We start from the raw sequence: 57,671 nt of genomic DNA on the forward strand, positions 1-57,671 counted from the left end.
GTCCGGACGTGGCCGCCCTGCGTCGTCGAGCGGAAGCGGCGCGGATTGTCTAATATCGCGTCACCACCACACTTCGGGGTGGTGACAGGGGCCCTCTTCCGGGGTCCCTTTCCGTTGATGAGAGGAGTTGAGCGTGGCACTCCCCCCGCTCACCGCTGAGCAGCGCGCCGCTGCTCTGGAAAAGGCCGCCATCGCCCGCCAGGAGCGCGCCGCGGTCAAGAACCGGCTCAAGCATGCGAGTGGCTCGATCGCTGAGGTGATCGAGGAGGGCCGCACCAACGACATCATCGGCAAGATGCGCGTGTCCGCCTTGCTCGAGTCGATGCCAGGCGTCGGCAAGGTCCGTGCTGCCGGCATCATGGACGAGCTCGGCATCAGCCCGAGCCGCCGCGTTCGCGGCCTCGGTGCCAATCAGGCCGCCGCGCTGCGCGATCGCTTCTCGACGACCTGACCATCCTGCTGACGAACTCACCCACTCGGGCAGCTTCGGTGCTTCGGCCCCGAGCCGCCCGCGCGGGTGGAGTTCGTCGTCTGCGAAGTGCCGCAGCGGGCCGGAGCACCCGCCGGCACTTCATACACTGACCCCATGACTTCGGGGCGCCTGACCGTGCTGGCCGGGCCGACGGCCGTCGGCAAGGGGAGCGTGTCGGCATACATCCGAGAGCAGGTGCCCTCCGTCTGGCCCTCGGTCTCGGCGACAACCCGGCCGCCGCGGCCGGGCGAGATCGATGGCGTGCACTATCACTTCGTCGACGATGCCGAGTTCGAGCGGATGCTCGCCGAGGGCGAGCTGTTGGAGTGGGCGGTCGTGCACGGCCGGGCGAAATACGGGACCCCGCGCGGTCCGGTCTTGGCGGCGATTGCCGAGGGCCGTTCACCCCTGCTGGAGATCGACCTGCAGGGCGCTCGGCAGGTGCGCCAGACCATGCCCGAGGCGCTCTTCGTCTTCCTGGCCCCGCCGAATTGGGAAGAACTGGTGCGCCGCCTCGTCGGCCGGGGCACCGAATCCGAGGCCGAACGCGAGCGTCGACTGGACACCGCGCGGGTCGAACTGGCCGCCGTCCGGGAGTTCGATGTGGTCATCGTCAACGATGATGTCGAGCGCGCGGCCCGCGAACTCGTATCATTGATGGATTCCCCCGTAATCGAGTGAGACGGTAGTCACTGTGTCCGGAACCCTCCCGAACCCCACCGGGATCACCAGCCCGCCCATCGACGACCTGCTGCAGCACGCCGACAGCAAGTACGCCCTGGTCATCTACTCCGCCAAGCGGGCCCGCCAGATCAACGCTTACTACTCCCAGCTCCAAGAGGGCCTGCTGGAGTATGTCGGGCCGCTCGTCGACTCTCAGATGCACGAGAAGCCGCTCTCGATCGCGCTGCGCGAGATCAACGAGCACATGCTGACCTCCGAGCCCGTCGACGCCTGATCGGCGCACACGCCTCGTGAACATCGTTCTCGGAGTCGGGGGCGGCATCGCCGCTTACAAAGCGGCGCTGCTGCTGCGTCTGTTCACCGAGAACGGCCATAGCGTCACTGTGGTCCCCACGGCCGCCGCCCTGAACTTCGTCGGTGAGCCGACATGGGCTGCCCTGTCGGGCAAGCCCGTGCACACCGATGTATGGAGTGCGGTCGAGCAGGTGCCGCACGTGCGGATCGGCCAGAGCGCCGATCTGGTCGTGGTGGCGCCGGCGACGGCCGATCTGCTGGCTCGCGCCGCCGCCGGGCTGGCTGACGATCTGCTGACCAACACCCTGCTCACCGCGCGCTGCCCCGTGGTCTTCGCGCCCGCGATGCACACCGAGATGTGGGAGCACCCGGCCACCCAAGCGAATGTCTCGACGCTGATCGAGCGGGGAGCACACGTCATACCCCCGGCCTCGGGGCGCCTGACCGGCGCCGACACCGGCCCTGGCCGCCTCCCCGAGCCCGAGGCCATCTACGCCGTCTGCGCCCACCTGCTGGCCGCTCGGGGCGAGTCCCACGCGTCACACATTTCTCTCCGGATGCCGGAAACTGGAGGTTCGGGTGGCCTAGAAAGTCGCCCGAACCTCAACTTTCCGGCATCCGGAGAGAAATGGGAGACGGCGGCGCCCGGGGATTACACCGGCTGGCGGGTGCTCATCACGGCCGGCGGGACGCGGGAGCCGCTGGACCCGGTGCGCTTCCTCGGCAATCGCAGTTCGGGCAAGCAGGGGTATGCCCTCGCCGCCCGGGCGGCCGCGCGTGGCGCTCTCGTGCGGCTGATCAGCGCCAATGTCAGCCTGCCGACTCCCGAGGGCGTTGAGATCGAGCGGGTTGAGAGCGCGCTGGAGATGCAGCAGGCGGTGCGCGAGGACGTCGGCTGGGCCGATCTGGTGATCATGGCGGCGGCGGTCGCGGACTTCCGGCCCGCGGCATACGCCGAGAACAAGATCAAGAAGACCCATGACGCGGCCGACCCTGAGGCGGCGCCGATGATCGCCTTGGAGCGCAATCCCGACATCCTCGCGGGACTCGTCGCCGACCGCGGCGAGGCGACCAAACCCGTCATCGTCGGCTTCGCCGCCGAAACCGGCGAGCCCGGACGCTCGGTGCTGGAACTGGGTGCCGAGAAGCTGGCCCGCAAGGGCTGCGATCTGCTCGTCGTCAATGAGGTCGGCGCCGAAAAGACTTTCGGCCAGGACGAGAACACCGTGCACATCCTGCGCGGCGATGGTCAGCCCGGCCTCGATGCCGGCCCGGCCAGCAAGGATGAGATCGCCGACGCGATCCTCAACCTCGCTATCAAGGTCATGGCCTGACCACGTCTCGGGCGTGGTCACTGATCCGGTGCGCCGACGCCGCGACATAGCATCACCAGCAGTTCGCGCGTCCCGCCGACCCCGGCGCCCGCGACGCACCATCACCAGCCGCTGAAGGAGCCAGGGTGTCCGCTGCCCGCCTGTTCACATCCGAATCGGTCACCGAAGGCCACCCGGACAAGATCTGCGACCAGATCTCCGACTCCATCCTCGACGCCATGCTCGAGCAGGACCCGCGCAGCCGCGTGGCCGTCGAGACGATGGTCACCACCGGCCTCGTGCACGTGGCCGGCGAGGTCTCCACGGAGGCGTATGTCGAGATTCCCCGCCTCGTGCGCGACCGCATCACCCGCATCGGGTACGACTCCTCGACCAAGGGCTTCGACGGAAACTCCTGTGGGGTGTCGATCTCGATCGGTCAGCAGAGCCCGGATATCGCCCAGGGCGTCGATGATGCCTATGAGGCGCGCACCGGCACCGTCGACGCGCTCGACAAACAGGGCGCCGGCGACCAGGGTCTGATGTTCGGTTATGCCTGCGATGACACCGCCGAACTGATGCCGCTGCCGATCTATCTCGCGCACCGCCTCGCCGAGCGCCTGACGGCCGTGCGCAAGGACGGCACCGTCGCCTACCTGCGCCCGGACGGCAAGACGCAGGTCACGATCGAGTATGCCGGTGACCGCGCCGTCCGCCTCGACACCGTCGTCGTCTCCACCCAGCACGCTGACGGGATCTCGCTGGAGGAATTGCTCGGCCCGGACATCGAGGAGCACGTGATCGCCCCGGTGCTGGCGGACCTCGCCGCGGCGGGCACCGAGCTGGACACCTCCGCATACCGCAGCCTCATCAACCCCACGGGCAAGTTCGTCATCGGCGGCCCGATGGGCGATGCCGGCTTGACCGGCCGCAAGATCATCGTCGACACCTATGGCGGCATGGCTCGCCACGGCGGCGGCGCCTTCTCCGGCAAGGACCCGTCGAAGGTCGACCGGTCCGCGGCCTACGCGACCCGCTGGGTGGCCAAGAATGTCGTCGCGGCTGGCCTCGCGCGCCGCTGCGAGGTGCAGGTCGCCTATGCGATCGGCAAGGCGCAGCCGGTGGGGCTGTATGTCGAGACCTTCGGCACCGAAAGCGCGCCCGTCGAGAAGATCCAGTCCGCGATCACCTCCGTCTTCGACCTGCGGCCCGCCGCGATCATCGATGACCTGGACCTGCTGCGCCCGATCTACCTGCCCACCGCGGCCTATGGTCACTTCGGCCGGACCTCGGCAGAAGGCGTCGAGAACGCCTTCACCTGGGAGCGCACCGACCGGGTCGAGGAATTGCAGCGCGCGGTCGCCGGCTGAGGCCTGTCGGACCCGCCGACTACATTCGGTGGGTATGACGCAGCGGCCGAGCATCGAGGGCACGGGGGAGACCTCCGTGCCCTCTGCCGTGCCGCCGGTTGACGTCGCGCGTCCCGTTGCGGCCGTGCTCGTCGAGAGCGGATTGCCGCACCTAGACCGGGTTTTCGAGTATGCCGTGCCTCCCGACCTCGACGAGCTCGCGCAGCCCGGGGTGCGAGTGAACGTCCGGTTCGCTGGGCAGGAGTTGCGTGGGTATGTCGTGGAGCGGCGGGCCGAAGCGGAGCACGATGGCCGGTTGGCGCCGCTGAAGTCGGTGGTGGCGGGGGAGGCGGTGTTGACCCCGCCGATATTGGAGCTGGCTCGTGATCTGGCGGCGACACACGCCGGGGTGACGGGCGATGTGCTGCGCCTGGCGATCCCGCCGCGACACGCGCGGGCCGAGAAGGCGCTGGCCATGGAGCCGCCGGCGCTGGACCCCTTGCCGGTGGCGGCGCTGGGGGATGGCGCGTGGGCGAACTACCGTGGCGGATCGGCCTTTCTCGAGCACGTGAGGGACGGGGCCGCGGTCGGTGCGGTGTGGTCGGCGCTGCCGGTCGCGGGGGATCCGGCCCGTGATTGGCCCGCTGCCTTTGCGGCGGCGGCGGCCGCGTGTGTTGCGGGTGGGCGGGGTGCGCTGCTCGTGGTGCCGGACCATCGAGACCTTGAGCGGCTGGACGCCGCGGTGGGCGGGGTGCTCGGGCCGGGCCGGCATGTGCGGCTCAGCGCGGATCAGGGGCCGCAGGCGAGGTATACCGCGTGGTTGAAGGTGCTTCGTGGTCACGTGCCCGTCGTCATCGGGACACGGGCGGCGGCCTATGCCCCGATGCCCGATCTCGGGCTCATCGCGGTCTGGGACGACGGGGACGATCTGTATGACGAGCCCCGCGCGCCCTATCCGCATGCGAGGGATGTCGTCGCCAACCGGGCGCGGATCGAGGGCTGCTCGCTGCTCCTTGGTGCGTATGCCCGCAGCGTCGCCGACGAATCGCTGGTCGAGGCGGGCGTGCTGCAGCCGATCGTGGCGCCACGAAAGGCGTTGCGGGACAATGCTCCTCGCGTCGTCATCGCCGGCGAGGAGACGGAGCGGGAGCGCGATCCCGCGGCGACATCGGCCCGGCTGCCAACCCTGGCCTGGCGCACGGCCAAGGCTGCCCTGGAACGCGGGCCAGTGCTGATCCAGGTGCCGCGGCGTGGATATGTCCCGTCCTTGGCGTGCCAACAGTGCCGGGCCCGGGCTCGCTGCACGGCGTGTCATGGACCACTCGCGCTGTCCGGTGGCGGGCAGGTGGCGAGCTGCCGGTGGTGCGGCAGCGCCGCCAGGGAGTGGGAGTGCCCGGAATGTGGCGGGACTCGGCTGCGGTCGCTGGTGGTCGGTGCGCGGCGCACAGCCGAGGAGTTGGGCCGGGCGTTCCCTGGTGTGCCGGTCATGACGTCCGGCGGTGACGCGGTCCTCGCGTCGGTGCCTGGTCGACCGGCCTTGGTGATCAGCACCCCAGGTGCGGAGCCAGTCGCCGAGGGTGGGTATGCCGCCGCCCTCCTCCTTGATGCCTGGGCGCTGCTCGACCGGCCGGCCCTCGACGCCGCGCCCGAGGCATTGCGCCGCTGGATGGCGGCCGCGGCGCTGGTCCGGCCGGCTGCGGCGGGAGGGATGGTCGTGGTGACGGGTGTCTCGCCGGGGACCACTGCGCCGGCTCTCGAGGCCCTGATCCGGTGGGATGCGGCGTGGCTCGCGGCGGGCGAGTTGGCGGAGCGGCGGCTTTTGCACCTGCCGCCGGCGGACATCTTCGCCGAGGTTGTCGGCACGCGGGGCGCGCTGGAGGCCATCGCGACGCGGGAGGGCTTGCCGGCAGGCGTGACGGCATACGGCCCGACGCGGCTGCCTGGTGTGGGGCCGGCGGCCGGGGTGGGTCGCTCCGGAGCGGGCGGCGGGGATTCGGGTGATCTCGGTCTCGTGGTGCCATTTCGCTTGCTCCTACGCGCGCGGCCGCAGGATGTCGATGCCCTCGCCACCGTTCTACGACAGGTGCGGGCGGAGCGCAGCGCGCGTAAGGAGACCGACACCCTGCGCGTGCGGATGGGGGTGGCCGATGTGAACTGATGGTCGCTTCCGCAGCGAGCACGGTCGGTGTCATGCCGGGGCGGGGCGTAGAACTGCCGGACATCTAGACTCGACCGGTGTCGATTCAGCGCATCCGACTCTTCGGTGATCCTGTCCTGCGGACTCGGGCGAGTGAAGTCGTCGACTTCGACAAAGAATTGCGCACACTCGTCACCGACCTGACCGAGACCATGCTCGACGCTCCCGGTGCGGGGCTGGCGGCACCGCAAATCGGGGTATCGCTGCGCGTCTTCACGTACTGCGTCGACGGCATCGTCGGGCACTTGATCAATCCCGACCTGGTCCTCGGCGAGGAGGAGCAGGACGGCCCCGAGGGCTGCCTCTCCTTCCCGGAGCTTCGCTATGACACCAAGCGCGCCCTCAATGTCGTGGCGCGCGGTCAAAACATGTGGGGCGAGCCGGTCTTCCTCGAGGGCAGCGAATTGTTGTCTCGGGCGATCCAGCACGAAACCGATCACCTCGACGGGGTGCTCTTCATCGACCGGTTGGACCGGGAAACCCGCAAGCTGGCGATGAAGGCGATTCGCGAGGCTGACTGGGGAGCCGACGGAGCGCCGACCGTCAAGGTCTCGCCCCACTCGACCTTCGGATTGGGCCTGTGATGCGGCTGATTTTCGCGGGGACTCCCGAGGTCGCCCTGCCGTCCCTGAATGCTCTCGTCGGCTCGGCGCACGAGGTGGTGGCCGTCATCACACGACCCGATGCGCCGTCGGGCCGCGGGCGGCGCATGGTCCCGTCGCCAGTCAAGGCGCGGGCGATGGAGTTGGGCATCGAGGTCTGGGAGCCCCTGCGCCTGAAAGACCCCGACTTCCTCGATCGGTTGTCGGCGGCCGCGCCCGACCTCTGTCCCGTCGTCGCCTATGGCAACCTCATCCCGCAAGCCGCTTTGGACCTGCCCCGGCAAGGCTGGGTCAACCTGCACTTTTCGCTCCTGCCGGCATGGCGCGGCGCGGCCCCGGTCCAGCATGCCGTGATCTCGGGCGATCAGATCATCGGCGCCTCGACCTTCCAGATCGAGGCAGGCCTAGACACCGGCCCGGTCTTCGGAACGCTCACCGAGACGGTGCGACCGACAGACACCTCCGGCGACCTGCTCGGACGCCTCGCCGACGCAGGAGCGGGCCTGCTGCTGGCCACCGTGGACGGCATCGCCTCCGGCGAGTTGGTGGCTGTGCCGCAGCCGGCCGAGGGTGTCAGTCACGCACCCAAGTTGACCGTCGAGGATGCGCGGATCGATTTCGCCCTGCCGGCAATGGCGATTGATCGTCGCATCCGCGGATGCACCCCCGCCCCCGGCGCGTGGACGACCTTCCGCGGCGAGCGCCTGAAGCTCGGACCGGTCACGATCGCGGCTGTCGGTGAAGGGGCCGTGGCGGGGTCACTGGCGCCGGGCGAATTGCGTGTCACCAAGAGCCAGGTCGAGGCGGGAACTGCCACCGGCCCCGTCGTGCTCGGCCAGCTGCAAGCTCTTGGCAAGAAGCCGATGCCGGCCGCGGACTGGGCCCGCGGCATACGTCCGGGACCCGGGGAACGGCTCGGCGCCTGAGAGACGCCAGCAGCGCGGTTTACTGGCCGGCGGCGTTGGCTTCCAGAGCCGGGCACTTTTGGCCCTTGGCGGGCGCGAGCACCTCGAAGTGCCAGTACTCATTGGCGTAGCGGCGGCACAGGCCGAACTTCACGCCATTCTTTTCCAACCACTTCGCGGCGGCATACGGCCCGACATCGACCGCCCCGCCCTTCACGTGCTCAGACTTGTCCGGCGGGAGCACCCAGCGGCTGGCGACCTCGGCCGAGCCATACTTGGTGATGGCCTCATCGAAGAGTCGCTGCTGGGTTGCCGCCGTGCGATAGCCCGACACGATGTTGATCGTGACGGCATCGGCCGCGGCTGCTTCGCGCGCTCGCGTGATGGCGCGGGTCAGCGCCGGCGAGAGGCCCTCAGTCCCCACATCGCTGCCCGTGGGGGCGTGAGACATCAGCTCGGCATCCGCGCCCGTCGGCGTGACATCCGCGGCGGACGGCTGGGTAGCGGGAGCGTCCTGTGCGGCGCGCTCCTCCAAGGCGTGGTGGTAGCTATTGATCGTCGCCGCGCCGATGCCGCCCATCGCCAGCAGCGGCACGCCGATGAGGGCGATGGTGGCGAGCAGCTTGTTGCGCTCGCGCCGGCGTCGCGGCGCGCCGAAGGTCGAGGTCACCTGGCGCTCGGCGGCCGGGTTGTAGGCATTCGCGTAGGGATCGCGCAGTTCGATCTCGTCGCTCGTGGTCGTCACGTCAACCTCCCGGTTCCGATGTGCACAGCTCAACGTATACCGAGTATGTATCGGTTCCCACGCGCCACGCCGATAACGGAACGACACCTCGACCTGGTTAGGCTCGGGCCTCGTGGATGAGGGATCGGGCGGCCCAAGGCGGCGCCAAGACACGCGTGGCGAGGACCGTCAGCGGCCGGACCGCAGCGGGCGCTCGGCCACCCGCCCCAGCGAGCGGGGCCGGACGGGCGATCCGGCGCGGCTCGCGGCATACACCGTGATGCGCCGGGTTGCTGACGGCGGCTACGCCAATCTCGAACTCCCACACGAGCTGCGGCGGCGGCGCTTGCGCGGCCGCGATGCGGCATTCGCCACCGAAATGACCTATGGCGCAACGCGATTGCGCGGTGTCTACGACGCGATCATCGAGATTGCCGCCGACCGGCCAATCGCCCGGATCGACGGGGGAGTGCTCGACACGCTGCGGCTCGGCGCGCACCAATTGCTGGGTATGCGGGTGCCGGTCCACGCGGCTGCCGACACCACCGTTGCGTTGGCCCGGCAGGTCAATGGTGCCGGGGCTGCCGGTTTGGTCAATGCCGTGATGCGCCGGATCAGTGAGCGGGACCTCGACGCGTGGCTGGAGGCGATCACGCCTACCGATGGTGAGGTGACGAATCGTCTGGCCGCACGGCACTCGCACCCGGAGTGGATCGCCAAGGCGCTGCGTCAAGCGCTCCTGGGTCACGGCGCATCCGACAAGGTGACCATCGACGCCGACCTCGACCGGCTGCTGGCGATCGACAATGTCCCCGCCGAGGTCAACCTCGTCGCCCGGCCCGGCCTGGTGACCGTCGACGACCTCGTTGGCGAGGGGGCGATCGTGCATCCGCACGTCGCCACGGCGGCTCTGCTTCCCGGCGGCGATCCCGGCGCCCTAGCAGCGGTCCGCGACGGTCGCGCGGCCGTGCAGGATGCCGGCAGTCAGGTCGTGGCCTTGACCCTCGCGGCGGCCCCGATCGAATCCGGCTCTCAGCACGAGCGCTGGCTGGACCTCTGTGCCGGTCCGGGTGGCAAGGCCGGCCTCCTCGCCGCGCTGGCCATCGAGCGTGGCGCCGACCTGGTGGCCAACGAGATCACGCCCCACCGCGCCGAGCTCGTCGCGCAGACTCTTGGTGCCGCCATGGACCGAGCCGCAAAGAGCGACTCAAAGATCGAGGTGCGCACCGGCGACGGTCGGGAGATCGGCGAGGACGAGCCGGCGGCATACGACCGGATCCTCATCGATGCTCCCTGCACGGGCCTCGGTGCCCTGCGCCGGCGTCCCGAGGCGCGGTGGCGCCGGACCCCGGGGGATCTGGCCGCCCTCGGGGTGCTCCAGCGCGAACTCCTCGGCAGCGCGCTCGACGCGCTCGCTCCTGGCGGGGTTGCGGTGTATGCGACGTGCAGCCCGCACCTCGCGGAGACCACCTTCGTCGTCGGGGATGTCCTGAAGAAGCGCCCGGATATCGAGCAGGTGGACGCCCGCCCGGTGGTCGAGGCCGTGACTTTCGGGTGGGCGGGGACGATGGGCTCGGGGCCGGCTGTCCAACTCTGGCCCCACGTGCACGGCACCGATGGCATGTTCCTGGCTGTGCTGCGCAAGCGCGCGTGACGGATACGCTTGCGGCCGTGCAGATCTCGCCCAGCATCCTGTCCGCGGACTTCGCCAACCTGCAAGCGGAGTTGGATGCCATCGCGAGCGCCGATTGGGCGCATGTCGATGTCATGGACGGGCATTTCGTCCCCAACCTGACGCTCGGGTTGCCGGTCGTGGAGCGGCTTGCTCAAGTCAGCCCGGCGCCGATCGACGCGCACCTGATGATCGAAGACCCGGACCGGTGGGCTCCGATGTATGCCGAAGCGGGGGCTTCGTCGGTGACCTTCCACATCGAGGCGGCCGCGAATCCCATTGCGCTGGCACGCAATCTGCGTGCCGCCGGAGCACGCGCGTCGATGGCGATCAAGCCGGGAACCGCTTTCGGGCCGTATGCCGATCTGTTGCCCGAACTCGACATGGTGCTCGTCATGACGGTCGAGCCGGGCTTTGGTGGTCAGGCCTTCATGTCCGATCAGATGCCGAAGGTTCGTGAGGTTCGCGAGGCCGTGAGGAGGTACGGCGGCGAGGTGTGGATCCAGGTCGACGGTGGTGTTTCCGCCCGGACGATCGAAGAGTGTGCGGACGCCGGAGCGGATGTCTTTGTCGCGGGTTCCGCGGTCTACAACGCCGAGTCGGCCTCGGCGAATATCGCGACGCTGCGTGCGCTCGTCGCGGGCCACGCGCACTGACGGTGACCACGTGGTGACGCGGCTGCTGGACGAGGTCGGCGTGGCGGCATACCTCACGGACCAACAGCTTGTCGGGTCGATGGTCGCGGGGGAGGAGGTGCGCGGTGTCGAGTTCGACGGGTGCGCCTTTGACGGCGGAGTGCTCGCCGGCGCTCTCCTGCTCGGCTGCACGTTCACCGAGTGCACCTTCACCGGCATCGACCTGGCGCGCGCCAGCGTGACCGATTCGACCTTCCGGGAGTGCCGCTTCGTCGAATCTCGGCTGATGGGCGTCAATTTCGCGCTCGCGCATGCCGGCGCGATCTCGTCAGCCTTCGCGTTCGAGCACTGTCGCATGGACTATGCAAGCTTCCACGGCCTGGGGTTGACTAGCTCGTCCTGGCACGGCTGCCGGCTGCTCGACGCCGACTTCGGCGAATGTGACCTGCGCAGAACGGATTTCGCGGGAAGCGACTTGTCGGGGGCAAGCTTTGCTGGCGCTGACCTGCGGGACGCCTCGCTCATCGGCGCGGTGAACTATGCGCTCGATGTGCGTGACGTGAAGGTCAAGGGCTTGCGCGTCGAGGCTTCCGGGGCCGGTGGCTTGCTGTCCGCCTTCGGGATCGTCGTCGACTGATGCATCGGGCGGATGACCCGCGTCAGGTTGTCCGCTCGTCCTCGCGCAGGTGCGGTGTCCAGTTGATCCGCGTGGCAATGGGCGTGTCGGGCCAGCGGGGGTCCTCGTGGAGCAGCGAGACGGCCGTGTTGTCGATATCGATCCACCCGCCGATCTGCTCGATGCGCAGGAAGGCCATCAGGAGGTATTGCGTGAAGTGCCCGTGCGTGACGAGAGCGATTGTTGAATCGCTCGGATGCTGTTGTCGCACAGCGTCAATGGCGGTCTTTGCTCGGTCGAGGACGGCGTCAAGCTGTTCCACCTCACCGCGCCACCAGCCCTGCTCATCGATCTCGTCGGCGAGCTGCAGCCGGGCGTACAAGGTGAGCAACTCCCTGCGGGACGCGCCCGGGTGCGGCCAGCGATCGCCGGTGTCGGGGTCCTCGTCGAAGGGTCCCGAGGTCTCGAAAATGTCGAGGTGGTGCAGGGGCAAGTCCACGGCGTCGGCGATCGGCGCCGCCGTCTGCACGGCCCGGGTCATCAGGCTGGTGTAGATCGCGTCGATCGACCAGGGTAGGACGCCGGCAGCGATGGCGTCGGCGAGCTTGCTCGCCTGTTCGTGGCCGCGCTCGGTGAGAGGGGTGTCGGGGTGGCGACCCGTGGACTCGCCGGTCTGCTGCCAGAGCAGGTTATTGCCGGACTGACCGTGACGGATGAGGACTAGGCGCATCCGGCCATTGTGCCGAAGGTGCCCCGGCCCACCTGGGAAGCAGCGTCAGGTGGCTGACGGATCCGCCACCCGCCCGACGAAGAGCGGAGCGTTCGTCGCGGTGTCGTGGATGACGAACAAGAAGGGCCTGTCGAAGACGACCTCACGCGGCGGCCCCGCGCTCCCCATCGACAGGGCGATCACGACCGCGGTGGCGGCGGCGGCCTCCGTGCCGACCTCGTCCACCGCGACATACGCCTCGTGCAGCACCGCCGCGATCTTGAGCCGCTCGGCGCGCGTGATGCCGGAGAAGTCGGCGCGGGTGTCGTCGAAGGCGTCCGGTATCCCGAGGCGAGTTAAGGTGTCATTGAGTCTGCTGGGCGATCGGAAAGTCCAGCGCGGCAGCACGATTCGTGCGCCGTGCCCGGCCTCTGCTGTCGTGAGATGGTCCAAGCCACCAGCGCTGAGCCATTCCGCGTGCGCCGCGGCTCCCGCATCGGCGGTCTTCACCAACGTCATCGCTAACTCCGCGCCGTGGTACGACATCCGGATCGCCTCCCACCCGGTGCCCGAGAGGTATGCGGACCCGTTGGGCGATCCGCTCATCATCGGCACCGAAACGCGGGAGCCGTCCTCGCGGGTGAACTCGCGGTCGCCAGTATCCGCTGTCTTGAACGGATCGGCCCACTGCGCCACGAACCGCAGCGCGTTCACGAGCACCAAACGCGTCTTGTCATCCAGAGCCCCTCAGGAATGAGCTCCGGAATGCGGGAGTCGGTTTCCTCGCTCACCCAGCCATTGATCGCTCGCCGGGCGGCCTCGGGCTGACCGTAGTCGACGGTGTGGACGGGGGCGCCATACCGGCGCGCCATCGCCTCGAGGAAGGGCTGCTCGATGGGGTACTTCGCTTGCGGCCAGAGCGAATTCGCGAAGGTCAGGACAATCTCGTAGGGCTCCGCGCCCTGTGGTGTGAAGCGGCCCGCCTTCTTGGCGAGAGAAGCAACGACGGCGCCGAGGTGCGCATTGGTCGTCGCGAGGTCCCCGTGCCGCAAGACGTCGAGCATCTGCGCGGCCGTGGTGCCCGCGCACCATTGACGGTCATTCCGAGGGCGATGGCGATCGAGGCCGGCGAGATCGCGAGATTTCCCTTCTGCTTCGACAACAGGTCGGCCAAGACCGCGGACCCGAATTGCCGCAGACCCGCCGCCCCAGCACGCGCCTAGGCGTCCGTGAACGTGGCACGACTCGCCGTGCCGCGCAAGACCTCAGCCGCTGCTGCGGGCCTCGTGGAGCAGGCACTCAAACCCGCGCCCAGCGCGAGCAGGGGCACGCCGAAGGCGATCTGCTGCACGATAATTCGACGGCTCGCGGTGGCGGAGCGAATGGCTGACGGCGACGGCACACGCCGTGGACGCGCGACTTCTGCAACTCGTTCCCGCCCCGACCGGTCAGGTGAAGAGCGAGTCGGCCATCGGCTCGTCGACCGCCAGGATCCGCATCGAGTGGCTGTCGCCAGCGGTCTCGCCCGGCGCGGGGGAGAGGCTGACCGGCAGGCCGGTCTCGAGATCGAGTCCGACGAGCCATTGAGCCGGGTAGGTCCGGTCCCCGAGGTATGCCGGCGGGCCGGCCTCGCCATACTCCAGCCGATTGGCGATCGGTCCGGGCAGCATGGCGCAGCACGAGCAGCGAGGGTAGTAGTGCTCGATCGGCGCGACGGTGGCCCACCAGGTGGTGCGCCCGAAACGCTCGGTGACCATGACATCGCGAATGTCCGTGCCAGGGAGGGTGATTGGCACGTCACCGGCGTAGTTCACGCCGTCGGCCAGCTCCTGCGGGTCCAGGAGAGCGAGCCAGTAGTAGTTGTGGAAGTACAGGCCGTGGTCGTCGCCGTCCGTCGCCAAGGTGCGCGTCAGCACCAGGCCGTCCGGGCGCCGCGTATGCGGACGGTCCGGCGGCTGGGGCCCGAGCCAGCCGCGCCGCTCGATCGCGATCTCGCCTTCCGGCATCTCGACCCGCACATCCCCCGGGCGGCGCAGCCAGGCATGGAGCGGCGTGTCGAGCGTGGCCACCATCGACCAGCTCGACCAGGTCAGCTCAAACTCGACGGATTGCCAGAGCCACGGTGCGCTGCGGGCCAGGGCGCGCCAGTCCTCGGCGGTGGGGATCGTCATACCCTGATGGGACCACCCCGGCGGGCGGGTGCGCCACCGGAATAGCTAGGCAACGGCAGCTGTGACCACCGCCATGCGGCGGGAGGGGGAGGCTGCGGCATACTGGCCCCACGTGCTCCGGGGTCGGTGCAATTCCGAACCGGTGGTGATAGTCCACGACCCGCTGGCAGCCAGTCAGCGGTTGACCTGGTGAAACTCCAGGACCGACGGTGAAAGTCCGGATGGTAGGCAGCACGTACGGCGGGTATGCCGTGGCCCACGTCCGCGTGGACCGCGCGGGTGCCCGGTGTGCAATGTCCCCGGAGTTCGTCCGTGCTCAATCGAACTTCCAAGGACGAACACCAATGATCACCACTCTCGCCGCCGCGGATGCCGCGACCGGCAATATCTTCCAGCGACTGATCGACTGGACCATCCCCGTCGGCTCCTATTCGGTCCACGGGCTCGAAGTCATCGGCATCCTCATCGGATTCGCCTCGGCATACCTCGGGATGAAGCGCTGGGTCTGGGCCTGGCCGGTCGGGATCAGCGCCAACATCATCCTGTTCTTCGTCTACCTCGGCGCGCTCTTCGCGGCCGACGAGCGCATCCCGCTCTTCGGACAGGCGGGCCGGCAGGTCTTCTTCATCGTCACGAGCATCTATGGCTGGTGGCGCTGGAACGAGAGCCGCAAGCGCCGCGGCGTCGACAACGCCGCCCCGGCCATCACCCCGCGCTGGGCGAGCACCAAGGAGCGCTATGCGATGGTCGCGCTCTGGCTGCTCGGCACCGTCTTGGTGCATCAGGTCTTCGTCGCGCTGTGGAATGCCGCGCCGAATCCCTACTGGCAGCCGCAGTGGTGGTTCTACTGGTGCGATGCCTGGATCTTCGTCGGCTCGATCATCGCGACCTTCGCGATGGCGCGCGGCTGGAACGAGTTCTGGCTGGCCTGGATCGGCGTGGACCTCGTCGGCGTCCCGCTCGGCTTCGCCACGGACTACGTCCCGACGGCCGTGATGTACAGCTTCTACGGCCTCTTCGTGCTCTACGGCTTCAGCCAGTGGGTCAAGGCCAGCCGCGCCGCGGGCACCGCGGATCGCGTCGAGGACCGCGTCACAGTCTGAGCGCGCGCGGCTGGCATGGACGGGGGCGGGCCTACTCGGCCCGCCCCCGTACTCTTGGTGCACGTGAAGAGCTTCGATCAGCTGTATGCCGAGCTGGCGGACAAGGCGGCCACCCGGCCCGCCGGGTCCGGGACCGTGGCGGCCTTGGACGCGGGCGTCCATATGATCGGCAAGAAAATCGTCGAAGAGGCGGCCGAGGTCTGGATGGCCGCCGAATACGAAGGCAAGGACAAGACGGCCGAGGAGATCAGCCAACTCCTCTATCACCTGCAAGTCCTCATGCTGGCCACCGGGCTGACCCCCGACGACGTCTACAGCTATCTCTAGGAACGACTTTCGTATGCTGCGCCTCGCCGTCCCCAACAAGGGCTCGCTCGCCGAGTCCGCCATCGACATGCTCAAAGAGGCGGGCTATCGCACCCGCCGCGACCCCAAGGAACTCATCGTCACCGACCCGGACAATGGGGTCGAGTTCTTCTATCTGCGCCCGCGTGATATCGCCGTCTATGTCGGCTCGGGGACTGTCGACGCCGGCATCACCGGCCGCGACCTGCTCCTCGATGCCGGCTCCGGTGCCGAGGAGGTCATGGCCCTCGGCTTCGGTGCCTCGACCTTCCGGTATGCCGCCCGCCCCGGTGAAGTGACCGAGGTCGCGGGGATCTCCAGCCGGCGGGTGGCCACGTCATACCCCGGGCTCGTGGCCAAGCACCTGGCCCAGGCCGGGGTGCAGGCGGATGTTGTGCGGCTCGATGGGGCTGTCGAGACGGCCATCACCCTCGGGGTTGCCGATGTCATCGCCGATGTCGTCGAGACCGGGACCACGCTGCGAGCCCAGGGCTTGGAGCCTTTTGGCGAGCCGATCCTGCGGTCGGAGGCGGTCTTCATACGCCGGCCGGGGACGCAACAAACCGCCGCGGTGGAGACGGTGCGGCGGCGGCTCGTAGGGGTGGTCACGGCGCGGCACTACGTCCTCATGGACTATGACTGCCCGGCCTCGCTGGTGGAGAAGGCCTGCTCGCTGACGCCCGGCCTGGAGTCTCCGACGGTCTCGCCGCTGCAGAATCCCGAGTGGGTGGCGGTGCGCTCGATGGTGCCGCGCTCGCAGACGAATCGGGTGATGGATGCGCTCTATGACCTTGGCGCGCGGGCCATCCTCGTGACCGAGATCAGCGCATGCCGGCTGTGACTCCTGCTGCGGAGGCGCCCTTCGTCCCGCGGCGCGGGCGGGCGATGGCGATCATTTCCGGTGTCATCGCGACGGTTCTCGCGGGCGTGATCGCGCTGTTGTTGCCTGGCCCGGAGGTCGGCGGCAAGTGGGGGCCGATGGACAAGCTGATGGTGTGGTCGCTCGGGCTGGCCATCGCCGCCCTGATGGTGCGCTATGCGCTGATCAAGGCGTGGCCGCAGGAGGACGGGCTGCGCGTGCGCAACCTCATCCTCACCCAGACCTTGCCGTGGTCGGAGATCGAGGATGTGCGCTTCGGCGGCGGCGAGCCGTGGGTGATGATCGAAATGGCCGAGGGGGAGAGCGTCTCGGTGATGGCGATCCAGCGCGCGGACGGCCCGGTGGGCGTCGCCGAGGCGGCCCGACTCGCTGCGCTGGTCGACGCGCATCAGGGCCGGACGTCGTCGGCCTAGACGCCGAATAGCGGCCCCACTCCCGTGGGCCGAGCCGAGCGGGGTTTCTGCCGAGCCGAGCGGGGTTTCTGCCGAGCCGAGCGGCCTTTGCGGTTGGGAGCGGGGCTATAGCCCCGCTCGCGTGCAGATGCCCCGCTCCGCTCAGCCGTGGCCGACGGGCTCAAGGTCCGGGCGGAGCCGGGCCACGGCCGCGACCTGGAGGATCACTAAAAGGGCGAGCCCTCCCCATACGCTCCGGAAGCCACCGAAGCCGTCGCGCACCAGCCCCATGACGGTGGGGCCGCAACTGGCCAGGACATAGCTGACGCCCAGGCCCATCGCCGACAGCCGGGCGCTGGCCGAGGTGGAGGAGGCATAGCTCACCAGCAGAACCAAGCCCACGGCGAAGGACGCGCCCTGGCCGACCCCGAGCAGGGTCGCCCACAGCCACGGCGCCGCGTCCGGAGCCACCAGCACACCGAGATCCCCAGCGGCGATCGCGGCCGCCGCGGGAAGCAGGAGGAGCCGCCGGTCCCGGATCCGATCAGCAAGAGCCGGCCCGGCGAATCCGGCGACCATCTGGGTCGCGGTGAAGACCGACAGCAGGTAGCCCGAGCGCTCGCCAGACCAGCCGTGATCGACAAAGGTCGGGGCCAGCCAGGCCAGCGAGGAGTAGAACTGCCAGGATTGCAGGGCGAGGAATGTCGTCACGATGATGGCCGTCGGATGCCGCCACGGCAGGCGCACGTCCGCCGGCGTGTCGTCGGTGTCGAGACTTGGCGCGTCATGATGGATGCGCCGCGAAAGCGGAAGCCAGAGAAGGAAAGCCGCGACGGCCGGCAGCGCCCAGAGGGCGAGCGAATGCGACCACGAGCCGAGGGCGACGGCGAGCGGCACGCTGACCGCCGATGCCACGCCGGCGCCGCCCATCATCGCCAGCATGTAGGCGCCGGTGACCAGCCCCGCCCGCTCCGGCGGGAAGAGATGCTTGACCAGTCCCGGGAGGAGAGTGCCGACGACAGCGATCCCGACTCCGGCGAGGAAGGTGCCGGCATACACGGAGGTATGCCCGCCCAGCCCCCGCAGAGCCGCCCCGAGACTGATCGCGGCGATGCCGGCGGCGATGGGCGTGGCTGCGCCAGAACGGATCGCCGCACGGTGCGCGAGGGGTGCGAAGGCCCCCATACACAGCACCGGAAGTGCCGTGAGCGCGCCGATCCAGCCCGACCCCAGGCCCAGCCCGCTCGCGATCTCCTTGGTCAGCGGCGGAACGCTGGCGATGACGCCGCGCAGGTTCGCCGCCACGGCCAGGACGCTGAGCAGGATCAGGCCCTGTCCGGCGAGCGGTCGAGGAGGTGTCGCGGCGGTCGAAGTCACGGGCCATTGTCGCGACTTCACCTGCAAGGACGGTGCGGTCGTCAGCAGTCAGGGGAACCGGCCAGCGGGTGCTAGCGTCTGCTCGCCTGGATTCTCGGAGGGGAGAATCCGGTGTTTCGCCGGGGCCGAGGTCCGGCCCGGCGTGGAGAGAAGGAATCAGCATGCGTCGTTCCACCATGATCCTGAGCGGGGCGGCAGCCCTGACGATGGTCGCCACCGGTCTTGCCGCCGTGCCGGCGGGTGCCTCAAGCGCCCCGGCCCCGCGGCCGATCGCGGGCACCCAGGTCCCGGTCTATGCGGGGCCGCTCGGCGGCGTGCCGAGCTTCGTCGACGACTCGGCCGGCGCCAAGGCCGCGCCGACCGCGAAATTCGTGGTCACCTACACGGGATTCTCGGCGGAAGCCAAGGCCGCCTTCCAACGCGCGGTCAACATGTGGGCTGGCAAGCTCAACAGCTCCGTTCCGATCACCGTCAAGGCCAGCTGGGAGCCCCTCGGCAGCGGCATCCTCGGCTCGGCCGGGCCGTCATACGCCTGGGACATCGGTGGTGTGCTCTATGTCGACGCGGTCGCCAACAAGAAGTCCGGCAAGCAGCTGAACTCAGCGCCCGACGTCGTCGCACGCTTCAGCAGCAACTTCTCGAACTGGCACTTCGGCACCGGCCCGGCCCCGGCCGGCAAGTACGACTTCCAGTCCGTCGTCGCGCACGAACTCGGCCATGGGGTCGGATTCCTCGGCGCTGGCCGCGTGAGCGGGAGCCTGGGCTCCGTGCGGATCAGCGGCAAGAACATCTCGTATGACCGCTACACCCGCCTCGGCTCCACCGCAACGAGCCCGCTGCTGTGGAAGATGCCCGACAACTCCACCCAGTTGGGCAGCGCCCTGCGCAGCAACAACGTCTACTTCGACACCCCGGCGGTGCGCTCGGCCAATGGCGGTAAGTCGGCCAAGCTCTATGCTCCCTTGACGTGGCGCCAGGGCAGCAGCTACAGCCACCTCGACGAGGCCACCTTCCCCAAGGGCAACCCCAACTCGCTGATGACCTATGCCATCGGCGGCGGCGAAACCATTCGCACCCCCGGCAATGTCGGCATGGCCGTGCTGAAGGCGGTCGGCTGGTAGGCGGCGCTCCTCTGCTGTTTCTCTCCGGATGCCGGAAAGTTGAGGTTCGGGTGACTTTCTAGGGCACCCGAACCTCAAGCTTTCGGCATCCGGAGAGAAAAGAGGGACTCGCTCCCCGCGCATAAACTCGGGCGTATGGCTCTGGCGGCGCGTGTGATTCCCTGCCTGGATGTTGATGCGGGGCGGGTGGTCAAGGGCGTCAACTTCGAGAACCTGCGGGACGCCGGCGACCCGGTCGAGTTGGCGGCGGCGTATGGCGCCCAGGGGGCCGATGAGCTGACATTTCTCGATGTGACGGCCAGCAGCGGGGGGCGCGAGACGACCTACGACATAGTTCGCCGGACGGCCGAGCAGGTCTTCATCCCGCTGACGGTCGGTGGGGGAGTGCGCAGCGTCGACGATGTCGACAAGCTGCTGCGGGCGGGCGCGGACAAAGTGGGCATCAACACCGCGGCGATCCACCGGCCGGAGGTCATCTCGGAGATTGCGGACCGCTTCGGCGCCCAGGTGCTCGTGCTGTCGGCGGACGTGCGGCGGCGCGTTGGCGAAGATGGCGCGCCGGTCGGAGGCTTCGAAGTCACCACGCACGGCGGCCGCCAGAGCGCCGGCCTGGACGCGATCGAATGGTGTTCGCGCGCAGCGCAACTCGGGGCTGGCGAGATCCTGCTGAACTCCATGGACGCCGACGGCACCACGCAGGGTTTCGATATCGAACTCATCGAGCAGGTGCGCCGCGAGGTCTCGATCCCGATCATCGCCAGCGGCGGGGCTGGTATACCGGAGCATTTCGCGCAGGCTCTCGATGCGGGTGCCGATGCGGTCTTGGCGGCCTCGGTTTTTCATTTCGGCACCCTGACCATCTCGCAGGTCAAGGACGCCATCGCCGCGCACGGTCATCCGGTGCGCCAAGTGCAGGCAGGATAGGACCATGACGCGATTCGCCCGGGCCGAGCGGGAGGCCCTCAGCGACACCTTTCTTGAGGTCGGGCCCGACGCCCCCACCTTGTGCGGCGACTGGACCACCGCCGATCTGGCCACCCACCTGGTCGTCCGCGATGGCCGGCCCGACCTGATCGTCGGCCCGATGCTGCCGATTATCGGCGGCGCGGCGAAGCGGCAGGTGCGCGCCATCAAGCACCAGCCCTGGCCCGATCTCGTGGAGTCGGTTCGGACCGGCCCGCCGATCTATTCGCCCACCCGCCTCGGTCCGGTCGATGAGTTCGTCAACCTCATCGAGTTCTACGTCCATCACGAGGATGTGCTGCGCGCCGGCGAGCGCACCGACCGCCGCGTGATCCCCGAGGCCGAACAGCGCGCCCTGTGGTCCGCACTGGACCGGATGGCGAAGCTGATGTTCCGCCGCGCTTCCGTTGGTGCGGAACTGATTTCGCCGCTAGGACGGATCGTTGCCAAGCCGGCCACTCCGCGCGGCAGCGTCGCGGTCGAGGGCGCCCCCGGGGAACTGGTGCTCGCGGCATACGGCCGGCGCGCCCAGGCGGAGATCACCAGCCGCGGCAGCGACGACGCGGTGGACGCGCTGTGGTCGAGCAAGTTGGGCATCGCGTGACGGCTGCGCATGCCGGTTCCTGAGTATGCCGACCGCTGACCTCGCGGACGGCGCCGCCACCGATCGGGTGATCCGGCGGGCAGCACGGGTCGTCGCCATCGGTGTCCGTTCGCAACCGCGGCTGTTCGCCATCGCCGTCGCCGGGAGTGTGCTCTATGGCGTCATGACGGCCGGGATGGCGCAGGCCGTCGGCTGGGTGACGGCCAACCAGATCACGCCGGCCATCGCGGACGGCCACCTCACCGGGCGGCGAGCACTGATCATCGGGGCGACGATCGGCTCGGTCGTGCTCCTGACGACGATCGGGGTTCTGCTGCGCCGAATCGGCGGCGGGTTCACGGTCTTCAATGTCGGCGCTGAGTACCGCCGGTTGGTGACGCGCCAATACTTGCGCTTGCCGCTCGCCTGGCATCACCGGCATCCCTCCGGGCAATTACTCTCCAATGCGCACGCCGATGTCGAGGCGACGTGGGGCATCTTCATGCCGCTGCCGATGGCGCTCGGCGTCATCGTCATGCTCATCGCTGGCCTGATCCAGATGCTCCTGATCGACCCGGTGCTGGCGCTAGTCGGCATGGTGATCTTCCCGCTGCTCTTCGCGGTCAATGCCGCCTTCCAGCGCCGAATGAGCGCGCGCGTCACCAAGGCTCAGCAGCTGCGGGCCGAGGTGGCCGAAGTGGCGCACGAGTCCTTCGAGGGCGCCCTGCTCGTCAAAGTCATGGGGCGTGAAGCCCGGGAGACCGAACGCTTCGCCGAGGTCAGCGACCGGCTCCGGGTCGCCGCCATCGCGGCCGGCCGAACCCGCGGCACCTTCGACCCGATCATCGAGGCGATCCCCACATTTGGCACCCTCGCCGTCCTCGGGATCGGCGTCGGCCGCGTCGCCTCCGGGGCGGTGACGACCGCCGAACTGGTGCAACTGGCATACCTCATCTCCGTCCTCGCCTTCCCGGTCCGCGCCCTCGGCTGGGTGCTCGGCGAGGTGCCGCGCACCCTCGTCGGCTGGGAGCGCGTCAACGCCGTGCTCAGTGCCCAGGGATCGATGGGACACGGGCCGACCCGCCTGGCGGGGCAGACTCCTGGGGCGCGCTTGCGGCTGGAGGGCGTGGGCTACGACTACGCGCTCGCGCAGGGGGAGTACAGCGCACCGAGCGTCATACCCGCCCTCGAGGACATCACCCTGGACGTGCCCGCCGGGCGGACGGTGGCGATCGTCGGCCCGACCGGCGCCGGCAAGTCCACGCTCTCGGCGCTCCTCATCCGGCTGATGGACCCGACGAGCGGACGCGTGCTGCTGGACGGCACCGACCTGCGCGATCTGGCCCCCGGTGCCCTCGCGGACCAAGCGGCGCTGGTGCCGCAGGGGACATTCATCTTCGACGACACGATCCGTGGCAATGTCACCCTTGGCGCCGAGGTCCCCGACGAGACCGTATGGCGCGCGCTGCGCACCGCGCACGCTGACGGCTTCGTCGCCTACCTGCCCGACGGCCTCGATACCACAGTTGGGGAGCGGGGCGCCACCTTGAGCGGTGGGCAGCGTCAGCGGCTCGCGCTCGCGCGCGCCCTGGTGCGCCAGCCCCGGCTGCTGGTGCTGGACGACGCGACATCCGCGGTTGACCCCACGGTGGAACAGGCAATCCTTGCCGCCCTCGGCGCCGGGACAGGCGGGATGACTGTGCTCGTCGTGGCCTATCGCATGTCGACGATCGCGCTCGCCGACGAGGTGGTCTTCCTCGATCAGGGGCGGCTCGTCGACCGCGGAACGCACGCCGAGCTGCTCGCTCGCTGTCAGGGCTACACCGACCTGGTCACGGCGTATGCCCGGGAGGCCGCCGAGCGCGCCGCCGTCGCCTCCGACGAGGAGCAGGTAGATGACGCGGCGATCGCAGCGGGAGGGGAGCGATGAGCGCTGCCGCTGTGCCGTCGGAGACGGGAGGCGCCCCGGTCCGCACCACCGCCTGGGGGACGGTGCGGCGCGGCATCCGGCTGTCACCGGAACTGACCCGCGGCCTGCGGGTCACCCTGGTCCTGGCGGTGCTCGCGACGGCTGGGCGAGTCGTCATACCCGTGGTTGTGCAGCGGGTCACCGACGACGGGCTGCTCGCCGCGGGAGGACCCGACACCGGCCTCGTCTACCGCTATTTGGCCATGGCGGCGGTCGTCGTCGTGCTCACCGCGCTGGCGGTGTATGCCGTGAACGTCCGCCTCTTCACCGCCTCCGAATCCGGCCTGGCGACCTTGCGGGTCAAGGCTTTTCGGCATATTCACGACCTGTCGGTGCTAACGCAGAATGCCGAGCGGCGCGGATCGATGGTGGCGCGGGTGACGACCGATGTCGACACGATCAGCCAGTTCGTGCAATTCGGCGGGATCATGCTCATCGTCAGCCTCGGGCAGATCACGCTGGCGACGGTGCTCATGGTGCTCTACAGCCCGGTGCTCGCGGCCGTGACGTGGGGCTGTTTCGTCCCGCTGCTGATCGTGGTGCGGCGGATGCAGCGGTCGCTCGGGACGGCATACACCCAGGTGCGCGAGCGGGTCGGCGATGTCCTGGCTGCGGTCTCGGAGTCGGTCGTTGGCGCGGCGACGATCCGCAGTTTCGGGGTCGAGCAGCGCACCGCCCGGCGCCTCGACACGGCCATCGAGGACCACCGGCAGGCGGCGACCACCGCGCACATTCGGTCATCGATCGCCTTCTCGGCGGGGCAATTCGTCGGCGGAATCACCGTCGCCGTGGTGCTCGTCGTCGGGACCTGGCTCGCAGCGCGCGGCGATATGACGCTCGGTGCGCTGCTGGCATACCTCTTCCTCGTCGGGCTCTTCACGCAGCCGGTGCAACAGGCCACCGAGATCCTCAACGAGCTCCAGAATGCGGTCGCCTGCTGGCGTCGCGTGATCGAGGTGCTCGACACGCCGGCCGATGTCGCCGACCCCGGCGCGGGTGGCGTCGACCTGCCGCGGGGGCCGATCACCGTCGATTTCGAGGACGTGAGCTTTGCCTATCCGGGCGGTGAGCCGGTGCTGCATGGGGTCACCGAGCATGTAGCGCCCCGAAGCCGGATCGCGGTCGTCGGCGAAACGGGTTCGGGCAAGTCAACTTTCGCGCGGCTGCTGACGCGGCTGATGGATCCGAGCAACGGTGCGGTGCTGCTCGATGGCGTGGATGTGCGCGATGTGCGGTTCGCGTCGCTGCGGTCGCGCGTCGTCATGGTGCCGCAGGAGGGCTTCCTGTTCGACGATTCGGTCTTGGAGAACATCCGGTTCGGCGGACCGCACAGCCGGGCCGATGTGGCGTTGGCGCTGACCGAACTCGGCCTTGATGCCTGGGTCGAGGGGCTGCCGGACGGAATCGACACCGCGGCGGGGCAGCGGGGCGAGTCGCTCTCGGCGGGGGAGCGGCAGCTCGTCGCCCTGACCCGCGCCTATCTCGCCGACCCCGACCTGCTGGTTCTCGATGAGGCCACCTCCGCCGTCGACCCGGCGACCGAGGTCCGCCTGCAGCGGGCCCTGGACTCGCTCTCGCGCGGCCGCACCTCCATCGCCATTGCGCATCGCATCTCGACCGCCGAGGCGGCCGATGAGGTCATCGTCATGGACGCCGGCCGGGTGGTGCAACGCGGCCCGCATGCGGTGCTCGTCACCGAGCTCGGGCCGTATGCAGCCCTCCACGCCTCCTGGGTAGCCAACCAGGCCGCGCACTGAGTGGTGCTGCGTTGGTCGCGCACGGGCAGTGTGAACGGACGGCTCAGCCCAGCAGTGGGGGCGCCACCGAGAGGTAGCGATGCCGCGTCGGCGTGGTCAGTCCCGTCACGTGGGTATGCCGTCCCGCCTCAGGCCCTTCCTGCGGGTCCAGGACGCGGGTGGTGAACCCGGGGAGTTCTTTGGTGTAGTTGCAGCGGGCGCAGAGTCCTTGTCCGTTGGTCAGGCTGGTGGGTCCGCCGTCGGCTGCTGGTTGGATGTGGTCGGCGTGGCGGATGGTGGCGTCGCAGTATGGCGTGCGGCAGGTGTCGTCGCGCAGGATCAGGGCGGCGCGGAGTCGGGGTGGGAAGAGCCGGGCGGTTGCGTCCAGGGCGAGCAGGTCGCGGCCGTCGGGGCTGGTGAAGATTCTGGTCAGGAAGACCTGCGCCGGCTCGGCCAGTCGAGTGCCGCCAGGGGTGGGAGCCGGCGGTGGCGAATCGTGTTGGGGTGACGCGGGTTTCGCGGGATCGGTTGGTTCGCACCCGTGGAGGAGGAGCCGTCGGGCGAGGGCTGCGGGGAGTATGCCGTGTCCCGGGATCCGGGCGGGTGTCTCGGTGCTCCGTGACCCGCGGGTGGCAGCAGGTGCGAGGGTCGGATGGGTGTTGTCCCTGTCTCCCGGGTGACCGTGTGCGCCTGGGCTACTCGACGTCTGGCCGGCTGTGGAGTCGTCGCCGTCCGTCTCACTGCCGCCCTTGGCCGCCCGGCACTGGGCCATCAGCTTTGCATCGGTGTTGGCTGACTTCGGGGCCAAGAGGCTTTCGGCGGGCATGACGAGGTTGAGGGCGACGGGGCAGGCCTGGCCGGGGGTCAACCCTGACAGCCAGCGCAGCGCGGCGTCGGCCATGACCTGGGTGTGGGTCCGCTCAGCGAGCGGGTCAGCGGGAGTCTCACCGTCGTCGGTTTCGTGGTGGCCGGCGACGACGGCGGTGGCGTGCCGGTGCACGGACGCATACGCGCTGACGATCCCTGTCAATGGCCCGAAGATCGACAGGTACGCCATCCCGTCGGGTGCGGGCCGGGTCCACACACCCCGTTCCGCCATTGCGCGTTCGTGTTTAGCCACGACAGCGGCGGGGTCGAGTTCCGCGGCGCACCGCGCGGCGGCACCGGTGAGTTGTTTCAGACTCGATGTCGCGAGCCGTGGCGCGATCAACTCATCCACCCGGGCCCGCAGCTCGGGGTTAAGGACGTTGGTTTCGCGGACGATCGCGGTGGCGGACCGTTCGTCGATGATCCCGGCCGTCAATGCGGCCCGCGTGTGCGGCATCCCCGGCAACGCCCGCGCGAGTCCGAGGTGCCGGTCGGCGGTAGCGGGGGAGCAGCGGCGGGCGAGCGCGATCTGTGGCGCGATGGAGGATCGGGCTTTGGGCAGCGAGGCCCGGTTCGCGAGCGCCTCCCGCACCGTCGCTCGCCCGAACTGAGCGGTGGCGCGGGCTTGCGCGGCTGCGATGGCGCCCTTGACGTGCTCCAGCCCGGCGATCACGTCGATCAATTCGGCAAGGCTGAACTCGATGCCGGGTTCCCTGCATTCGCCGTCAGCATCTGTCCTGTTGTTCGGCACCAGGGTGGCGAGCCAATCGACCAACTCCCGGACCGCGGCACCTGGTGAGGCAGCGATCTGCGCTGTGACGAATGGGTTCGCCGGCTGGTCGCACCAGCGGGGTTCGGTCGAGGCGAGCGCCCACGAGTCCCGCTCGTCGGCCTCGTCCTCGTCATCCCAGCCGAGTTCGTCTTGCCACGCCTCGAAATCCGCGACAAGTTCCTCGGCGTCCAGCGGCGGCCACCACGCGTATCAAGAGGAGTCAAGCCCTCACAAGCACCCGCGGGGCGCAGTCCAGCAGCGGGCCCGAGAGGCCCGTCCGGGGGGTGCTGCGCCATCGCCGTCATCCTCAAATGGTACACCAGTTCGATCAGATTCACAAGGGTCAACCGCGTGAAAATCCTTGTAATGCATGATGTTTCGCGTAGCCGATGACCGACCGACCACCTCGCGCGGTGGGATGTGCTGGCTCGGAACGCGGCCGGAACCAGAGGTGGGCCGTTAGCACGCTTCGGGGCCGAGCCGGCTGTCGGACTAGCCCCCGCACGTTGACGTGCGCGCCCGCCCGTCAAGTGGCGCGGGGCACCACGAGGAGCACCACGCGGAGGTGGACAGGAGCCCGGTGGGCTCCCCAGACTCCAAGGTTGCCGCCCCGGGCACGAGACGGCGCCGACCGGCATACCCGTCCTTGGCACAATGACCCGGTGAGCCCGCTCGATCCCGATATCGCCGCCCGCCTCAAGCGGGACGCCGCGGGCCTGGTGGCCGCGATCGTCCAGCAGCACGACACCCGCGAAGTTCTGATGCTCGGCTGGATGGACGACGAGGCGCTGCACCGGACCCTGACGGGCGGGCGGGTGACCTTCTGGTCGCGCAGCCGGGGGGAGTACTGGCGCAAGGGCGACACCAGCGGCCACGCGCAATTCGTCAGGGCCGTCGCTCTCGACTGCGATGGCGACGCGCTCCTGGTCAGTGTCGAGCAGGTCGGGGCGGCCTGCCACACCGGTGACCACACCTGCTTCGACGCCGGCTCCCTACCGGCCCACGTGACCCAGGAAGCGGAGGCAAGTCAGTGAGCGTCGGCCTGCCCGATCTGTCCTATGGCGCCACCTGGCCCGCCCTCGACACCTTCGCCGTCCTCGCGCAGGACCGCCGAGTGGTGCCCGTCGTGCGCCGGCTGCTCGCCGACGGCGAGACCCCGCTCGCGGTCTATCGCAAACTCGCCCAAGGGAATCCGGGCACCTTCCTCCTCGAATCGGCTGAGCACGGCGGGGTATGGAGTCGCTACTCGATCATCGGCGCGGCCAGTCGCGCGACCCTCACCGAGCGCGACGGTGAGGCCTTCTGGATCGGCGAGGCACCCGTCGGCGCACCCACCAGCGGCGACCCCGTGCAGGCGGTCCGGGACACAGTCCAGGCGCTCGCCACCGAGGCCATTCCGGGCCTGCCCCCGTTGACCAGCGGGCTCGTGGGGTCCATCGCGTATGACGCCGTCCGCCGCTGGGAACGCCTGCCGCAGAAGGCGGTTGACGATCTCGACCTGCCAGAGATTGCGATGGTGCTCGCCACCGATGTCGCGGTACTCGACCACAGCGACGGCTCCGTGTTGCTCGTCGCGAATGCCATCAACTACGACAACACCGACGAACGCGTCGAATGGGCCTGGCGCGACGCGGTCGAGCGCCTCGATGCCATGACGGCGGCCCTCGCCGTCCCCACCGCCAGCACCGTCGCGGTGCTCGACCCGCGCGCCGCCGACGAGGCGCTGCGCACGGTCCGCTCGAACCTGACGCAGGAGCATTTCGAGGACCTCGTCGAGTGCTGCAAGGAGGACATCCGGGCCGGAGAGGCCTTCCAGATCGTGCTCTCGCAGCGCTTCGACCTGGATTGTTCCGCCGATGGTTTGGACGTCTATCGCGTTCTGCGGTCGAGCAATCCGAGCCCGTATATGTACTTCTTCCGGCTCGAACATCCCGCTGGTGGCAGCTTCGATATCGTCGGCTCCTCGCCGGAAGTGCACGTCAAGGTCACCGGACGCGAGGTCATCCTGCACCCCATCGCCGGCACCCGCCCGCGCGGCAAGACGCCCGAGCACGACCAGCAGCTTGAGGTCGACCTGCTCGACGATCCCAAGGAGCGCTCCGAGCACGTCATGCTGGTCGACCTCGGCCGCAACGACCTCCAGCGTGTCTGTCAGGCCGGCAGCGTCGATGTCGTGGAGTTCCTCAATATCCGCCGCTACAGCCACGTGATGCACCTGGAGTCCACGATCGTCGGGCACCTGGGGGAGGGGCGCACGGCATACGACGCCCTCGCCGCGACCTTCCCTGCCGGCACGCTCTCCGGCGCGCCGAAGCCGCGGGCGATGCAGTTGATCGAGACCTACGAACCCACCCGGCGCGGGATCTACGGCGGGGTCGTGGGCTACCTCGACTTCCACGGCGATATGGACGTCGCCATCGCCATCCGCACCGCTGTGCTCGCCCACGGGAAGGCCTTTGTGCAGGCCGGCGCCGGGATTGTGGCCGATAGCGTGCCCCTGATGGAGTTCGAAGAGACCCGCAACAAGGCCGCCGCCGTGCTGCGCGCCGTGGCCGCAGCCGAGACCTTGCGTGCCCCATGAGCCGTATGCCGTGGACCGGCCCCCGCATCGTGTTGCCGGTAGCGCTCGCCGCTGCCGCCGTAGCGGCTATTTCGGGTCGCCGGACGTGGCTGACCGGACAGACGGCGGATGCCGTGCTCGGGTCGGCCACGATTCGCGCCGCGGGTGCCGACGTGGTGCCTGGTCTCGTGGCGATCGCCCTGGTGCTTGGGGCCGGAGTGCTGGCCGCTGCCACGGCCGGGCCGCTCGCACGCCGGATTGCCTTGATCGCGGCGGCCTCCGCGGGTGTTCTGCTTTCGGTGCTCTCCCTCCGGGCGGTGACGTCGGCCGCAGGCCTGCTCGGCACCTTGGCGGCCGAGCGGACCAGCCGCACGGGCTCCATACCCGTGCAGGACATCGCCGTCAGTCCCTGGCCCTGGCTGGTCGCGGCCGCCGCCGCACTGGCGACGGTGGCCGTGCTCGGTGGCCTCGCCGGTGCCGGCCGGTGGCGGGGCCTGTCCCAGCGGTATGACGCCCCCTCCACCCCCGCCCTGCCCACCTCCGGGGACGGCAGCGCTGCGGGCTCTCGGGGTGAACGCACGCCGGTTGCGTGGGATGACATGGACAAGGACATCGACCCCACCGCGCACTGACGCAGTGCGGCGCGAAATCGTCACGTCCGGTCGAGTTCGGCAGGTTGATGTGACGAACTCGGCCGAAACTGACGACCTGGGCGTGAGGTCGTCACTTTGGGAATTCGCAGCACGCCCTAGACTCTGCGACAACGCGTGTCGGCAGAGCGAGAGGGCAGCACACAATGGCGCACGAAGAGCACGAGAGCCACGGTCACAGCGTGGCCGCCTGGGCGAGTAGCTTCGTCATGATCATCGCGTCGGCGCTGGCGTGCCTCGGCCTGGTCATCGACAATCGGCCGCTCACCATCGCCGCGGCCGTCGCCTTCGTCATCGGCGCCCTGCTGTGGCCGCTCCTGTCGCGCATGGGCTATGGCGACAAGAACCCGGTCCGCTCCCTCTACAGCTGACGCCGCTCAACCCCGTCGAGTTCGGGAAACACGCCGACGCGCTGGTGTGATCCTCGGCGTGTTTCCCGAACTCGACGATCAGCCATCGCCTCGAATGCGTCGCCCGCGCACGCCGTCCCGCCTCGTGGGGCGTTGCATGACGCGCTCGCGAACCGGGATAGCGTGATCCCATGCCCACCACCGCCACCGTTCTCGACGCGCTCATCGCGGGCGTGCGCGAGGACTTGGCCGTCCGAATGGCCGCCACGCCGCTCGCCGACGTCATCGCGGCAGCCCACGCGGCACCACCGGCGATCCCCGTCCTGCCGCGCCTGACCACGGGTCGGCTCGGCGTCATCGCCGAGGTCAAGCGCTCTAGCCCAAGCAAGGGCGCGCTCGCGGACATTCCGGATCCGGCGGCGCTCGCCACGGCATACCAAGCCGGCGGAGCCGCAGCCATCTCGGTCCTGACCGAGCAGCGCCGCTTCGGCGGCAGCCTCGCGGACCTCGACGCCGTCCGCGCCGCGGTGCGAATCCCAGTGCTGCGCAAGGATTTCATGGTCGAGGACTACCAATTCTATGAGGCCCGCGCCCATGGTGCCGACCTCGTGCTGCTCATTGTCGCGGCCCTCACCGATGGCGAACTTGCCCACTTCCACGGCCTCGCCCGCGACCTCGGCATGACCGCTCTCGTGGAGGTCCACGACGCCGACGAGATCGAGCGCGCCCTCGCGATCGAGCCCGCGCTGCTCGGCGTCAACGCCCGCAACCTCAAGACCCTCGATGTCGACGCGGACGCCTTCAGTCGCCTGATCGCGCAGGTCCCGGATGGCGTCGTCCCGGTCGCCGAAAGTGGCATCCTCGCCACCGCCGATGCCCAGCGGTATGCCCGTGAAGGCGCCGCGGCGGTCCTCGTCGGCGAAGCGCTGGTCAAGGACGGCGATCCCCGCGGCGCCGTCGCGGCGATGTCCGCCATACCCACCGGAGCACCCCGATGACCGACACCCCCACGCCCGGCCGGTTCGGTCGGTTCGGTGGCCGCTACGTCCCCGAAGCCCTCATCCCGGCCCTCGAACAACTCGACGAGGTGCGCCAGAAAGCTGCCGTCGACCCCGACTTCCTCGACGAACTCGACCGGCTGCACCGCACCTACACCGGCCGGCCGAGCATCATCACCGAAGTGCCCCGGTTCGCGGCCCACGCCGGCGGCGCCCGCGTCATCCTCAAGCGCGAAGACCTCAACCACACCGGCTCCCACAAGATCAACAACGTCCTCGCGCAAGCTTTGCTGACCAAGCGCATGGGCAAGCGGCGCATCATCGCCGAGACCGGCGCCGGACAGCACGGCGTGGCCACTGCCACCGCCGCCGCCCTCATGGGCTTGGACTGCACGATCTATATGGGCAAGGTCGACACCGAGCGGCAAGCGCTCAATGTCGCGCGGATGAAGATCCTCGGCGCTGAAGTCGTCGCCGTCGAGCACGGCAGCCAGACCCTCAAGGACGCCATCAACGAGGCGCTGCGCGACTGGGTCGCCAATGTCGACGACACCCACTATGCGATCGGCACCGTCACCGGCCCGCACCCCTTCCCCGAGATGGTGCGCGAGTTCCACAAGATCATCGGCATCGAGGCCCGCCAACAGGTGCTCGATCTGACCGGCCGGCTGCCGGATGCCGTCATTGCCTGCGTCGGTGGCGGCTCGAACGCCATGGGCATCTTCCACCGGTTCATCGAGGACGAGGGCGTGCGCCTGATCGGCGTCGAGGCCGGGGGAGAGGGCATCGAGTCCGGCCGGCACGCAGCACGCTTCGCCGTCGCGGAGCCCGGTGTTCTCCATGGCGCCATGAGCTATCTCATGCAGGACGAGGACGGCCAGACGCTCGAATCCCATTCCGTCAGTGCAGGTTTGGACTATCCCAGCGTCGGACCGGAGCACTCATACCTTCGCGATATCGGCCGCGCCGAATACCGCTATGCCACCGACGAGGCGACGATGGAAGCCTTCCGGCTGCTCTGCCGCACCGAGGGCATCATCCCCGCGCTCGAGTCCGCCCACGCGCTCGCCGGCGCCCTCGAGGTCGGCAAAGAACTCGGTCCGGACGCCCTGCTGCTGGTGAACCTCTCGGGCCGTGGCGATAAGGACATGCACACCGCCGCCGCCTGGTTCGGCCTGATCGAGGAGGCCCGATGACGGCCATCGGCACCGCCGCCGGCACTGCCGAGGTCCTGGCACGGTGCAAGGCCGAGGGCCGCGCCGCCCTCATCGGCTACCTCCCCGTCGGCTTCCCCGATCACGCCGGGTCCTTGCGCGCCATGACCACGATGGTCGAGAACGGCTGCGACATCATCGAGATCGGCGTGCCCTTTAGCGATCCCGTTATGGATGGCGGCGCCGTCCAGCGCGCGGCGGGTATGGCGCTCGCGGGCGGCACCCGGGTCGCTGACGTCTTCGACGCGGCCCGCACCGTCCGCGAGGCCGGCGCACCGCCGATGGTCATGACCTACTGGAATCTCGTCCTGCGCCGCGGCGTCGCCCGCTTCGCCGACGAATTCGCCGCCGCCGGCGGGGCCGGGCTGATCACCCCTGACCTGATCCCCGACGAAGCGGGCGACTGGATCGCGGCGAGCGAGCGCACCGGCCTGGACCGGGTCTTCCTCATCGCCCCAAGTTCCACTCCCGAGCGGCTCGCCGCGGTCACCAGCCAGTGCCGAGGGTTTGTGTATGCCGCCTCCACCATGGGCGTCACCGGCGTCCGGGCCACTGTCGGCTCCGCGGCCCGCGATCTCGTGGAGCGGGCGCGGGAGGTCACCGACATACCCATTTGCGTCGGACTCGGGGTGAGCACGGGGGAGCAGGCGGCCCAGGTGGCCGGCTTCGCCGATGGCGTGATCGTCGGATCCGCCCTGGTCAGCACCCTCTTCGACACCGATCTCGAGGCCGGTCTGGAGCGACTGGCCGCCCTGACGCGCGAATTGGCCGCGGGTGTGCGGCAAGGACAGGCGCAGTGACCCGCGAGATCGCCCCCGACACCGGGTCGGACCTCGACGACGGCGCGCACGGCATACCCCTGCGCAAGCGACGCATCCTCTTCGGGGAGATGCTGATCTTCGCGATCCTGAGCCTGATCGCCTCCTTCGTGCTGTCGTATGACGCGATCGTCCTCGCCCGCGATCCGCAGGCCGAGCTGAGCTGCTCGATCAACGCCATCATCGACTGCGCCAAGGTCGGCACCACCTGGCAGGCCAATATTTTCGGCTTCCCCAATGCCTTCCTCGGCCTGATCTCCGAACCCGTCGTCATGACGATCGCTGTCGCATCCCTGGCCGGCGTGCGCTTCCCGCGCTGGTTTATGTTCACCGGCAACGTCTGCTACCTGCTCGGCGTGATCTTTGCCTACTGGCTGCTCTTCCAATCGACCTATGTCATCGGCGCGCTCTGCCCCTGGTGCCTGCTCGTCACCTTGTCCACGACCTTCGTCTTCAGTTCGATGACGCAGTGGAACATCCTCGAAGGCAACCTCTTCCTGCCCGAAGGGGCTCAGCGCGCGGCGCGCCGTCTCGTGGAGCACGGGTGGTTCACGGTTGGGCTCATCGCGTGGGTGACAATCGTTGTCATCATCGAGCTCCTCAAGTGGGGCCACCGCTTCCTCTGACCCGCATCACCGCATACTCGAACACCGCCTAAGGAATCCCGCTCATGGCCAAGCAACCCAGCAGCAATCGCGCGAACCGCGGTCACTCGACGGCGCAGCCGCAAGACCGCGCCGCCAAGATCCGCGCGGCGCAGAAGGCCACGACGACCACGGGCGGCGCCAACAAGATCACCATCGCCGGCATCGTCGCGATCCTGGCGATCATCGCCGTCGTCGGCGGTGTGATCTGGTCCCAGAAGTCGTCCGAGACCGACGCCGGTTCGGGCAACCCGAACCCGCCGGCCGGCGCGACGGTCGCTGATGGCTACCGTGCTTTCGCGGACGTCACCCTGAAGGCCGGAGCTCCGACCCTGACGATCTTCGAGGACTTCCAGTGCCCGGTCTGCGGGCAGTTCGAGGCGGCTGCGGGCGCGGCGGTCGAGGAGTTGGCCAAGGCCGGCGACGTCAAATTGCAGTACCACATCATGAATTTCCTCGACGGCAAGTTCAACGTCAAGCAGTCCACGCCGATCGCCAATGGCGCCTTCTGCGCCGCCGACCAGGGCAAATGGCAGGAGTTCCACGACGCGGCATACAAGAGCCAGGCCGAAGAGGGCAAGTCTGTCACCAAGGACCAGCTCACCGGCTATGCGACCGCCGCCGGTCTGTCCGGCACGGCGCTAGAGAAGTGGACCGCGTGCTCGGATGCCGGCAAGTACAACGCCTATATCGCGAACTCCAATGATGCCGCGGGCAAGGCCGGCGTCGGGGGCACCCCGACCGTCCGCCTGAACGGCAAGGACATCCCGCTGGCCACCGCCGCCGACCCCACCGCCTTGAAGAAGGCCGTCGCGGACGCGACGGGCAAGTAAGGCCTAGCGCTTGCTGACCTATATCCCGAGCCCCACCGTCGGAGCCATCCACCTCGGGCCGCTGACGATCCGCGGGTATGCCCTGTGCATCCTCGCCGGCATCGTCATCGCCGTCTGGCTCACGCAGGTCCGCCTGGTGCACCGCGGCGGCAAGCCCGGGCAGGCCCTCGATGTCGCCACCTGGGCGGTGCCCTTCGGCATCATCGGCGGCCGGCTCTACCACGTGATCACCTCGCCGGACGCCTATTTCGGGGAGGGCGGCCACCCGATCGATGCGCTCAAGATTTGGCACGGCGGCCTCGGCATTTGGGGCGCCGTCGCGCTCGGCGCCCTTGGGGCGTGGCTCGGGTGCCGCCGCCATGGCGTGCGCTTCCTCGACTTCGCCGATGCTGCTGCTCCCGGCGTCGCGATCGCGCAGGCCCTCGGCCGATGGGGCAATTGGTTCAACAACGAGATCTATGGCGCCCCGAGCACCGACCCCTGGGCCGTCCAGATCCACCAGTGGGACACCCTCGCGGGCCGGGCCGTCACCGACACCAACGGCAAGGCCGTCGTGCTCGGCACCTTCGAGCCGACCTTCCTCTACGAGTCGATCTTCTGCCTCATGCTGGCGATCATCCTGCTGCTGCTGGATCGTCGCTATGCGCTGCGGCCCGGCCAGCTCTTCGCCATCTATGTCGCGGGCTATCCCACCTTCCGCATCGTTATCGAGAAGATGCGCACCGACGAGGCGCACATCATCCTCGGCCAGCGGCTCAACGTCTGGACCTCGCTGGCCGTCTTCCTGATCGGCATTGGCTTGTATGTGTGGGCCGGTCGCCGCCCGCGAGCCGTCGCGCCAGTCTCACAGAGTGAGAAAATACCGACCACATCGTAGGACGGCCCGATGATAGGGTCGAGTTCACGTGGCCGCCGCCGTCCACGGCTGCGGCCCACGGGGCGCAGCAATTTTCCACGACAGTTCTTCTCGGATCGGACGGTGACGCGATGACATCTGCCCTCTTCGGCAGCCTGCCTGCGGACCAGGGGCTTTATCGCCGCGAGTTCGAACATGACGCGTGCGGCGTCGCCATGGTGGCCACCCTGCGCGGCACACCCGGCCACGACATCGTCGTCAACGCGCTCACCGCGCTGACCAATCTGGACCACCGCGGCGCCACCGGAGCCGACCCGCTCGTCGGCGATGGCGCGGGCATCCTCACCCAGGTCCCCGACGCCTTCCTGCGCGCCGTCACCGGGTTCACGCTCCCCGCCGCCGGGTCGTATGCCGTGGGTTCGGCCTTCCTGCCCGCCGACCCCGAGACCCGGGCCCGCACCGTGGCCGCCGTCGAGGATCTCGCCGCGGAAGAGGGGCTGGACGTCATCGGCTGGCGCGAGGTGCCGGTCACCCCGAGCCTGGTCGGCCAGGCCGCCCGCGACTGTATGCCGCACTTCGCGCAGCTCTTCGTCGCCGCGGCCAACGCCAGCCTGCGGGGCATCCACCTGGACCGCCGGGCATACTGCCTGCGCAAGCGCGCCGAACGCGAGCAGGATGTCTACTTCGCCTCCTTCTCGGCACGCACCCTGGTCTACAAGGGCATGCTCACCACGGGGCAGCTGGAACCCTTCTTCCCCGACCTGTCCGACGAGCGCTTCGTCACCGAACTCGCGCTCGTGCACAGCCGGTTCTCGACCAACACCTTCCCGTCCTGGCCGCTGAGCCACCCCTACCGGCTGATCGCGCACAACGGCGAGATCAACACGGTCAAGGGCAATCGCAACTGGATGGCGGCGCGCGAGTCGCAGCTGGAATCCGACCTGATCCCCGGTGACCTCGAGCGGCTCTCGCCGATCTGTCCGCCCGGCGGCTCGGACTCCGCATCCTTCGACGAGGTCCTCGAACTGCTCCACCTCGGTGGCCGCAGCCTGCCGCATGCCGTCCTCATGATGATCCCGGAGGCCTGGGAGAACCACGAGGAGATGGACCCCGACCGCAAGGCCTTCTATGAGTTCCACTCGATGTTCATGGAGCCGTGGGACGGCCCAGCCTGCGTCACTTTCACCGACGGGACTTTGATCGGCGCGGTCCTGGACCGCAATGGCCTGCGCCCCGGCCGCTACTGGGTCACCGACGACGGCCTGGTCGTCCTGGCCTCCGAAAGCGGCGTCCTGGACATCGCCCCGGAGAAGGTCATCCGCAAGGGCCGGCTGCAGCCGGGCCGGATGTTCCTCGTTGACACCGCGCAGGGACGGATCATCGAGGACGAAGAGGTCAAGTCCCAGCTCGCGACCCAGCTGCCGTATGCCGATTGGCTGCACGCCGGGCTGATCCACCTCGCTGACCTGCCGGAGCGCGAGCACATCGTGCACACCGCCAAGTCGGTAGCCCGCCGCCAGCAGACCTTCGGCTACACGCAGGAGGAGCTGCGGATCCTGCTCTCGCCGATGGCCCGCACCGGCTATGAAGCTCTGGGCTCGATGGGCACCGACAGCCCGATCGCGGTGCTCTCGGAGAAGCCGCGGCTGCTCTTCGACTACTTCACTCAGCTCTTTGCCCAGGTCACCAACCCGCCGCTGGACGCGATCCGCGAGGAATTGGTCACTGCCCTGGGCGTCGCGGTCGGGCCGGAGGGCAATGTCCTGACGGCGACGCCGGCGCATGCCCGGCAGCTGGTCCTCAACTTCCCCGTCATCGACAATGACGAACTCGCCAAGATCATCCGCATCAACGCCGATGGCAACCTGCCCGGCTACGCCACGCATGTGGTCAAGGGTCTGTATGACGTGAGCGGCGGAGAGGCGGCCCTCGCCGAGCGCTTGCAAGAGATTTTCGCCGAGGTCAGCCAGGCGATCGCCGATGGCGCTCGCTTCGTCGTCCTCTCCGACCGCGACTCCAATCGCGACAAGGCGCCGATCCCGTCGCTGCTGCTGTGTTCCGCGGTGCATCACCACCTGATCCGGGAGAAGACCCGCACCCAGGTCGGTCTGATCATCGAGACCGGCGATGTCCGCGAGGTCCACCACGTCGCGCTGCTCATTGGGTATGGCGCGGCCGCCATCAACCCCTATCTCGCGATGGAGTCGGTGGAGGATCTGGTGCGTTCCGGCGCCATCACCGGCGTGACGGGCGAGCAGGCCGTCAAGAACCTCATCAAGGCGCTCGGCAAGGGCGTGTTGAAGGTGATGTCCAAGATGGGCATCTCGACGGTCGCGTCCTATCGCGGGGCCCAGGTCTTCGAGGCCATCGGCCTCTCGCAGGACTTGGTCGACGCCTACTTCACCGGCACCGTCAGCCAACTCGGCGGGGTCGGGCTTGATGTCATCGCCGCGGAGTGCGCGGCCCGGCACAGCGCGGCATACCCACCCGAAGGCGTGCGCCTCCCGCACCGGACCCTGGAGGTCGGCGGGGAGTATCAATGGCGCCGTGAGGGTGAGCCGCACCTCTTCGACCCGGAGACGGTCTTCCGGCTGCAGCACTCGACGCGGCAGCGGCGCTACGACATCTTCAAGCAGTACACCGCCCGCGTCGATGAGCAGGCCGAGCGGCTGATGACGCTGCGTGGACTGTTCGCCTTCAAGGACGGGCAGCGGCCGGCCGTGCCGATCGAGGAGGTCGAGCCGGTTGCGGAGATCGTCAAGCGCTTCAACACCGGCGCGATGAGCTATGGCTCGATCAGCCTCGAGGCGCACCAGACGCTGGCCATCGCGATGAACCGCCTGGGCGGTCGGTCCAACACGGGGGAGGGCGGCGAGGATCTGGAGCGGCTGCTTGACCCGCAGCGGCGCAGCGCGATCAAGCAGGTGGCCTCCGGGCGCTTCGGCGTCACCTCGGCATACCTCACGCACGCCGACGACATCCAGATCAAGATGGCGCAGGGCGCCAAGCCCGGCGAGGGTGGCCAACTTCCGGCGCACAAGGTCTATCCGTGGGTGGCCAAGACCCGGCACTCCACGCCGGGTGTCGGTCTGATCAGCCCGCCGCCGCACCACGACATCTACTCCATCGAGGATCTGGCCCAGCTGATCCACGACCTGAAGAACGCCAATCCAGCCGCCCGGATTCACGTGAAGCTGGTGTCCGAGGTTGGCGTCGGCACGGTGGCCGCCGGCGTGTCCAAGGCGCACTCCGATGTCGTGCTCATCTCCGGCCACGATGGCGGCACCGGCGCCTCGCCGCTCACCTCGCTCAAACACGCCGGCGCGCCGTGGGAGCTCGGCCTGGCCGAGACCCAGCAGACGTTGGTGCTCAACGGCCTGCGGGACCGCATCGTGGTCCAGGTCGACGGGCAGTTGAAGACCGGACGCGATGTGGTGATCGCGGCCTTGCTCGGGGCCGAGGAGTTCGGTTTCGCGACGGCGCCGCTGGTCGTCAGCGGCTGCATCATGATGCGCGTCTGCCATCTCGACACCTGCCCCGTCGGCATCGCGACCCAGAATCCTGAGCTGCGCGCGCGCTTCAGCGGCCAGCCGGAGTTCGTCGAGACCTTCTTCGAATACATCGCGCAGGAGGTCCGCGAACACCTCGCGGCGCTCGGCTTCCGCTCGATCGAGGAGGCGATCGGTCAGGTCGGCGCGCTCGACACCGATGCGGCGATTCACCACTGGAAGGCCAGTGGCATGGATCTCGCGCCGATCCTCACGGAGGCGGTGCCGAGCGATGGCGCGACGCGCTTCGCCACGGTCAGCCAGGACCACGGCCTCGAGAAGGCACTCGACCACCAGTTGATTGCGATGGCGCTGCCGGCCCTCGACGATGGCGAGCCGGCCCGCGGCACCCTCGGCATCCGCAATGTCCACCGCACCGTCGGCACCATGCTCGGCCACGAGGTGACCACCCGCTCGGTGGCCGGCTTCGACGACGGCCGCATCGACCTAACGCTCACCGGTTCGGCGGGCCAGTCCTTCGGCGCGTTCTTGCCGCCGGGCGTCACGCTGCGCCTGGTGGGCGATGCGAATGACTATGTCGGCAAGGGGCTTTCGGGCGGCCGCGTCGTCGTCCGGCCGCACCCCGAATCAGTTTTCGTCGCCGAGGATAATGTCATTGCCGGCAATGTCATCGGCTATGGCGCGACCAGCGGCCAGATCTTCCTGCGCGGCAGCGTCGGCGAACGCTTTTGCGTCCGCAACTCCGGCGCCACCGCGGTTGTGGAGGGCGTCGGCGACCACGGCTGTGAATATATGACCGGCGGAGTGGCTGTCGTCCTGGGCCGCATCGGCCGCAACTTCGCGGCCGGCATGAGCGGCGGTATGGCGTTCGTGCTCGACCTACCGGCCAGCCGGGTCAACCCCGAATTCGTCGACGTGCTGCCCCTGCGAGAGAGTGACGAAGACTTGCTCCGCGGCTTGCTGGAGCAGCACCTGGAGGCGACCGATTCGGCCGTCGCCAAGGCTCTGCTGGCCGACTGGGCGGAGGCGAAATCCCGGCTCTCCCTGGTGCTCCCGCGCGACTATGCCCGGGTGCTGCAGGTGCGGGCGACCGCCGAGGCTGAGGGCATCGAGCCCGACAGCGAGATCATCTGGGAGCGAATCATGGAGGCGGCTCGTGGCTGACCCACAAGGCTTTCTGAAGACCCGTGAGCGGGAGTTGCCGACGCGCCGGCCGGTGCCAGTGCGCATCCAAGACTGGAAAGAAGTCTACGAAGCGCAGGAAGTTTCGCAATTGCAGCGGCAGGCCGGCCGCTGCATGGACTGCGGAATCCCGTTCTGCCACAGCGGATGTCCGCTCGGCAACCTCATCCCGGAGTGGAATGACCTCGCGTGGCGCGGTGACTGGCGCGGTGCCATTGAGCGCTTGCACGCGACCAACAACTTCCCCGAGTTCACCGGCCGGCTCTGCCCGGCGCCGTGCGAGACGGCGTGCGTGCTGGGCATCAACCAGCCCGCCGTGACGATCAAGCAGGTGGAGGTGACGACGATCGAGCGCGCCTTCGAGGCGGGCACGGTCACGCCGCAGCCGCCGGAGCGCCTGTCCGGCAAGACGGTCGCCGTCGTGGGCTCTGGCCCCGCGGGGCTGGCGGTCGCGCAGCAACTCACCCGGGCCGGGCATACGGTCGCGGTCTACGAGCGGGCCGACAAGCCGGGCGGCCTGCTGCGCTATGGCATACCCGAGTTCAAGATGGAGAAGTCGGTCCTGGACCGGCGGATCTCCCAGATGGAGGCCGAGGGCACGCGCTTCCGGTGTGGCGTCGATGTCGGCGGCACGGTCACCGGCCAGCAACTGCGGGATCGGTATGACGCCGTCGTCCTCGCCATCGGAGCCACCGTGCCGCGTGACCTGCCGGTGCCTGGACGCGAGGCGTCGGGCGTGGTGCAGGCCATGGACTTCCTCCCGCCGGCCAACCGGGTCGCGCTGGGGGAGCAGGTCAAGGACCAGATCACGGCGACCGGCAAAGATGTCATCGTCATCGGCGGCGGCGACACCGGCGCCGACTGCATCGGCACCTCGCACCGCCAGGGTGCACGGTCGGTCACCAGCCTGGAGATCATGCCGCAACCTGGCCCGGAGCGGGCCGCGGAGCAGCCGTGGCCGACATACCCGATGATCTTCCGGGTCGCGAGCGCGCACGAGGAGGGTGGTGAGCGGTTGTATGGCGTGTCCACCCAGGAGATCGTCGCCGACGAATCGGGCGCGGTCAGTGGGCTGCGCGTCAGCGATGTGCGGATGGGCGAACGCGGCTTCGAGCCGGTCGAGGGCACCGAGCGCGTCCTGCCCGCGCAACTAGTATTGCTGGCGATGGGCTTCCTCGGACCCCAGCGCGACGGCCTGGTCGAGCAGCTCGGTGTCGACCTTGACGAGCGCGGAAATGTGGTGCGCGGCAAGGATTTCCAGACCAGCGTGCCGGGCGTCTTCGTCGCCGGTGACGCTGGTCGCGGCCAGTCATTGATCGTCTGGGCGATTGCCGAGGGCCGCTCTGCCGCCCGCGGCGTCGACACCTTCCTCATGGGCGCCTCGCAACTGCCCCGCCCGATCAACCCAGCCGACCGGCCCCTCACCGTCTGACACCGTCCGTCTGACTGCGGTGCGCTGAGGTCGTCAGTTTCGGCCGAATTCGTCAGATTGACCTGACGAACTCGGCCCAAACTGACGAACTCGCGCTCGGCGGCGCGCCCTTCCCCATTCCGGCCTTCGAGCCGGGCAAGTGCAAATTCGACTATCGGGCCGCTGTGCTGCGCCTGAACAGCGCCGGTGGTGTGCGATGGCAGACCCGCGTGCCGTGGGTGCGAGCCCGCTAGCCGAGGGAGAATCGCTGGGCTACTCCGCTGCACTGGCCGTGACCGGTTCGTATGTGGTTTCCCAGAGCGATGAAGAGCAGCCTCGGGTCTTCGCCATGGCGGTGGATACCGGTGCGCCGCAATGGATCCGAACCGTCACCTATCCCTTGATCTCGATCATGAGCACGGGGCGGGACAACCTCGTGATGCACGATGACGGCCGACTGGCCGGCCTCGACCCCGGTGGCGACGTGGTGCTGCATACGGCGGATCAAGAGCTCTTCTGCGACTGAGGGACACGATGTGGCCCCGGTCACGGGGTAAAGGCTTACACCGATAGCATGGCGAGTATGCGTCGAGCCAAGATCGTCTGCACCCTCGGCCCCGCGACCTCCTCTCCGGAACAGCTGGACCAATTGGTCCGCGCGGGGATGGATGTGGCTCGGCTGAACCTCTCGCACGGCGGGTATGCCGATCACGAGGCGGTCTACAACAATGTGCGGCACGCCTCCAATGAGGTCGGGCGCGCGGTCGGGGTGCTCGTCGATCTGCAGGGGCCGAAGATCCGCACCGCACGCTTCAGCGGCGGCCCGATCGAGCTCGTCGCGGGGGACACCTTCACGATCACGACCCGGGGCGTGGACGGCAATCAGGAGCAGGTGGGCACGACATATGCCGGCCTGCCGGGCGATGTGAAGCCGGGGGACACCCTGCTCATCGACGACGGCAAAGTCGAGTTGGTCGCTACCGCGGTGACCGAGACCGATGTGACGTGCCAGGTCGTCGAGGGCGGCACCGTTTCCAACAACAAGGGCATCAACCTGCCCGGCGTGGCCGTCTCGGTGCCCGCCCTGTCGGAGAAGGATGAGGCCGATCTGCGCTGGGCCCTGCACCTGACCGCGGACTTCATCGCGCTCTCGTTCGTGCGCAGTGCCGAGGACATCGTGCGGGTCCACGAGATCATGGACGAAGAAGGCATCCGCCTTCCCGTCATCGCGAAGATCGAAAAGCCCCAGGCCGTCGAGAATCTCGAACAGATCGTCGAGGCCTTCGACGGCATCATGGTGGCGCGCGGTGACCTTGGCGTTGAACTGCCGCTGGAGCAGGTTCCGCTGGTGCAGAAGCGCGCTGTGGAGATCGCCCGGCGCAATGCCAAGCCGGTGATCGTCGCGACGCAGGTGCTCGAGTCGATGATCGAGAACCCGCGCCCGACCCGCGCCGAGGCCTCGGATGCCGCGAATGCCGTGCTCGATGGCGCTGACGCGCTGATGCTCTCCGGCGAGACGAGCACCGGCGCACACCCGATCACGGCGGTGCGCACGATGGCCCGCATCATCGAGAGCATCGAGGAGACCGCTTTCGACCGGATCGCCCCGCTGAACTCGCCTCCGCACACGGTCAGCGGCGCCATCACGCGCGCGGCCGCTGATATCGCCAACCTCGTCGGTGCTCGCTATTTGGTGACGTTCACGACCTCCGGCGGGTCGGCGCGCGCGATGTCGCGCCTGCGGCCCTACCGGCCGATGCTGGCCTTTACCCCGAGTCAGGCCACCCGCAGCCAGCTCGCGCTGAGCTGGGGTGTGGAGACCTTCATCGTCCCGAATGTCACGCACACCGACGACATGGCGTTCCAAGTCGACGAGGCTCTGCTGAGGGACAAGAACTGCCCGGAAGGCGAGCGAGTGGTTATCGCGGCGGGCAGCCCTCCCGGAGTTTCGGGCACCACGAACGCACTGCGGGTCCACTCGGTGGGAGATGCGATGAATCACAGGGGTGCGTTCGCGGACCTCTGATCGGGGAGGCGGTGGGCCCCGGTATGCTGCCCACTGCACCTCGCCGGGGTGGTGGAATGGCAGACACGGAGCACTCAAAATGCTTTGCCGCAAGGCGTGCGGGTTCGAATCCCGCTCCCGGCACCAGACGATGACGTCAACCGCAGTTCGGGCACGGAGGGGCACACACATGAGGAGCGCGCGATGAGCACGAACGCGCAGGCGGGTCCGCGTATCGTCGTCGCCGAGGACGAGGCCATCATCCGGCTCGACCTCGTGGAGATGCTCGGCGAGGCCGGCTATGACGTGATCGGCCAGGCCAGCAATGGCGAGCAGGCTGTGGAGATGGCCGTCGCGCTCACGCCCGATCTGGTGATCATGGACGTCAAGATGCCGGTCATGGACGGGCTGTCGGCCGCCGACGAGATCGGCAAGCAGCGCATCTGCCCGGTCATCATGCTCACGGCCTTCTCGCAGACCGAACTCGTCGAGCGGGCCCGGGATGCCGGCGTCATGGCCTATATCGTCAAGCCCTTCACCGCGGCCGACCTGGCCCCGGCCATCCACATCGCGCTCTCCCGGTGGGCCGAGCTGAAAGAACTCGAAAAGGAAGTCGCCGATCTCGGCGAGGCCCTGGAGACCCGCAAGGCCGTCGAGCGCGCCAAGGGTGTGCTGATGAAGAAGCTGAAGCTCACGGAGGCCGACGCCTTCCGCTGGATCCAAAAGACCGCGATGGATCGGCGGATGGGGATGAAAGAGGTCGCCGACGCCGTCATCGCCGGCATCGACAAGGCCTAATTTCCGCCGCGGCGACGGCTCGTTCGTCACATCCGCACCGTGTGTCACAACCGCCCACTGACCGGCGGAAATGGCTTTCCCGTACCCCCTTTTGTCCGGCCCGCAGGGTGATCTAGAGTCACAGATGCACGGCTTCCAGGTACTCGAAGTATCTGGCTCGTCCCCCCTACGCCGTGCCGTGGATGTTGTCGAAGGAGCCCCCGTGGCGCGCCCGCATGTCACCGTGAGCAAGGCCTCGGCGCAGGACGCCGGCACCCTCTCGGCCCTGTGGATCGAGTCGGCCCTCAGCCTGGGGCAATTGACGCAGGACGCGGCGGCGCGGCTCGCGAATGCCGGCCGAGTCGAGGACGCAGTCCATCGTCCCGGGACCAGCGTCCTGCTCGCCTGGCTCGACGGTATGCCGGTGGGTTTCGCCGTCGTCAACGTCCGCCATCACGGGCTGATTGACGCCCCGGCCCTGGCCATCGATGAGTTGTATGTCCGTCTCGAGGCCCGTCGCCAGGGCGTCGCTGGCCACCTGCTCGCCGGGGTGGCCCGGCTCGCGGAGAGTCAGGGCCAAGAACTCGTCTTCGCCCAGGTCTCCGCGACGGACAAAATCAGCAATCGTTACTTCGCCCGGCTCGGCTTCGCCACCACGACCACCCGTCGGGTCGTGCCGACCGCCGTCCTGCGCCGAAAGCTCGCTGGCGCCGACACCGCCTCGCGGGATGTGTTGCTCGGCAAGCGACGCACCCTGCGTGCCCGCGCGGGTCTCGGCGCACCCGCCGGGCCGGTCCGCAGCCTGCCGATGCGGCGCGCCGCGGCCGGCTGAGGTCCGCATACCTCCTGATCAGCCGGCGGCCGGCGCGCCCGGCGGCAGATCGCGGATCAGGCAGGTCAGCCGCGAGGTGCAGCAGCGCCTGCCGTCCTCGTCGGAAATGACAATCTCGTAGGACACCATCGTGTTGCCAGCGCTGAGCAAGGTCGCAACTCCGGTCACGAGGCCCGCTCGGGCGGCACGGTGGTGTGTTGCGTTGATGTCAATGCCGACCGCGATCTTGCCTTCTCCGGCGTTGAGAACCGCACCAAAGGAGCCGAGGGTTTCGGCGAGCACGACGCTCGCGCCGCCGTGGAGCAGTCCATAGGGCTGGGTGTTTCCCGCCACCGGCATGGTGGCGACCAGCCGTTCCGGGGAGACCTCGGTGAACTCGATCCCCATGCGCTCCATGAGGGTCCCGTGAGACATCGCATTGACGGTCCTAAGCATCTCGTCTTCGGGCAGAGCAGGTGGGCTGTCAGTCATGGGCCATAGGCTGCCATGCGTGAGTCGATTGCTGCTGCTGGACGGTCATTCCCTGGCCTATCGGGCCTTCTTCGCGCTGCCCGCGGAGAACTTCTCGACCAAGACGGGCCAGCACACCAATGCGGTATATGGCTTCACCTCGATGCTGATCAACGTCCTGCGCGACGAGGACCCGACGCACCTCGCGGTGGCGTTCGATGTCTCTCGGGACACCTTCCGGGCCCAGGAGTATGCCGAGTACAAGGCGGGTCGGTCGGCCACCCCGAGCGAGTTCTCCGGGCAGTTGCCGCTGCTGCGGGAGGTGCTCGATGCGCTGAAGATCCGGTGGATCGAGGTGCCGGGCTTCGAGGCGGACGACATCATCGCGACCCTGACGACGCAGGCGACCGAGCGGGACATGGAGGTCGTCATCTGCTCGGGCGACCGGGACGCCTTCCAACTCGTCTCCGACCGGGTGACGCTGCTATATCCCGTGCGCGGGGTGTCGGAGGTGTGGCGGATGGACCCGGCCAAAGTGAGCGAGAAGTATGGCGTGCCCCCCGAGCGCTATAGCGATCTCGCGGCTCTGGTGGGGGAGACCAGCGACAACCTGCCGGGCATCCCGGGGGTGGGTCCGAAGACCGCGGCGAAGTGGATCACGCAATATGACGGGCTGACCGGGATCGTCGCCCACATCGATCAGATCGGCGGCAAGGTCGGCGACGCGCTGCGCGCCAACCTCGACCAGGTGCTGCGAAACCGACGGCTCAACCAACTCGTGCGCGATCTCGACACCGGGGTTGGTCTCGATGACCTGCAGCGCACGATGTGGGATCGCGAGAAGGTGCACGAGGTCTTCGATGCCCTGGAGTTCCGGGTGCTGCGCGAGCGGCTCTTCGCGACCTTCGACACCGCGGCGGTCGAGGCGGATGGCGGATTCGAGATCGAGTCGACGGTCCTGTCCGGAGACGACGTGCCCGCGTGGTTCGCGGGTCCCGGGCGCGCCGGGCCGGTGGGGGTGCACGTGGTGGGGTCGTGGGCCCGGGGGACCGGCGACGTGGGTGCCTTGGCACTCGCGCCGACGGAGGGACCGGTGGCGTATGTCGATGTGACGCCGCTCGATCCGGCGGGTGACACTGCGCTCGCAGCGTGGTTGGCCGATGAGTCGGCGCCCAAAATCCTGCACGACGCCAAGGGGCCGATGCACGCGCTGCACGCGCGTGGCTGGGAGTTGCGCGGGGTGCAGCAGGACACGGCGCTCGCGGCATACCTCGTCAAGCCGGACCAGCGCGACTTCGATCTGGCCGACCTGGTGCTGCGGATGCTCGGGCGCGACTTGCGCGCGGAGTCTGGCGCTCAGGACGGCATGCTCGATTTCGGCGCCGACGATCAGGCCGAGATCGACGCCGCGGCGGTGCGTGCGCGGGCGGTGTTGGATCTCGGGACCGAGCTGGCCGGCCAGGTGGCGGCCGCGGGCGGGACTGAGTTGTTGCAGCAGGTCGAGCTTCCGCTGGTCGGGGTGCTCGCCGAGATGGAGCAGACCGGCATTGCCGTCGACCTGGAGCATCTAGAGGGCTTGGAGAAGGACTTCGCCGATGCCGTCGAGCGTGCGCAAGAGGATGCCTATGACGCGATCGGTGGCGAGCAGATCAACCTCGGGTCGCCGAAGCAGTTGCAGGTCGTGCTCTTCGACACGCTCGGGATGCCTAAGACCAAGCGCACCAAGACGGGGTGGACGACCGACGCCGAGGCGCTCGCGGATCTTTTTGCCAAGACCGAGCATCCCTTCTTGGAAGCCTTGCTGCGCCACCGCGACGCCACGCGACTGCGGGTCACCGTCGAGGGCCTGCTGAAGTCGGTGGCGGACGACGGGCGCATCCATACGACCTATGAGCAGACGATCGCAGCGACCGGCCGACTGTCGTCGAAAGATCCGAACCTGCAGAACATCCCGATCCGCACCGACGAGGGCCGCCGGATCCGCGAATCCTTTGTCGTGGGGCCTGGTTTCGAGTCGTTGATGTCGGTCGACTACAGCCAGATCGAGATGCGGATCATGGCGCACCTGTCCGGTGATGCCGGGCTGATCGAGGCCTTCCGGACGGGCGAGGACCTGCACCGCTTTGTCGGGTCGCGCGTGTTCGGGGTGGAGCCGGCTGATGTGACGCCGGCGATGCGCAGCAAGGTCAAGGCGATGTCCTATGGCCTGGCGTATGGGTTGTCGGCCTTCGGGCTCTCACGCCAGTTGACGATTCCGGTCGAGGAGGCGCGAGCGTTGATGGAGGAGTATTTCGCCCGGTTCGGTGGGGTGCGCGACTACCTTCGCGATGTCGTGGCGGACGCTCGGGCCACGGGCTATACCGAGACGATGCTCGGCCGCCGCCGCTACCTGCCCGATCTGACCAGCGACAACCGGCAGCGTCGCGAGATGGCCGAACGGATGGCGCTCAACGCGCCCATTCAGGGCAGCGCGGCCGACATCATGAAAGTGGCCATGCTGGGTGCCCATCGTGGCCTGGGCGAGGCCGGGCTGCACTCCCGCTTGCTGCTGCAGGTGCACGACGAGCTGGTCGTGGAGGTGGCTCCCGGCGAGGGCGAACGGGTCGAGAAGATCCTGCGCCGGGAAATGGGCAGCGCAGCCGGAGAGATTGACGTCCCCCTGGATGTCGCGGTCGGGATCGGCCATTCCTGGCACGATGCCGGGCACTGAGACTGCAGCACCGAGCCCATCCGCGGGCGGTCCCATCGGCGCAGAGTCAGGGGGTGGGACGGCCGCGGCCCCACGCCAGCGCCACGGCTGCCGGCGTGGTCAACACGGCTGAGGAGCTGCGCTGCCGCAGCGCGGTCAGGAAGCTGTTGCGGCAGAAGTTCTCCGGGTGCCCGGTCCAGCGGTTGCGCCAGTCGGGACTGGTGCAGTCCCAGGCGTTCGCCTGCCCCATGGTGCCCGACTTGCCGGTCACCAATCGATAGATCTGGACCAGCGCGTATTCGCCCGGCCTCGGGCGCATCACCGTGACGATATCGGGCATGGCGGTCGTCCGCCGGTCGTTGCGCACGGGGAAGGAGTAGCAGGGCAGTTTGGGGTTATTGCATCGCCCGCCATTGAGCGAATACGTGAGCAGGGGATAGGGGTAGGTCGTGGCGGCCGCCCGGGTGTTCTTCTGCGGGGTCTCGGTGTAGAGGCGGCCGAAGCTGAAGTACCTGGTCACGACGGCCTGGGCAGCGGCGTCCTGCAGATCGTTGGGGTAGTTGAACAGGCCCCAGGCTTGACTGTGTCCCTGGGCCGCGAGGGCGGGGATCGTTGCCCCGCTCTCGGCGTAGCGCTCTTCGTCGGTGCTCAGGGTGGTCATCTCGACATAGTTCATCCCCTGCGAGACGAAGCTCCAGCCATAGCTGGTGCGCAGTGTGCTCAGGTCGCTCCAGGTGGGATAGATGACGCCTCGGATGCAGGGTCGTGATGTCGTCCCGATCCGGTTGACGACCACTCCGCCCACGGCCGGAAGACCGAGCGCCTTCAGGTCCGCTGCAGTCTGCAACAGGGTGCGCATTCCCGGCTTCGGGCTGCATGAGGCGGTCCAGATCGAACGGCCGAAGACGATGGACAGATAGGCCGGCGCCGCGGGCGCGCGTGTGTCCTCTTCGAGCGAGCGGGCGTTCGCCGCCGGGCCGCCGGCGAGCGCGCCGAAGGCCGCCACCAGCATGAAGGTCGCCAATCGACGCATGCCCGTCCACCTGCCCCGCTCGTCACGTGCTTCGGCGCCGAGACTAGTGGCTTCCCGGCACCCGCACCAGGATTCGTTGAACTGGCTTGACCTGCAGTCACTTCCATGGGATTCCGGAAAACCCGGACAAGGCGTGAATGTCGTCCTACCGTGTCTGGGCATGGACGGGGCGCCTCGCTTCACCGGCCGCCCGACCTTCCGGGGAGTGCGCGAAGAGCGCGCACTCGCGAACTGTAGGAGGAATCGTGGGATCTCGAATCAACACCTCGGTGACCGCCCTAGCCGCACTGGCCGCGGCGATGACGCCGGCAGTCCTGGCGGCCGGTGGTGATGCCGAAAGACCGACCACGCAACAGCGAATCTCGGACACGAACGCTCGTGGCCTGACCCCATGGAAGACCCTGACCACGCCGACCGCGCGCGGGACCAAGATCGTCGTCTCCACGACCGGCAACATCATCTCCTATGTCTCACCCAACCAGCCGGCCGCCCAGTACGAGCACATCGGGGTCGGCGCTGTGGGCGAGGGCTATGTCCTGTGTTACACCGGGCAGGCCAGCAGTGCCTATGACACCGGTGACGCCTCGTCGGGATTCGGGGCGCCGACAACGAATGCCTCGCAAACCAGCCGCAAGACTCTGGACAACCGGCTGCAGTTGACGCAGAAGTTCACCCTGACTCCAGGAAGCCCGACCGTGCCCTCCAATGTGCTGGTCACGATGTCGGTCAAGAATCTCTCCGGTTCCCCGGTGAACAATGTCATCCTGCGGCGCCAGGTCGACTTCGACATCGACACCGGTGGCGCGCAGGGGTGGGCGGGATTCCTGAGCAACCACGGGCGGACCTTGGCAACGGTCTCGGCCTTCCACGACCCGACCGAGGCCCCGGCAGGCAAGGAATCGCACGGGATCCTGATGGGTGTCGTGCAGAGCGCCGGCACCTGGTACACGCGGGTCACCGACTCCATTCTGGACAACACCTGCAACCCGACTGCCGCGCCACTGGCCGCCAACTTCGTCGCCCGCGGCGACTATGGCGACACCATCGGCTTCGGCATGGGCACGCTCAACCCCGGCGCGACCAAGACCGTCGCCATTCGCTACCTCCGCTTCTGAGCTCTCGGACATGGTCGGCGGTGTCGGGATCGGCAGGGTGGTTGCCCCCGGCGCCGTCGGCTCTCCCCGCCATGGCGTCATCGAGGCTGGCACCGGGCTGCTCTAGGGTGAGCCGATGCCTGCGGACCAACCCACCATCCTCGCGACCTCCGGCGGCTACCGCTTCGGGGAGCGCACGAGGGTCGAGTACAACCACCTCGTCCACCACGCCGTCGAGTTGTCCGGTGTCACCGGGCGGCGCCCGAAGGTATGCGTGCTCGGGACGGCGAGTGGGGACCAGCGATGGTTCGCGCACGAACTCGATGAGGCCGCCCGGCTGGCCGGTTTCGACCAGACGCACCTGCACCTGTTCCCGATGCCCAATGTCGAGGACGTCGAGGGTCACCTGCTTGCGCAGGACGTCATCTGGGTCAACGGCGGCTCGGTCGCGAATTTGCTGGCGGTTTGGGATGTTCACGACCTGCGCCCGGTTTTCCGTCGGGTGTGGGAGAGCGGCGTCGTGCTCGCCGGTGTCTCGGCCGGCTCGATCTGTTGGTATGACGGTGGCTGCACCGACTCTTTCGGCCCCGACCTGCGGGCGGTGACCAATGGCCTGGGTTTGCTGCCCTATGGCAATGGCGTGCACTACGACAGCGAGGAGCGTCGGCGGCCCACGATTCACGCGCTCGTCGGGGATGGCACCTTGGGTGTCACGCACTGCACCGACGATGGCGTCGGCATCGTGTATCACGGCACCGAGGTCGTCGAGGCGGTCACCGAGAGCGCCGGCAAGGGCGCGTATGTCGTCGCCCGCCAGCCCGACGGCAGCGTCACCGAGGAGCGCCTCGAGCCGCGCCTGCTCGGCTGAGCCGCGCCGGGGCCCGGCGAGCGCTTAGGTCGCGCCCGAGCGCTTATTTCGTGGCGGGGCATAGGTATAGCGCTGCTCCACTGCGAGATCAGCGCTCCGCTGCGATGTGAGCTCTCCGGAACTACGTGGCGCTCGATCGTTCGCGCATGCTGAGGACGCCGGCCAGGGCCACGACACCGAGCACGATGATCGTGGCCCAGATCGCGCCGGCGATCGTATGTGGTGCCAGCCAGCGGATCGCCACGACCAGCACCACCGAGCCCGTCCACACGATCAAACTCAGCACCTGCCGGGCTCGGGCGACGTCGACATAGGTCGCCAACTGGACCACCGAGAGCAGGCTCCCGGCGATGGCGAACCAGGGGGCGAAGTGGGCCGCATCGGCATACTCCGGGCCCGCGAGGGCGGCGGTGATCGCTCGTCCGCCGACGACCGCCGCGACGAAGGCGAAGCCGGCGATGCCGGCCACCGCACCCAGGGCGTAGGCCCGCGCCTGCGCCGCCGAGCCACGCGCGGCCTCGTGCGGAAAGACCCACAGGGCAATGAAATTCGTGCCCCAGAAGGTGACGCGCCCGAAAACGGTGAGGAAGGCATACCAGCCTGACTCGCGGTCGGGCAGCACCGCCCGGGCAGCGAGCAGATCCGCATTGAGGAGCACGACGAGAGCTCCGGCGCCGACGGCCGCACGCCATACACCGGACCAGTCCCGGGGAGTGGCCACCTCGGCAGAGGTATGCCGTGGGGGCTCGGCGGCGCACACGAGTAGCGCGCCGAGAAGCAGCACGGCCACCCCCGTGGCGGCCGATGCCCACAGGGCGAACGCGGGGCTTTCCTTGAGGGCGGCGGTGAGGATCGCGGCCAGGGTTCGGCTCAGGCCGCTCAGGACGAGCAGGAGGCTGAAGGCGCCGGTGCGACCCGCGCCGAGCAGGATCCCCAGCTGAACCCCGATATACGTCTGCGGGACCATCAGCGCGGCAAGCGCGAGGACTGGTGCCCAGGTCGGCAGTCGCAGCACCTCGACGATGACCGGACCGGCGGCCAGGGTGATGGCGCCGGTCGCGATCGAGATGATCCGGCCGCGGCGACGCAACCAATCCCGCGGCGCCGATGGGTCGCTGGCGACGGCGCGCATCGCCTCCAGTTGGAGAGCGGTTGACGCGACGGAGAGCACCACGGACAGGCCGAGAAGGGAGCCGAGTATGCCGTACTGCTCCGGGCCGAGCGATCGCGTCAGGACCAAGATGTAGACATAGCCGAGGACGCCCGCGATCATCGTCGCGACCGCGAGGCTCGCTCCCGAGCGGAGCAACTGCGAACCGGCCGGCTGGCCCTCGGGTGCGGCGGCGCTCATCCGCGGTTGGGCTCAGGCGTGGCGTCGGGACGGCGACGCAGGATGAGGAGCAGGTTCCAGGTGAGGATCTCGCGCAGGCCGGGGACGCGCAGCAGGTGCCGGGCGACATCCGGCAGGTAGCGCGGACGCGCCACGAGGATCTCGACATCGGGATGCGATTGGGCCCAGCCCAACCCCTGGGCGATGCTCGTGCGATAGAGCGTTTCGCCGAGCCGGTTTTTCGGCGCCTTGCCGTGCCGGCGGCGATAGCGGCGGATCGCATACTCCCCGCTGACGTAATGCCACGGCGACGCTTCGTGCCCGCCCCACGGCGAGAGCCAGTTTGTGTAGCAGAGATACAGAATGCCGCCCGGGCGCAGCACGCGCACCATCTCATCCGCCGCGCCCTCCACATCGGGCACGTGCTCGAGCAGATTGCTGCAGAAGACGACATCCACGCTGCCGGAGGCGATCGGAAGATCGGTGGCTGAGCCGACGATGCCGCCATCGGCGACCGAGGGAACAGCCGGGTCGTAGTCGACTGGCACATAGCGCGCGCCCGCCCGACGAAAGGCCGCCGCGAACTGAGCGGGCCCGGCGCCGACATCGAGCACCACCTGGTCTCGGACGTCCACCCATTCCGAGAGGCCGGCGAGTGAGTCGGCGGCCAGGTCGCCATAGAACCGGTCGGGATCGGTTTGCTCGACGAGGAAGCTCGCGAAGAGTTCCTTCGACCGGCGCAGCCCGCGCGGCTGGCGGGGACCGGGCGGACCGGACGGCATACTCATCCGGCTTTGTGGGCGACCAGGCGCAGGGTGGGGCGGGTGCGCTTCGCTAGCGAGCGCATCGCGAGCACGGCGGGGGCCGTCACCGCGCCGGCGGCGAGCACCCGCTTGTCGCCGAGCACGCCATCGGGGCGATGGCGTCCCCGTGCGCGCGCCAGGGATCCGATGTCCGTGGTCACGCTGTCGAGGACGAGCCGGTCGACGCGTATGTCGCTTAGCCCGGCCCCCGCGGCGGCACGGGCGAGGGAGTCGGCGGAGAAGAAGCGGACATGGGTGGGGTCCTCGAGCATCCACCAGTTGGACCCATAGACCTTCGGGCCCCAGGAGTCGCCCGCCGGAGTGAGGAAGACGGCGCATCCGCCAGGCTGCAACATGGTGACAGCCTTGCGGATCGTTTCGTGGACGTCGATGACGTGTTCGAGAACATGCACGCCGACGACCAGATCGGCGCTGACCCAGCCGTCCGGCAACTCCTCGGCCGGCCCCGACCAGAGGCGGCCGTGGTCACGGACCAGCGGGTCCACGTCGACATCGAGCTGACCGGGGTCGACGCCGGAGACCTGTGCGCCGGCGTCGTGGAAGTGGCGAAGCAGGGCGCCGGCGCCATAACCGATCTCGAAGACGCTGCGGACCCCGCGGTGCCCAAGGGATCGGAAAGTCAACGCGGTGCGGATCGTGTCGAGGGAGGGGTCGCCGCCATACGCGAGGTCGCGGTGGTGGGCCGGCGCGGAGGTCAGCGGGCGGCGCAGGTGACCGCAGTCGGGGCAGCGTTCCAGTGAGCCGCCGCCGAGCAGATGCCAGGGGATGGTGGGCGTGGCGCAGACCTCACAGGGACGCCCGCGCTCGATGGTGTCCTCCGACCCGCTCACCCCGGTATCCTAATCGCCGGTAACCTCCCGGCCTGCCCCGTGCCGGGATCGCGAAAGGTCCTCACCCATCGTGCACGAATCAGGCTGTCAGCCCGGTCGCCCGCTGCGCATCCTCTATTTGTCCTGGCGGGACCGCGAGCACCCGGAGGCGGGTGGGTCCGAGACCTTTGTCGAGCGCACCGCCGAGGTGTTGGCTGATCACGGGCATGACGTCACGCTGTTCACGGCGCGTTTTGCCGGGGCGACCAAGCACACGATGCACGAGCGGGTGAAGGTCGTGCGCGGGGGGAGCCGGTTCGGGGTGTATCCGCACGCGCTGTCCTATCTGCGCAAGAACCGGGACCGTTTCGATGTCGTGCTTGATGTCCAAAATGGCGTGCCTTTTTGGTCCCCGCTCGCCGCTGCTGGGCTGCCGGTCGTCAATATCGTTCACCACGTCCACAAGGACCAGTGGCCGATGGTGCTTGGCAAGGCGCTGGGCGCTGTTGGCTGGGTGTTGGAGTCCAGGGCGGCCCCCTTTGTCTATCGGCACAGCCCCTATGTGACGGTCTCGCAGGCGACCCGAAGCGACCTGGCCGGGCTGGGGGTCGACCCCTCCCGCGTGCAGGTCATCTACTCCGGCAATGACCAGCCAGCCGATTTCTCGCGCTATGCCGATGTCCAGCGCTCGGAGCAGCCCAGCTTGATGGTGCTCGGACGCTTGGTGCCGCATAAGCACAACGAGAGCGCCATCGATGTCGTCGCGGCCCTTCGGGAGCGCTACCCGACGCTGCAACTGCATATCGTCGGCAGCGGCTATTGGGAGGAGAACCTGCGCGCCCACGCCGCCGCGGCGGGTGTGGGGGAGCGGGTGAACTTCCACGGTTTTGTCGACGAGGACACCAAGCACCGGTTGCTCGCGCAATCCTGGGTGGTGCTGATGCCATCGCAAAAGGAAGGGTGGGGGCTGACGATCGTCGAGGCCGGCTTGCACGCGACGCCGGCGATCGCCTTCGAGTATGCCGGTGGCGTCACCGAGTCGATCGTCTCCGGCGAGACCGGCCTACTCGCCGCCGACCAGGCCGACCTGGTCGCGCAGGTCGACAGCCTGCTCGCCGACGCACACTTGCGCGGGAAGTATGGCGAGAACGCCCGCCGCCACGCCCGCAGCTTCAGCTGGGAGCGCGCCGGCTGCGAACTCGAGGCGCACATCAGCTCTATCGTGGCTGCCCGCGCCTGATCTGGCACCTGGGTCCGGCTGTCGGATTTGGGCCCAGCGGAGCGGCTTTTGTGAGTGGGAGCGGGGCTATAGCCCCGCTCGCGCTCAGAGACCCCGCTCGGCTCGGCGAGAGCCCGCTCGCGTGCAGAGTGCGCCTTGCTGGCGCAGCGTCCGGCGGGGGCCCAGACTGCGCCGACTGACACGGTGGCCGCGACCGACGCTCAGAAGGCCCGCTCGGCTCGGCGAGAACCCCGCTCGCGTGCAGAAACCCCGCTCGGCTCGAGGGGTGGCCCCAGCGGAGCGGCCTTTGTGAGTGGGAGCGGGGATATAGGGCCGCTCGCGCTCAGAAGGCCCGCTCGGCTCGGCGGGAACCCCGCTCGCGTGCAGAAACCCCGCTCGGCTCGAGGGGTGGCCCCAGCGGAGCGGCCTTTGTGAGTGGGAGCGGGGATATAGGACCGCTCGCGCTCACAAGGCCCGCTCGGCTCGGCGAGAACCCCGCTCGCGTGCACATACCCCGCTCGGCTTAAGAGGCCCGCGAGGCTGGCCCGCCATGTGACGGTGCGGTCAAGGGGCTCGACACCGACTGCGTTGACGGCGACGGCGGCAGGGACCAGGTGTTGCGGCGCAGGGGACGTATGCCGTGGTCAGCCAGTTCTCGGCCCAGCCGATCCGGGTCGCTAGCGACTGCCCAGGTCCATCGCGCGACATCATCGGTCTTTCGCAGACGGTCCTCGCGCAACTTCTCGCGCCACAGTGCGTTCTTCCGGTCTTCGCGTCCGAGTTCCTCGTCGATGCCGTACTTGATCTTCCCGTCGAATTCCCCGATGACGCCGCGTCCGCCGCGCCCCTTCCAATAGAAGTCGACATAGCCAATCAGCCCGTCCGTGTCCTGGAAGGCAACCTGCAACTCAGGTTCGGCCACATTGAGGCGGTACATATTCAGCCGAGACAACGACTCTCCGCCATTCATGGCCAGGGCGTTCGCGAAACCCGCCGTGAATTTTGTCTTGACCTTGCCGTTGGCGTGGGGCGGGATCACGGCAATCTCGTCAAACAAGTCGTCGCGAGAACACAGTCCTCGGCGCAAGGCTTGGTCCGCGGCTGCCACGGCATCGGCGAGGGATCCCGTGCGCGCAAGGTCGATCACTGTGCGAGCCGGCGGCGTGATGTGCAGACCGCCAACCACGATGGCAGCGTCGATAACTCCGACCCTGCGACGAAGTCCGGGAGCACAACCTCGAACGCGTTTGGGCTCGCGGCGGGGGTCAGCGAGCACCACCACATCCCGTGGCCACGGAGCGATTCGGGGCAGGCCCATGATGGCCGCAGCCGTTGGGCCCGCGAAGACCAATGGGACCTCGCTAGTGGAGGTCATCGAGGCGGCATACGCAAGCGCAGCGTGTAGATGCTCCGGAGTCAGACCCTCCCAGAGCGGCTTCGGCATCCACACCCCGCGGCGCACTCGATGCCATTGCAGACCGAGTCCAGGGATGGGTCGGCTCGGCTCAATGCCCTGGGCTCGTAAGTCACGGCCAAGACGCAGTGATGACGGGTCGAAGATCGGTGGCGGTGTAGGTCCCAACATGGCGACCACCCTCGCGAATGCGTCGGCCAGGCGCTAGAGCCCCTGAAATCCCTGTGGATATCGCCCTTTGGGGCGCGCTGCCTGTGGATGACACCCGTTCTACGGCCGAGCGGAGCGGGCCTTGTGAGTGGGAGCGGGGCTATATCCCCGCTCGGCTGGGCGGGAACCCCGCTCGCGTGCACGAACCCCGCTCGGCTGGGGGGCGGTAGAGCGGCGCGCGGGGGAGGTCAGGCGCGGCGTTCGGCGGCGGCGTGCGGTGTAGCGGAGCGGCCTTTGTGAGTGGGAGCGGGGCTATATCCCCGCTCGCGCTCAGACACCCCGCTCGGCTGGGCGAGAACCCCGCTCGGCGCGGCGAGAACCCCGCTCGGCTGGGCGGGGGCCGGCGCGGGAAGTCATGCGCGGCGTTCGGCGGCGGCGAAGGCGTCGCCCATGCGGGCGCACTGGGTCGCGAGGTCGTGGTGGGCCAGGACGTGGGCGCGGTTCTCGGCGCCCAGGCGCAGCCGGCGCTCCCGGTCGGTGAAGATGCCGATCAGGCCCTCCGCGAGCGCCTCGGGGGAGTCGTCGACGAAGCTATTGCCGGGCGTGACCGCCTCGTCATTGGTGCCGCAGCGGGTGGTGACGACCGGCAGCCCGCTGGCCATCGCCTCCAGGTAGGCCAGGCCGAGCTGCTCGGTCCACTT

56 protein-coding genes, 1 tRNA gene and 1 riboswitch (2 of these 58 only partly in view) are annotated in these 57,671 nt (G+C 68.7%); of the genes, 42 read left to right on the top strand and 15 right to left on the bottom strand.

Translation table 11 applies throughout. The features are described 5' to 3' along the window. From pyrF to fmt, 9 genes are all read left to right on the top strand, one after another. On the top strand, positions 1-53 hold the 3' end of the coding sequence (gene pyrF, locus ABD225_RS05255; RefSeq protein WP_344082196.1) for an orotidine-5'-phosphate decarboxylase. The gene continues 793 nt to the left of window position 1, outside the view; only the last 53 of its 846 coding nucleotides appear in the window; its start codon lies off the left edge, out of view; it ends in the stop codon at positions 51-53. Between the two features lie 80 nt (positions 54-133). Then, on the top strand, positions 134-451 hold the full coding sequence (gene mihF / locus ABD225_RS05260; protein ID WP_344082198.1) for an integration host factor, actinobacterial type: 318 nt from the start codon (positions 134-136) through the stop codon (positions 449-451). Positions 452-586: 135 nt separating this feature from the next. Next, on the top strand, positions 587-1,153 hold the full coding sequence (gmk, locus tag ABD225_RS05265; RefSeq protein ID WP_344082200.1) for a guanylate kinase: 567 nt from the start codon (positions 587-589) through the stop codon (positions 1,151-1,153). A gap of 13 nt (positions 1,154-1,166) precedes the next feature. Next, positions 1,167-1,430 (top strand): DNA-directed RNA polymerase subunit omega, encoded by a 264-nt coding sequence (gene rpoZ, locus ABD225_RS05270; protein ID WP_344082202.1) that lies wholly within the window; start codon positions 1,167-1,169, stop codon positions 1,428-1,430. A gap of 16 nt (positions 1,431-1,446) precedes the next feature. After that, positions 1,447-2,784 carry a bifunctional phosphopantothenoylcysteine decarboxylase/phosphopantothenate synthase gene (locus ABD225_RS05275; RefSeq protein WP_344082204.1) on the top strand — a complete coding sequence of 446 codons (1,338 nt, stop codon included), beginning with the start codon at positions 1,447-1,449 and terminating at the stop codon, positions 2,782-2,784. A 125-nt stretch (positions 2,785-2,909) separates the two neighbouring features. Then, positions 2,910-4,133 (top strand): methionine adenosyltransferase, encoded by a 1,224-nt coding sequence (gene metK / locus ABD225_RS05280; RefSeq protein ID WP_344082206.1) that lies wholly within the window; start codon positions 2,910-2,912, stop codon positions 4,131-4,133. 34 nt (positions 4,134-4,167) lie between these two features. Next, a complete protein-coding gene (locus tag ABD225_RS05285) occupies positions 4,168-6,270 on the top strand; it encodes a primosomal protein N' family DNA-binding protein (RefSeq protein ID WP_344082208.1) in 2,103 nt (700 codons plus the stop codon). A gap of 77 nt (positions 6,271-6,347) precedes the next feature. After that, positions 6,348-6,893: a peptide deformylase gene (def, locus tag ABD225_RS05290; RefSeq protein ID WP_344082209.1), complete on the top strand. Its 546-nt coding sequence runs from the start codon at positions 6,348-6,350 to the stop codon at positions 6,891-6,893. Continuing rightward, on the top strand, positions 6,893-7,837 hold the full coding sequence (gene fmt / locus ABD225_RS05295) for a methionyl-tRNA formyltransferase (protein ID WP_344082372.1): 945 nt from the start codon (positions 6,893-6,895) through the stop codon (positions 7,835-7,837). Before def ends, fmt begins: the two co-directional genes overlap by 1 nt. 19 nt (positions 7,838-7,856) lie before the next feature. On the opposite strand, the gene ABD225_RS05300 is transcribed toward fmt, so the two are convergent. Then, positions 7,857-8,561 (bottom strand): D-alanyl-D-alanine carboxypeptidase family protein, encoded by a 705-nt coding sequence (locus tag ABD225_RS05300; protein ID WP_344082211.1) that lies wholly within the window; start codon positions 8,559-8,561, stop codon positions 7,857-7,859. 112 nt (positions 8,562-8,673) lie between these two features. On the opposite strand from ABD225_RS05300, the gene ABD225_RS05305 reads away from it, so the two are divergent. The 3 genes from ABD225_RS05305 to ABD225_RS05315 are packed head-to-tail and all read left to right on the top strand — an operon-like array spanning position 8,674 to position 11,484. Continuing rightward, positions 8,674-10,194 (top strand): RsmB/NOP family class I SAM-dependent RNA methyltransferase, encoded by a 1,521-nt coding sequence (locus tag ABD225_RS05305; RefSeq protein ID WP_344082213.1) that lies wholly within the window; start codon positions 8,674-8,676, stop codon positions 10,192-10,194. 17 nt (positions 10,195-10,211) lie between these two features. Continuing rightward, the gene (rpe, locus tag ABD225_RS05310; protein WP_344082215.1) at positions 10,212-10,868 is read left to right on the top strand and encodes a ribulose-phosphate 3-epimerase; all 657 of its coding nucleotides are present in this window, start codon (positions 10,212-10,214) and stop codon (positions 10,866-10,868) included. A 10-nt stretch (positions 10,869-10,878) separates the two neighbouring features. Continuing rightward, entirely contained in the window at positions 10,879-11,484 is a 606-nt protein-coding gene (locus tag ABD225_RS05315) for a pentapeptide repeat-containing protein (RefSeq protein WP_344082217.1), read from the top strand. Between the two features lie 22 nt (positions 11,485-11,506). Here the strand turns inward: ABD225_RS05315 and ABD225_RS05320 are convergent, their stop codons facing one another. From ABD225_RS05320 to ABD225_RS05340, 5 genes are all read right to left on the bottom strand, one after another. Then, complete coding sequence (locus tag ABD225_RS05320; protein WP_344082219.1) at positions 11,507-12,193, bottom strand: histidine phosphatase family protein; 687 nt, start codon at positions 12,191-12,193, stop codon at positions 11,507-11,509. Positions 12,194-12,238: 45 nt separating this feature from the next. Next, positions 12,239-12,892 carry a serpin family protein gene (locus ABD225_RS05325; RefSeq protein ID WP_344082221.1) on the bottom strand — a complete coding sequence of 218 codons (654 nt, stop codon included), beginning with the start codon at positions 12,890-12,892 and terminating at the stop codon, positions 12,239-12,241. Next, complete coding sequence (locus ABD225_RS05330; RefSeq protein ID WP_344082374.1) at positions 12,883-13,362, bottom strand: serpin family protein; 480 nt, start codon at positions 13,360-13,362, stop codon at positions 12,883-12,885. Before ABD225_RS05330 ends, ABD225_RS05325 begins: the two co-directional genes overlap by 10 nt. A 29-nt stretch (positions 13,363-13,391) precedes the next feature. Continuing rightward, on the bottom strand, positions 13,392-13,523 hold the full coding sequence (locus ABD225_RS05335) for a hypothetical protein (protein WP_344082223.1): 132 nt from the start codon (positions 13,521-13,523) through the stop codon (positions 13,392-13,394). Between the two features lie 97 nt (positions 13,524-13,620). Further along, positions 13,621-14,343 (bottom strand): hypothetical protein, encoded by a 723-nt coding sequence (locus ABD225_RS05340; RefSeq protein WP_344082225.1) that lies wholly within the window; start codon positions 14,341-14,343, stop codon positions 13,621-13,623. A gap of 108 nt (positions 14,344-14,451) precedes the next feature. Next, a riboswitch (FMN riboswitch) is annotated at positions 14,452-14,582 on the top strand. A gap of 105 nt (positions 14,583-14,687) precedes the next feature. Here ABD225_RS05340 and ABD225_RS05345 point away from each other — a divergent pair. The 4 genes from ABD225_RS05345 to ABD225_RS05360 all read left to right on the top strand — a co-directional run bounded on the left by ABD225_RS05345 (position 14,688) and on the right by ABD225_RS05360 (position 17,084). After that, positions 14,688-15,446: a nicotinamide mononucleotide transporter family protein gene (locus ABD225_RS05345; protein WP_344082227.1), complete on the top strand. Its 759-nt coding sequence runs from the start codon at positions 14,688-14,690 to the stop codon at positions 15,444-15,446. A 63-nt stretch (positions 15,447-15,509) separates the two neighbouring features. After that, entirely contained in the window at positions 15,510-15,773 is a 264-nt protein-coding gene (locus ABD225_RS05350; protein WP_344082229.1) for a phosphoribosyl-ATP diphosphatase, read from the top strand. A gap of 13 nt (positions 15,774-15,786) precedes the next feature. Continuing rightward, entirely contained in the window at positions 15,787-16,632 is an 846-nt protein-coding gene (hisG, locus tag ABD225_RS05355; RefSeq protein ID WP_344082231.1) for an ATP phosphoribosyltransferase, read from the top strand. Then, complete coding sequence (locus ABD225_RS05360; protein ID WP_344082233.1) at positions 16,620-17,084, top strand: PH domain-containing protein; 465 nt, start codon at positions 16,620-16,622, stop codon at positions 17,082-17,084. Before hisG ends, ABD225_RS05360 begins: the two co-directional genes overlap by 13 nt. 141 nt (positions 17,085-17,225) lie before the next feature. On the opposite strand, the gene ABD225_RS05365 is transcribed toward ABD225_RS05360, so the two are convergent. After that, on the bottom strand, positions 17,226-18,440 hold the full coding sequence (locus ABD225_RS05365; RefSeq protein WP_344082235.1) for an MFS transporter: 1,215 nt from the start codon (positions 18,438-18,440) through the stop codon (positions 17,226-17,228). A gap of 161 nt (positions 18,441-18,601) precedes the next feature. On the opposite strand from ABD225_RS05365, the gene ABD225_RS05370 reads away from it, so the two are divergent. From ABD225_RS05370 to ABD225_RS05390, 5 genes are all read left to right on the top strand, one after another. Beyond that, a complete protein-coding gene (locus ABD225_RS05370) occupies positions 18,602-19,561 on the top strand; it encodes a hypothetical protein (protein WP_344082237.1) in 960 nt (319 codons plus the stop codon). A 135-nt stretch (positions 19,562-19,696) separates the two neighbouring features. Next, positions 19,697-20,485 (top strand): imidazole glycerol phosphate synthase subunit HisF, encoded by a 789-nt coding sequence (hisF, locus tag ABD225_RS05375; RefSeq protein WP_344082239.1) that lies wholly within the window; start codon positions 19,697-19,699, stop codon positions 20,483-20,485. Between the two features lie 4 nt (positions 20,486-20,489). Next, complete coding sequence (locus ABD225_RS05380) at positions 20,490-21,128, top strand: TIGR03085 family metal-binding protein (protein ID WP_344082241.1); 639 nt, start codon at positions 20,490-20,492, stop codon at positions 21,126-21,128. Positions 21,129-21,153: 25 nt separating this feature from the next. Continuing rightward, complete coding sequence (locus tag ABD225_RS05385) at positions 21,154-23,037, top strand: ABC transporter ATP-binding protein (RefSeq protein WP_344082243.1); 1,884 nt, start codon at positions 21,154-21,156, stop codon at positions 23,035-23,037. Further along, positions 23,034-24,833, top strand: coding sequence for an ABC transporter ATP-binding protein (locus ABD225_RS05390; RefSeq protein ID WP_344082245.1), 1,800 nt, complete (start codon positions 23,034-23,036; stop codon positions 24,831-24,833). Before ABD225_RS05385 ends, ABD225_RS05390 begins: the two co-directional genes overlap by 4 nt. A 43-nt stretch (positions 24,834-24,876) precedes the next feature. Here ABD225_RS05390 and ABD225_RS05395 read toward each other — a convergent pair whose 3' ends face one another. After that, entirely contained in the window at positions 24,877-26,352 is a 1,476-nt protein-coding gene (locus tag ABD225_RS05395) for an HNH endonuclease (RefSeq protein WP_344082376.1), read from the bottom strand. 761 nt (positions 26,353-27,113) lie between these two features. Here ABD225_RS05395 and hisI point away from each other — a divergent pair. The 17 genes from hisI (at position 27,114) to ABD225_RS05480 (ending at position 45,090) form a co-directional block, all read left to right on the top strand. Then, on the top strand, positions 27,114-27,485 hold the full coding sequence (gene hisI, locus ABD225_RS05400) for a phosphoribosyl-AMP cyclohydrolase (RefSeq protein ID WP_344082246.1): 372 nt from the start codon (positions 27,114-27,116) through the stop codon (positions 27,483-27,485). Next, positions 27,482-29,032 (top strand): anthranilate synthase component I, encoded by a 1,551-nt coding sequence (locus ABD225_RS05405; RefSeq protein WP_344082248.1) that lies wholly within the window; start codon positions 27,482-27,484, stop codon positions 29,030-29,032. The genes hisI and ABD225_RS05405 overlap by 4 nt, the downstream gene beginning before the upstream one ends. Beyond that, entirely contained in the window at positions 29,029-29,643 is a 615-nt protein-coding gene (locus ABD225_RS05410) for a Trp biosynthesis-associated membrane protein (RefSeq protein WP_344082250.1), read from the top strand. Before ABD225_RS05405 ends, ABD225_RS05410 begins: the two co-directional genes overlap by 4 nt. Positions 29,644-29,807: 164 nt before the next feature. After that, on the top strand, positions 29,808-30,032 hold the full coding sequence (locus tag ABD225_RS05415) for an HGxxPAAW family protein (protein WP_344082252.1): 225 nt from the start codon (positions 29,808-29,810) through the stop codon (positions 30,030-30,032). Between the two features lie 170 nt (positions 30,033-30,202). Then, on the top strand, positions 30,203-31,009 hold the full coding sequence (trpC, locus tag ABD225_RS05420) for an indole-3-glycerol phosphate synthase TrpC (protein ID WP_344082254.1): 807 nt from the start codon (positions 30,203-30,205) through the stop codon (positions 31,007-31,009). Beyond that, positions 31,006-32,205 carry a tryptophan synthase subunit beta gene (trpB, locus tag ABD225_RS05425; RefSeq protein ID WP_344082256.1) on the top strand — a complete coding sequence of 400 codons (1,200 nt, stop codon included), beginning with the start codon at positions 31,006-31,008 and terminating at the stop codon, positions 32,203-32,205. The genes trpC and trpB overlap by 4 nt, the downstream gene beginning before the upstream one ends. Further along, on the top strand, positions 32,202-33,023 hold the full coding sequence (gene trpA, locus ABD225_RS05430; RefSeq protein ID WP_344082258.1) for a tryptophan synthase subunit alpha: 822 nt from the start codon (positions 32,202-32,204) through the stop codon (positions 33,021-33,023). The genes trpB and trpA overlap by 4 nt, the downstream gene beginning before the upstream one ends. Continuing rightward, a complete protein-coding gene (locus ABD225_RS05435) occupies positions 33,020-33,667 on the top strand; it encodes a vitamin K epoxide reductase family protein (protein ID WP_344082260.1) in 648 nt (215 codons plus the stop codon). Before trpA ends, ABD225_RS05435 begins: the two co-directional genes overlap by 4 nt. A 44-nt stretch (positions 33,668-33,711) precedes the next feature. After that, the gene (locus ABD225_RS05440; protein WP_344082262.1) at positions 33,712-34,518 is read left to right on the top strand and encodes a DsbA family protein; all 807 of its coding nucleotides are present in this window, start codon (positions 33,712-33,714) and stop codon (positions 34,516-34,518) included. 10 nt (positions 34,519-34,528) lie between these two features. Next, on the top strand, positions 34,529-35,395 hold the full coding sequence (lgt, locus tag ABD225_RS05445; protein ID WP_344082264.1) for a prolipoprotein diacylglyceryl transferase: 867 nt from the start codon (positions 34,529-34,531) through the stop codon (positions 35,393-35,395). Between the two features lie 110 nt (positions 35,396-35,505). Next, on the top strand, positions 35,506-40,047 hold the full coding sequence (gltB, locus tag ABD225_RS05450) for a glutamate synthase large subunit (RefSeq protein ID WP_344082266.1): 4,542 nt from the start codon (positions 35,506-35,508) through the stop codon (positions 40,045-40,047). Continuing rightward, a complete protein-coding gene (locus ABD225_RS05455) occupies positions 40,040-41,497 on the top strand; it encodes a glutamate synthase subunit beta (protein ID WP_344082268.1) in 1,458 nt (485 codons plus the stop codon). The genes gltB and ABD225_RS05455 overlap by 8 nt, the downstream gene beginning before the upstream one ends. Positions 41,498-41,693: 196 nt before the next feature. Continuing rightward, complete coding sequence (locus ABD225_RS05460; protein ID WP_344082270.1) at positions 41,694-42,002, top strand: hypothetical protein; 309 nt, start codon at positions 41,694-41,696, stop codon at positions 42,000-42,002. Positions 42,003-42,059: 57 nt separating this feature from the next. Next, a complete protein-coding gene (pyk, locus tag ABD225_RS05465; RefSeq protein ID WP_344082272.1) occupies positions 42,060-43,502 on the top strand; it encodes a pyruvate kinase in 1,443 nt (480 codons plus the stop codon). Positions 43,503-43,544: 42 nt separating this feature from the next. Then, positions 43,545-43,628 (top strand) — tRNA-Leu (locus tag ABD225_RS05470). A gap of 57 nt (positions 43,629-43,685) precedes the next feature. Continuing rightward, entirely contained in the window at positions 43,686-44,279 is a 594-nt protein-coding gene (locus tag ABD225_RS05475; protein ID WP_344082274.1) for an ANTAR domain-containing response regulator, read from the top strand. Positions 44,280-44,481: 202 nt separating this feature from the next. Further along, positions 44,482-45,090, top strand: coding sequence for a GNAT family N-acetyltransferase (locus ABD225_RS05480; protein WP_344082276.1), 609 nt, complete (start codon positions 44,482-44,484; stop codon positions 45,088-45,090). Positions 45,091-45,108: 18 nt separating this feature from the next. On the opposite strand, the gene ABD225_RS05485 is transcribed toward ABD225_RS05480, so the two are convergent. Then, positions 45,109-45,561, bottom strand: coding sequence for a hotdog fold thioesterase (locus ABD225_RS05485; protein WP_344082278.1), 453 nt, complete (start codon positions 45,559-45,561; stop codon positions 45,109-45,111). 19 nt (positions 45,562-45,580) lie between these two features. Between ABD225_RS05485 and polA the strand changes: the two genes are divergently transcribed. Continuing rightward, positions 45,581-48,250, top strand: coding sequence for a DNA polymerase I (gene polA / locus ABD225_RS05490; RefSeq protein WP_344082280.1), 2,670 nt, complete (start codon positions 45,581-45,583; stop codon positions 48,248-48,250). Between the two features lie 46 nt (positions 48,251-48,296). On the opposite strand, the gene ABD225_RS05495 is transcribed toward polA, so the two are convergent. Continuing rightward, a complete protein-coding gene (locus ABD225_RS05495) occupies positions 48,297-49,262 on the bottom strand; it encodes a polysaccharide deacetylase family protein (RefSeq protein ID WP_344082282.1) in 966 nt (321 codons plus the stop codon). A 245-nt stretch (positions 49,263-49,507) separates the two neighbouring features. Between ABD225_RS05495 and ABD225_RS05500 the strand changes: the two genes are divergently transcribed. Both ABD225_RS05500 and ABD225_RS05505 read left to right on the top strand, forming a co-directional pair. Next, positions 49,508-50,377: a hypothetical protein gene (locus ABD225_RS05500; protein ID WP_344082284.1), complete on the top strand. Its 870-nt coding sequence runs from the start codon at positions 49,508-49,510 to the stop codon at positions 50,375-50,377. Positions 50,378-50,492: 115 nt separating this feature from the next. Beyond that, entirely contained in the window at positions 50,493-51,224 is a 732-nt protein-coding gene (locus ABD225_RS05505; protein WP_344082286.1) for a Type 1 glutamine amidotransferase-like domain-containing protein, read from the top strand. Positions 51,225-51,345: 121 nt separating this feature from the next. Here ABD225_RS05505 and ABD225_RS05510 read toward each other — a convergent pair whose 3' ends face one another. From ABD225_RS05510 to ABD225_RS05520, 3 genes are read right to left on the bottom strand one after another with little or no spacing between them, the layout of a single operon-like run. Continuing rightward, positions 51,346-52,575 carry a lipopolysaccharide biosynthesis protein gene (locus ABD225_RS05510; protein ID WP_344082288.1) on the bottom strand — a complete coding sequence of 410 codons (1,230 nt, stop codon included), beginning with the start codon at positions 52,573-52,575 and terminating at the stop codon, positions 51,346-51,348. Then, positions 52,572-53,336: a class I SAM-dependent methyltransferase gene (locus ABD225_RS05515; protein WP_344082290.1), complete on the bottom strand. Its 765-nt coding sequence runs from the start codon at positions 53,334-53,336 to the stop codon at positions 52,572-52,574. Before ABD225_RS05515 ends, ABD225_RS05510 begins: the two co-directional genes overlap by 4 nt. A gap of 2 nt (positions 53,337-53,338) precedes the next feature. Then, positions 53,339-54,208: a class I SAM-dependent methyltransferase gene (locus ABD225_RS05520; RefSeq protein ID WP_344082292.1), complete on the bottom strand. Its 870-nt coding sequence runs from the start codon at positions 54,206-54,208 to the stop codon at positions 53,339-53,341. Positions 54,209-54,278: 70 nt separating this feature from the next. On the opposite strand from ABD225_RS05520, the gene ABD225_RS05525 reads away from it, so the two are divergent. Further along, positions 54,279-55,427 carry a glycosyltransferase family 4 protein gene (locus tag ABD225_RS05525; RefSeq protein WP_344082294.1) on the top strand — a complete coding sequence of 383 codons (1,149 nt, stop codon included), beginning with the start codon at positions 54,279-54,281 and terminating at the stop codon, positions 55,425-55,427. A gap of 502 nt (positions 55,428-55,929) precedes the next feature. Here the strand turns inward: ABD225_RS05525 and ABD225_RS05530 are convergent. Beyond that, positions 55,930-56,592 carry a hypothetical protein gene (locus tag ABD225_RS05530; RefSeq protein WP_344082296.1) on the bottom strand — a complete coding sequence of 221 codons (663 nt, stop codon included), beginning with the start codon at positions 56,590-56,592 and terminating at the stop codon, positions 55,930-55,932. Positions 56,593-57,383: 791 nt separating this feature from the next. Beyond that, a protein-coding gene (locus ABD225_RS05535; protein ID WP_344082298.1) for a glycosyltransferase family 4 protein crosses the window boundary here: on the bottom strand, positions 57,384-57,671 show its 3' end. The gene runs 828 nt beyond the window's last position; only the last 288 of its 1,116 coding nucleotides appear in the window; its start codon lies beyond the right edge, outside the window; its stop codon occupies positions 57,384-57,386.

Origin of the sequence: Nostocoides veronense (assembly GCF_039531185.1) — a bacterium.
Classification (GTDB): domain Bacteria; phylum Actinomycetota; class Actinomycetes; order Actinomycetales; family Dermatophilaceae; genus Nostocoides_A; species Nostocoides_A veronense.

Excerpts from the sequence above, each read along its gene's own strand:
- gmk (WP_344082200.1), top strand. The coding sequence starts at position 587 with ATGACTTCGGGGCGCCTGACCGTGCTGGCCGGGCCGACGGCCGTCGGC.
- ABD225_RS05285 (WP_344082208.1), top strand. The coding sequence starts at position 4,168 with ATGACGCAGCGGCCGAGCATCGAGGGCACGGGGGAGACCTCCGTGCCC.
- fmt (WP_344082372.1), top strand. The coding sequence starts at position 6,893 with ATGCGGCTGATTTTCGCGGGGACTCCCGAGGTCGCCCTGCCGTCCCTG.
- ABD225_RS05320 (WP_344082219.1), bottom strand. The coding sequence starts at position 12,193 with ATGCGCCTAGTCCTCATCCGTCACGGTCAGTCCGGCAATAACCTGCTC.
- ABD225_RS05340 (WP_344082225.1), bottom strand. The coding sequence starts at position 14,343 with ATGACGATCCCCACCGCCGAGGACTGGCGCGCCCTGGCCCGCAGCGCA.
- ABD225_RS05345 (WP_344082227.1), top strand. The coding sequence starts at position 14,688 with ATGATCACCACTCTCGCCGCCGCGGATGCCGCGACCGGCAATATCTTC.
- hisG (WP_344082231.1), top strand. The coding sequence starts at position 15,787 with ATGCTGCGCCTCGCCGTCCCCAACAAGGGCTCGCTCGCCGAGTCCGCC.
- ABD225_RS05360 (WP_344082233.1), top strand. The coding sequence starts at position 16,620 with ATGCCGGCTGTGACTCCTGCTGCGGAGGCGCCCTTCGTCCCGCGGCGC.
- ABD225_RS05370 (WP_344082237.1), top strand. The coding sequence starts at position 18,602 with ATGCGTCGTTCCACCATGATCCTGAGCGGGGCGGCAGCCCTGACGATG.
- hisF (WP_344082239.1), top strand. The coding sequence starts at position 19,697 with ATGGCTCTGGCGGCGCGTGTGATTCCCTGCCTGGATGTTGATGCGGGG.
- ABD225_RS05380 (WP_344082241.1), top strand. The coding sequence starts at position 20,490 with ATGACGCGATTCGCCCGGGCCGAGCGGGAGGCCCTCAGCGACACCTTT.
- ABD225_RS05385 (WP_344082243.1), top strand. The coding sequence starts at position 21,154 with ATGCCGACCGCTGACCTCGCGGACGGCGCCGCCACCGATCGGGTGATC.
- ABD225_RS05390 (WP_344082245.1), top strand. The coding sequence starts at position 23,034 with ATGAGCGCTGCCGCTGTGCCGTCGGAGACGGGAGGCGCCCCGGTCCGC.
- ABD225_RS05410 (WP_344082250.1), top strand. The coding sequence starts at position 29,029 with ATGAGCCGTATGCCGTGGACCGGCCCCCGCATCGTGTTGCCGGTAGCG.
- ABD225_RS05415 (WP_344082252.1), top strand. The coding sequence starts at position 29,808 with ATGGCGCACGAAGAGCACGAGAGCCACGGTCACAGCGTGGCCGCCTGG.
- trpC (WP_344082254.1), top strand. The coding sequence starts at position 30,203 with ATGCCCACCACCGCCACCGTTCTCGACGCGCTCATCGCGGGCGTGCGC.
- trpB (WP_344082256.1), top strand. The coding sequence starts at position 31,006 with ATGACCGACACCCCCACGCCCGGCCGGTTCGGTCGGTTCGGTGGCCGC.
- trpA (WP_344082258.1), top strand. The coding sequence starts at position 32,202 with ATGACGGCCATCGGCACCGCCGCCGGCACTGCCGAGGTCCTGGCACGG.
- ABD225_RS05440 (WP_344082262.1), top strand. The coding sequence starts at position 33,712 with ATGGCCAAGCAACCCAGCAGCAATCGCGCGAACCGCGGTCACTCGACG.
- gltB (WP_344082266.1), top strand. The coding sequence starts at position 35,506 with ATGACATCTGCCCTCTTCGGCAGCCTGCCTGCGGACCAGGGGCTTTAT.
- ABD225_RS05460 (WP_344082270.1), top strand. The coding sequence starts at position 41,694 with ATGGCAGACCCGCGTGCCGTGGGTGCGAGCCCGCTAGCCGAGGGAGAA.
- pyk (WP_344082272.1), top strand. The coding sequence starts at position 42,060 with ATGCGTCGAGCCAAGATCGTCTGCACCCTCGGCCCCGCGACCTCCTCT.
- ABD225_RS05475 (WP_344082274.1), top strand. The coding sequence starts at position 43,686 with ATGAGCACGAACGCGCAGGCGGGTCCGCGTATCGTCGTCGCCGAGGAC.
- ABD225_RS05485 (WP_344082278.1), bottom strand. The coding sequence starts at position 45,561 with ATGACTGACAGCCCACCTGCTCTGCCCGAAGACGAGATGCTTAGGACC.
- ABD225_RS05495 (WP_344082282.1), bottom strand. The coding sequence starts at position 49,262 with ATGCGTCGATTGGCGACCTTCATGCTGGTGGCGGCCTTCGGCGCGCTC.
- ABD225_RS05505 (WP_344082286.1), top strand. The coding sequence starts at position 50,493 with ATGCCTGCGGACCAACCCACCATCCTCGCGACCTCCGGCGGCTACCGC.
- ABD225_RS05510 (WP_344082288.1), bottom strand. The coding sequence starts at position 52,575 with ATGAGCGCCGCCGCACCCGAGGGCCAGCCGGCCGGTTCGCAGTTGCTC.
- ABD225_RS05515 (WP_344082290.1), bottom strand. The coding sequence starts at position 53,336 with ATGCCGTCCGGTCCGCCCGGTCCCCGCCAGCCGCGCGGGCTGCGCCGG.